54 protein-coding genes (1 of these 54 cut by a window edge) are annotated in these 56,236 nt (G+C 66.1%); 24 read left to right on the top strand and 30 right to left on the bottom strand.

Translation table 11 applies throughout. The annotated features are described in order from the left end of the window. The first annotated feature begins 2 nt into the window (after positions 1-2). Positions 3-1,592 (top strand): amino acid permease, encoded by a 1,590-nt coding sequence (locus tag ASG86_RS14260; protein WP_235565188.1) that lies wholly within the window; start codon positions 3-5, stop codon positions 1,590-1,592. A 120-nt stretch (positions 1,593-1,712) separates the two neighbouring features. Here the strand turns inward: ASG86_RS14260 and ggt are convergent, their stop codons facing one another. Next, positions 1,713-3,548 (bottom strand): gamma-glutamyltransferase, encoded by a 1,836-nt coding sequence (gene ggt, locus ASG86_RS14265; protein WP_056335580.1) that lies wholly within the window; start codon positions 3,546-3,548, stop codon positions 1,713-1,715. Between the two features lie 90 nt (positions 3,549-3,638). On the opposite strand from ggt, the gene ASG86_RS14270 reads away from it, so the two are divergent. From ASG86_RS14270 to ASG86_RS14280, 3 genes are all read left to right on the top strand, one after another. After that, entirely contained in the window at positions 3,639-4,586 is a 948-nt protein-coding gene (locus tag ASG86_RS14270) for an L-lactate dehydrogenase (RefSeq protein WP_056335583.1), read from the top strand. 139 nt (positions 4,587-4,725) lie between these two features. Continuing rightward, positions 4,726-6,042 carry an ATP-binding protein gene (locus ASG86_RS14275; RefSeq protein ID WP_056335586.1) on the top strand — a complete coding sequence of 439 codons (1,317 nt, stop codon included), beginning with the start codon at positions 4,726-4,728 and terminating at the stop codon, positions 6,040-6,042. Positions 6,043-6,119: 77 nt separating this feature from the next. Further along, positions 6,120-6,668, top strand: a complete 549-nt coding sequence (locus ASG86_RS14280) for a flavodoxin domain-containing protein (RefSeq protein ID WP_056336097.1) — start codon at positions 6,120-6,122, stop codon at positions 6,666-6,668. Here ASG86_RS14280 and ASG86_RS14285 read toward each other — a convergent pair. Together ASG86_RS14285 and gluQRS are read right to left on the bottom strand one after the other, a co-directional pair. After that, complete coding sequence (locus ASG86_RS14285; RefSeq protein ID WP_056335588.1) at positions 6,635-7,258, bottom strand: HD domain-containing protein; 624 nt, start codon at positions 7,256-7,258, stop codon at positions 6,635-6,637. The two genes, ASG86_RS14280 and ASG86_RS14285, sit on opposite strands and share 34 nt — an antisense overlap. Positions 7,259-7,267: 9 nt before the next feature. Further along, entirely contained in the window at positions 7,268-8,167 is a 900-nt protein-coding gene (gene gluQRS / locus ASG86_RS14290) for a tRNA glutamyl-Q(34) synthetase GluQRS (protein ID WP_056335590.1), read from the bottom strand. A 316-nt stretch (positions 8,168-8,483) separates the two neighbouring features. Here gluQRS and ASG86_RS14295 point away from each other — a divergent pair, with 316 nt between their 5' ends. From ASG86_RS14295 to ASG86_RS14305, 3 genes are all read left to right on the top strand, one after another. After that, the gene (locus ASG86_RS14295; RefSeq protein ID WP_056335594.1) at positions 8,484-8,960 is read left to right on the top strand and encodes an Lrp/AsnC family transcriptional regulator; all 477 of its coding nucleotides are present in this window, start codon (positions 8,484-8,486) and stop codon (positions 8,958-8,960) included. Between the two features lie 100 nt (positions 8,961-9,060). Beyond that, a complete protein-coding gene (locus ASG86_RS14300; RefSeq protein ID WP_056335597.1) occupies positions 9,061-10,551 on the top strand; it encodes a WXG100 family type VII secretion target in 1,491 nt (496 codons plus the stop codon). Beyond that, the gene (locus ASG86_RS14305) at positions 10,548-11,210 is read left to right on the top strand and encodes a hypothetical protein (protein ID WP_056335599.1); all 663 of its coding nucleotides are present in this window, start codon (positions 10,548-10,550) and stop codon (positions 11,208-11,210) included. Before ASG86_RS14300 ends, ASG86_RS14305 begins: the two co-directional genes overlap by 4 nt. Positions 11,211-11,227: 17 nt before the next feature. On the opposite strand, the gene ASG86_RS14310 is transcribed toward ASG86_RS14305, so the two are convergent. Then, the gene (locus ASG86_RS14310; protein ID WP_056335603.1) at positions 11,228-11,683 is read right to left on the bottom strand and encodes an Lrp/AsnC family transcriptional regulator; all 456 of its coding nucleotides are present in this window, start codon (positions 11,681-11,683) and stop codon (positions 11,228-11,230) included. A 108-nt stretch (positions 11,684-11,791) separates the two neighbouring features. Here ASG86_RS14310 and ASG86_RS14315 point away from each other — a divergent pair, with 108 nt between their 5' ends. After that, positions 11,792-12,433 carry a LysE family translocator gene (locus tag ASG86_RS14315; protein WP_056335606.1) on the top strand — a complete coding sequence of 214 codons (642 nt, stop codon included), beginning with the start codon at positions 11,792-11,794 and terminating at the stop codon, positions 12,431-12,433. Positions 12,434-12,445: 12 nt separating this feature from the next. Here ASG86_RS14315 and ASG86_RS14320 read toward each other — a convergent pair whose 3' ends face one another. Next, complete coding sequence (locus tag ASG86_RS14320; RefSeq protein ID WP_056335609.1) at positions 12,446-13,423, bottom strand: hypothetical protein; 978 nt, start codon at positions 13,421-13,423, stop codon at positions 12,446-12,448. Positions 13,424-13,564: 141 nt separating this feature from the next. Between ASG86_RS14320 and ASG86_RS14325 the strand changes: the two genes are divergently transcribed. Beyond that, entirely contained in the window at positions 13,565-13,795 is a 231-nt protein-coding gene (locus tag ASG86_RS14325) for a hypothetical protein (protein ID WP_056335612.1), read from the top strand. Between the two features lie 4 nt (positions 13,796-13,799). On the opposite strand, the gene ASG86_RS14330 is transcribed toward ASG86_RS14325, so the two are convergent. The 5 genes from ASG86_RS14330 to ASG86_RS14350 form a co-directional block, all read right to left on the bottom strand. Beyond that, positions 13,800-14,174 carry a nuclear transport factor 2 family protein gene (locus ASG86_RS14330; protein WP_056336100.1) on the bottom strand — a complete coding sequence of 125 codons (375 nt, stop codon included), beginning with the start codon at positions 14,172-14,174 and terminating at the stop codon, positions 13,800-13,802. Positions 14,175-14,217: 43 nt separating this feature from the next. Beyond that, positions 14,218-14,721, bottom strand: coding sequence for a DUF456 domain-containing protein (locus ASG86_RS14335; protein WP_056335615.1), 504 nt, complete (start codon positions 14,719-14,721; stop codon positions 14,218-14,220). Between the two features lie 92 nt (positions 14,722-14,813). Further along, positions 14,814-16,013 carry an NAD(P)-dependent malic enzyme gene (locus ASG86_RS14340; protein WP_056335618.1) on the bottom strand — a complete coding sequence of 400 codons (1,200 nt, stop codon included), beginning with the start codon at positions 16,011-16,013 and terminating at the stop codon, positions 14,814-14,816. A 286-nt stretch (positions 16,014-16,299) separates the two neighbouring features. Continuing rightward, the gene (locus ASG86_RS14345) at positions 16,300-16,908 is read right to left on the bottom strand and encodes a TetR/AcrR family transcriptional regulator (RefSeq protein ID WP_056335620.1); all 609 of its coding nucleotides are present in this window, start codon (positions 16,906-16,908) and stop codon (positions 16,300-16,302) included. 138 nt (positions 16,909-17,046) lie between these two features. Continuing rightward, positions 17,047-18,330: an MFS transporter gene (locus ASG86_RS14350; protein ID WP_056335624.1), complete on the bottom strand. Its 1,284-nt coding sequence runs from the start codon at positions 18,328-18,330 to the stop codon at positions 17,047-17,049. Between the two features lie 120 nt (positions 18,331-18,450). Between ASG86_RS14350 and rraA the strand changes: the two genes are divergently transcribed. From rraA to ASG86_RS14365, 3 genes are all read left to right on the top strand, one after another. Then, positions 18,451-18,948, top strand: a complete 498-nt coding sequence (rraA, locus tag ASG86_RS14355) for a ribonuclease E activity regulator RraA (protein ID WP_056335628.1) — start codon at positions 18,451-18,453, stop codon at positions 18,946-18,948. A gap of 97 nt (positions 18,949-19,045) precedes the next feature. Continuing rightward, the gene (locus ASG86_RS14360) at positions 19,046-20,710 is read left to right on the top strand and encodes an MDR family MFS transporter (protein ID WP_056335630.1); all 1,665 of its coding nucleotides are present in this window, start codon (positions 19,046-19,048) and stop codon (positions 20,708-20,710) included. A 199-nt stretch (positions 20,711-20,909) separates the two neighbouring features. Beyond that, the gene (locus ASG86_RS14365) at positions 20,910-22,346 is read left to right on the top strand and encodes a sugar porter family MFS transporter (RefSeq protein WP_056335634.1); all 1,437 of its coding nucleotides are present in this window, start codon (positions 20,910-20,912) and stop codon (positions 22,344-22,346) included. Positions 22,347-22,456: 110 nt separating this feature from the next. On the opposite strand, the gene ASG86_RS14370 is transcribed toward ASG86_RS14365, so the two are convergent. From ASG86_RS14370 to ASG86_RS14395, 6 genes are all read right to left on the bottom strand, one after another. Further along, positions 22,457-23,683, bottom strand: coding sequence for an MFS transporter (locus tag ASG86_RS14370; RefSeq protein ID WP_056335638.1), 1,227 nt, complete (start codon positions 23,681-23,683; stop codon positions 22,457-22,459). A gap of 28 nt (positions 23,684-23,711) precedes the next feature. After that, positions 23,712-24,152 (bottom strand): MarR family winged helix-turn-helix transcriptional regulator, encoded by a 441-nt coding sequence (locus ASG86_RS14375; RefSeq protein WP_056336103.1) that lies wholly within the window; start codon positions 24,150-24,152, stop codon positions 23,712-23,714. Between the two features lie 42 nt (positions 24,153-24,194). Next, positions 24,195-24,734 carry a GNAT family N-acetyltransferase gene (locus ASG86_RS14380; protein WP_056335641.1) on the bottom strand — a complete coding sequence of 180 codons (540 nt, stop codon included), beginning with the start codon at positions 24,732-24,734 and terminating at the stop codon, positions 24,195-24,197. Between the two features lie 182 nt (positions 24,735-24,916). Then, the gene (locus ASG86_RS14385) at positions 24,917-26,092 is read right to left on the bottom strand and encodes a mannitol-1-phosphate 5-dehydrogenase (protein ID WP_056335643.1); all 1,176 of its coding nucleotides are present in this window, start codon (positions 26,090-26,092) and stop codon (positions 24,917-24,919) included. After that, positions 26,092-28,137 (bottom strand): PTS mannitol transporter subunit IICBA, encoded by a 2,046-nt coding sequence (locus ASG86_RS14390; protein ID WP_056335646.1) that lies wholly within the window; start codon positions 28,135-28,137, stop codon positions 26,092-26,094. The genes ASG86_RS14385 and ASG86_RS14390 overlap by 1 nt, the downstream gene beginning before the upstream one ends. A gap of 87 nt (positions 28,138-28,224) precedes the next feature. Further along, positions 28,225-28,953 (bottom strand): TetR/AcrR family transcriptional regulator, encoded by a 729-nt coding sequence (locus ASG86_RS14395; protein WP_056335649.1) that lies wholly within the window; start codon positions 28,951-28,953, stop codon positions 28,225-28,227. A 160-nt stretch (positions 28,954-29,113) separates the two neighbouring features. Here ASG86_RS14395 and ptsP point away from each other — a divergent pair, with 160 nt between their 5' ends. The 3 genes from ptsP to ASG86_RS14410 are packed head-to-tail and all read left to right on the top strand — an operon-like array spanning position 29,114 to position 32,094. Continuing rightward, positions 29,114-30,799 (top strand): phosphoenolpyruvate--protein phosphotransferase, encoded by a 1,686-nt coding sequence (gene ptsP / locus ASG86_RS14400; RefSeq protein ID WP_056335652.1) that lies wholly within the window; start codon positions 29,114-29,116, stop codon positions 30,797-30,799. A 50-nt stretch (positions 30,800-30,849) separates the two neighbouring features. After that, on the top strand, positions 30,850-31,275 hold the full coding sequence (locus tag ASG86_RS14405; RefSeq protein ID WP_056335655.1) for a helix-turn-helix domain-containing protein: 426 nt from the start codon (positions 30,850-30,852) through the stop codon (positions 31,273-31,275). A gap of 12 nt (positions 31,276-31,287) precedes the next feature. Next, a complete protein-coding gene (locus ASG86_RS14410) occupies positions 31,288-32,094 on the top strand; it encodes an alpha/beta fold hydrolase (protein ID WP_056336106.1) in 807 nt (268 codons plus the stop codon). Positions 32,095-32,110: 16 nt separating this feature from the next. Here the strand turns inward: ASG86_RS14410 and ASG86_RS14415 are convergent, their stop codons facing one another. After that, on the bottom strand, positions 32,111-33,331 hold the full coding sequence (locus ASG86_RS14415; protein WP_056335659.1) for a PucR family transcriptional regulator: 1,221 nt from the start codon (positions 33,329-33,331) through the stop codon (positions 32,111-32,113). Positions 33,332-33,563: 232 nt separating this feature from the next. On the opposite strand from ASG86_RS14415, the gene ald reads away from it, so the two are divergent. After that, entirely contained in the window at positions 33,564-34,682 is a 1,119-nt protein-coding gene (ald, locus tag ASG86_RS14420; RefSeq protein WP_056335662.1) for an alanine dehydrogenase, read from the top strand. Positions 34,683-34,855: 173 nt separating this feature from the next. Here ald and ASG86_RS14425 read toward each other — a convergent pair whose 3' ends face one another. The 6 genes from ASG86_RS14425 to ASG86_RS14450 form a co-directional block, all read right to left on the bottom strand. Beyond that, complete coding sequence (locus ASG86_RS14425; RefSeq protein ID WP_056335665.1) at positions 34,856-35,929, bottom strand: Gfo/Idh/MocA family protein; 1,074 nt, start codon at positions 35,927-35,929, stop codon at positions 34,856-34,858. A 121-nt stretch (positions 35,930-36,050) separates the two neighbouring features. Next, entirely contained in the window at positions 36,051-37,769 is a 1,719-nt protein-coding gene (locus tag ASG86_RS14430) for an ABC transporter family substrate-binding protein (RefSeq protein WP_056335668.1), read from the bottom strand. A 49-nt stretch (positions 37,770-37,818) separates the two neighbouring features. Then, a complete protein-coding gene (locus ASG86_RS14435; RefSeq protein ID WP_056335673.1) occupies positions 37,819-40,017 on the bottom strand; it encodes a dipeptide ABC transporter ATP-binding protein in 2,199 nt (732 codons plus the stop codon). Next, complete coding sequence (locus tag ASG86_RS14440; RefSeq protein WP_056335676.1) at positions 40,014-41,003, bottom strand: ABC transporter permease; 990 nt, start codon at positions 41,001-41,003, stop codon at positions 40,014-40,016. Before ASG86_RS14440 ends, ASG86_RS14435 begins: the two co-directional genes overlap by 4 nt. 2 nt (positions 41,004-41,005) lie before the next feature. Next, complete coding sequence (locus tag ASG86_RS14445; protein WP_056335679.1) at positions 41,006-41,989, bottom strand: ABC transporter permease; 984 nt, start codon at positions 41,987-41,989, stop codon at positions 41,006-41,008. A gap of 355 nt (positions 41,990-42,344) precedes the next feature. Further along, positions 42,345-42,956, bottom strand: a complete 612-nt coding sequence (locus ASG86_RS14450) for a TetR/AcrR family transcriptional regulator (protein ID WP_442854306.1) — start codon at positions 42,954-42,956, stop codon at positions 42,345-42,347. Positions 42,957-43,074: 118 nt separating this feature from the next. Between ASG86_RS14450 and ASG86_RS14455 the strand changes: the two genes are divergently transcribed. The 5 genes from ASG86_RS14455 to ASG86_RS14475 all read left to right on the top strand — a co-directional run bounded on the left by ASG86_RS14455 (position 43,075) and on the right by ASG86_RS14475 (position 46,825). Next, the gene (locus ASG86_RS14455) at positions 43,075-43,632 is read left to right on the top strand and encodes an NAD(P)H-dependent oxidoreductase (protein WP_056335685.1); all 558 of its coding nucleotides are present in this window, start codon (positions 43,075-43,077) and stop codon (positions 43,630-43,632) included. 182 nt (positions 43,633-43,814) lie between these two features. Further along, positions 43,815-44,489: a GerMN domain-containing protein gene (locus tag ASG86_RS21045; RefSeq protein WP_235565189.1), complete on the top strand. Its 675-nt coding sequence runs from the start codon at positions 43,815-43,817 to the stop codon at positions 44,487-44,489. A 55-nt stretch (positions 44,490-44,544) separates the two neighbouring features. Continuing rightward, entirely contained in the window at positions 44,545-45,837 is a 1,293-nt protein-coding gene (locus ASG86_RS14465) for an aminotransferase-like domain-containing protein (protein ID WP_056335691.1), read from the top strand. Between the two features lie 44 nt (positions 45,838-45,881). Further along, entirely contained in the window at positions 45,882-46,310 is a 429-nt protein-coding gene (locus ASG86_RS14470; RefSeq protein WP_056335694.1) for a universal stress protein, read from the top strand. A gap of 179 nt (positions 46,311-46,489) precedes the next feature. Next, a complete protein-coding gene (locus ASG86_RS14475) occupies positions 46,490-46,825 on the top strand; it encodes a hypothetical protein (protein WP_082566808.1) in 336 nt (111 codons plus the stop codon). Positions 46,826-46,852: 27 nt separating this feature from the next. On the opposite strand, the gene ASG86_RS14480 is transcribed toward ASG86_RS14475, so the two are convergent. The 5 genes from ASG86_RS14480 to ASG86_RS14500 all read right to left on the bottom strand — a co-directional run bounded on the left by ASG86_RS14480 (position 46,853) and on the right by ASG86_RS14500 (position 52,478). After that, a complete protein-coding gene (locus tag ASG86_RS14480) occupies positions 46,853-47,470 on the bottom strand; it encodes a phosphatase PAP2 family protein (protein WP_056335697.1) in 618 nt (205 codons plus the stop codon). A 31-nt stretch (positions 47,471-47,501) separates the two neighbouring features. Then, the gene (locus ASG86_RS14485) at positions 47,502-48,989 is read right to left on the bottom strand and encodes a 2-oxo acid dehydrogenase subunit E2 (RefSeq protein WP_056335700.1); all 1,488 of its coding nucleotides are present in this window, start codon (positions 48,987-48,989) and stop codon (positions 47,502-47,504) included. Positions 48,990-48,996: 7 nt separating this feature from the next. Next, a complete protein-coding gene (locus ASG86_RS14490; protein ID WP_056335703.1) occupies positions 48,997-49,977 on the bottom strand; it encodes an alpha-ketoacid dehydrogenase subunit beta in 981 nt (326 codons plus the stop codon). Beyond that, positions 49,977-51,209 (bottom strand): pyruvate dehydrogenase (acetyl-transferring) E1 component subunit alpha, encoded by a 1,233-nt coding sequence (pdhA, locus tag ASG86_RS14495; protein WP_056335706.1) that lies wholly within the window; start codon positions 51,207-51,209, stop codon positions 49,977-49,979. Before pdhA ends, ASG86_RS14490 begins: the two co-directional genes overlap by 1 nt. 150 nt (positions 51,210-51,359) lie before the next feature. Beyond that, positions 51,360-52,478, bottom strand: a complete 1,119-nt coding sequence (locus ASG86_RS14500; RefSeq protein WP_056335708.1) for a histidinol-phosphate transaminase — start codon at positions 52,476-52,478, stop codon at positions 51,360-51,362. 106 nt (positions 52,479-52,584) lie between these two features. Here ASG86_RS14500 and ASG86_RS14505 point away from each other — a divergent pair, with 106 nt between their 5' ends. Then, complete coding sequence (locus tag ASG86_RS14505; RefSeq protein WP_056335712.1) at positions 52,585-53,010, top strand: phage holin family protein; 426 nt, start codon at positions 52,585-52,587, stop codon at positions 53,008-53,010. Positions 53,011-53,204: 194 nt separating this feature from the next. Continuing rightward, positions 53,205-54,122, top strand: coding sequence for a hypothetical protein (locus ASG86_RS14510; RefSeq protein WP_056335715.1), 918 nt, complete (start codon positions 53,205-53,207; stop codon positions 54,120-54,122). A gap of 60 nt (positions 54,123-54,182) precedes the next feature. Here ASG86_RS14510 and ASG86_RS14515 read toward each other — a convergent pair whose 3' ends face one another. Both ASG86_RS14515 and ASG86_RS14520 read right to left on the bottom strand, forming a co-directional pair. Beyond that, positions 54,183-55,529: a hypothetical protein gene (locus ASG86_RS14515; protein ID WP_056335718.1), complete on the bottom strand. Its 1,347-nt coding sequence runs from the start codon at positions 55,527-55,529 to the stop codon at positions 54,183-54,185. Then, positions 55,529-55,831, bottom strand: a complete 303-nt coding sequence (locus ASG86_RS14520; protein WP_056335720.1) for a hypothetical protein — start codon at positions 55,829-55,831, stop codon at positions 55,529-55,531. Before ASG86_RS14520 ends, ASG86_RS14515 begins: the two co-directional genes overlap by 1 nt. A 167-nt stretch (positions 55,832-55,998) precedes the next feature. Between ASG86_RS14520 and purB the strand changes: the two genes are divergently transcribed. Then, positions 55,999-56,236, top strand: the 5' end (the start) of a protein-coding gene (purB, locus tag ASG86_RS14525) for an adenylosuccinate lyase (protein WP_056335723.1). It continues 1,205 nt past the right edge of the window; only the first 238 of its 1,443 coding nucleotides appear in the window; it begins with the start codon at positions 55,999-56,001; its stop codon lies beyond the right edge, outside the window.

The following is a 56,236-nucleotide window of genomic DNA, read 5'->3' on the forward strand; positions in this document are numbered from 1 at the left end:
TTATTGATGGTGGTCACGCGCATGCGTCCGAGACCTCCCTGCACGCGGAGGACAAGGGTTACCACAAGAACCTCAAGCCCCGGCAGATCCAGATGATCGCGATCGGCGGCGCGATCGGYACCGGCCTGTTCCTSGGYGCCGGCGGCCGCCTCAACGCCGCCGGCCCGTCCCTGGTCATCGCGTACGCGGTCTGCGGGTTCTTCGCGTTCCTGATCCTGCGCGCCCTGGGCGAACTGGTCCTGCACCGGCCCTCCTCSGGCTCGTTCGTCTCCTACGCCCGCGAATTCTTCGGYGAAAAAGCCGCGTTCGTCTCCGGCTGGTTCTACTGGATCAACTGGGCCACCACCACCATCGTGGACATCACCGCCGCCGCCCTCTACATGCACTTCTTCGGCAACTACATCCCCTGGATGGCCGACGTCCCGCAGTGGGCCTGGGCACTGACCGCCCTCATCGTSGTCCTSGCCCTGAACCTCGTCTCCGTGAAAGTCTTCGGCGAAATGGAATTCTGGTTCGCCCTGATCAARGTCGCAGCCCTCGTCGCGTTCCTCATCATCGGCACCTACTTCGTCATCTTCGGCACCCCCGTGGACGGCCAACAGGTCGGCCTCAGCCTCCTGWMCGACAACGGCGGGATCTTCCCCAACGGCCTGCTGCCCATGATCATCCTCATGCAGGGCGTCCTGTTCGCCTACGCCTCCATCGAACTSGTCGGCACCGCCGCCGGCGAAACCGAAAACCCCGAAAAAATCATGCCCAARGCCATCAACTCCGTGGTCTTCCGCATCGCCGTGTTCTACGTCGGCTCCGTCATCCTCCTGGCCCTGCTGCTGCCCTTCACCTCCTACCAAAAAGGCGTCAGCCCCTTCGTGACCTTCTTCGGCTCCATCGGCGTCCAGGGCGTRGACGTCATCATGAACCTCGTRGTCCTCACCGCCGCCCTGTCCTCCCTGAACGCCGGGCTCTACTCCACCGGCCGGATCCTGCGCTCCATGTCCGTCAACGGCTCCGCCCCCAAATTCGCCTCCCGCATGAACAAAGCAGGCGTCCCCTACGGCGGCATCGCCATCACCGCCGTCGTCTCCCTCCTCGGGGTCCCCCTGAACTACCTCGTCCCCGCCGAAGCCTTCGAAATCGTSCTGAACATCGCCTCCGTCGGCATCATCATGACCTGGGCCACCATCGTCCTGTGCCAGATCCAGCTCAAACGCTGGGCCGACAAAGGCTGGGTSRMMCGCCCCTCCTTCCGCATGTTCGGCGCCCCCTACACCGGCTACCTCTCCCTGCTCTTCCTCATCAGCGTCCTCATCATGGTCTTCATCGACTCACCCCTGACCATGCTCGTCACCGCCATCGCCTCCATCCTCATGGTCATCGGCTGGTACGCCTGCCGCCTACCTCTCCCTGCTCTTCCTCATCAGCGTCCTCATCATGGTCTTCATCGACTCACCCCTGACCATGCTCGTCACCGCCATCGCCTCCATCCTCATGGTCATCGGCTGGTACGCCTGCCGGACCCGCATCCGCCAAATCGCCGAAACCCGCGACGGCTACACCGGAATGTCCCCGGTCATCGCCAACGCTCCGGCTGACACCTTCAAGAAGTAACTGCCCCCACCCGCAGTAACTGCTGAAACGCCCGACGGCGGCACCCAGGTTCCGAAAATCAGGAACCCAAGTGCCGCCGTCGGACTTTTAACGCAATTGGTGACTTACTTTGACGGCTTGACCACCATGGCCGAGCCGCCCCCGCGCCTGACCGGCTCGGCTGCCGCGAGGGTGCGGCCGTCATCGAGGAATTCGATGGCGGTGGCCGCCCCGATCTCGGAGGCGGACGAGAACGAGTCGCCGGACGGGTTGAACTTGTGGCCGAAGCGCGAGGTCAGTGTTGCCCCGTACGTGTCAATGAAGGCCGGCTCGGCAGTCACCTTCTCCGTGTTCCGCTGTGCTGCACGCGGAGCCGCAATGGCATCCGGGATGCTCATGCCCAGGTCGATCCGGTTCACCAGGGTCTGCAGGACAGTGGTGATAATGGTGGATCCGCCCGGGGAGCCCAGGGCCAGGAACGGCTTGTCGTCCTCCAGCACGATGGTGGGCGACATGGACGAACGCGGCCGCTTGCCCGGCTCAATCCGGTTGGGGTCCGCAGCGTCATAGACAGTGGAGAAGTCAGTGAGCTCGTTGTTGAGCAGGAAGCCGCGGCCTGGAACCACCATGCCGGAGCCGCCGGTCTGCTCGATGGTCAGCGTGTACTCCACCACATTGCCCCACTTGTCCGAGACCGTCATGTTGGTGGTGGAGATGTTTTCCGTGTCCTTCTCATCGCCGGCCGCGGCCGGTTTCACGGGGCAGGTGCCGTCGTAGTTGGTGACATCGCCCGCTGTCTCGAGCGGCTTCACAGCTGCGTGCATTGGATCGAGCTCGCAGGCCCGCTCCTTACCGAAGATGGGATCGGTCAGGGCTTTGGTAGGCACCTTCACGAATGCCGGGTCTCCCACGTACTTGGCGCGGTCCGCGAAGGCCAGGGCGCTGGCTTCCAGGTAGTGGTGCAGAACGGCCGGCTGGTCCTTCTTCAGCCCGGGCAGGTCAAAGACGTCCAGGATGTTAAGGGACTCACCCACTGTAGTGCCGCCGCTGCTGGACGGTGCCATGCCGTAAACGTCATAGCCCCGGTAGTTCACGTGGGTGGGGTCCTGGTCCAGGGCCTTGTAGTTCTCCAGGTCCTCCTCCGTCATGGAGCCCACAGGGACGGGAAGCTTGGTGTCCGGAGACTTGGGCGGGTTCTGCACGGTGTGGGCGATTTCCTTGGCCAGCGGCCCGTCGTAGAACGCGTCCATGCCCTTGTCTGCCAACAGCCGGTAGGTATCGGCCAGGTCATGGTTCTTGAACACCGAGCCCACCTCGGGGAGCTGTCCATCCTGGAGGTAAAGGTCCTTGGTGGAGGTGAACGCCTCAAACCGCAGCTGGTTGTCTTTGGTCTGGCTGCGGAACGTCTCGTCCACCACGAACCCGCGGTCAGCAACCTTGATGGCCGGCTTCAACGCATCACGCAGGCTGATGCTGCCCCAACGCTCCAGCGCGCGCTCCCAGGTCGCCGGTGTCCCGGGAACCCCCACTGAGACGCCACTAGTCACCAGATCGGGGGTGAATTTGTAGGGCTGCTTCGTCTTCGGATCAATAAAAGCATCCGGTTTGATCTTCGCCGGCGCGGTTTCCCGCCCGTCGATGGTTTTGACCTTGCGGGACTTGGCGTCGTAGTAGACGAAGTAGCCGCCGCCGCCGATCCCGGCGCTGTACGGCTCAGTAACTCCAAGAGTGGCCGCCGCGGCGACAGCTGCGTCCACCGCGTTTCCGCCCTTACGCAGAACCTCAATCGCAGCCGCTGATGCTTCAGGGTCCACCGTGCTGACCGCACCGCCATAGCCGGTGGCCGTGGGATTCTTATCGGTCTGCCGCGGATCGGCGGCGGCGGGGCTGATAGCCCCCGTGGTAACGCTCATGGCCAGCGCTGCCGTAACAGCTGCGAGCCGGCGTCCAAGATGTGGCATGGTGGCTCCTAAATGGGGGTTTGAGTGATGTGTGCCACGCTACTCTTCGGGTAGGACACACTCAACGGCTCCGGAAAGGGAGAGGGCACCATGGCAGGATCCAAGCTCGCAGTGGCTGGCGCCGGGAGCGTCGGGACGTCGCTGGCATACGCGGCGCTGATCCGCGGCTCGGCCAGCAACATCGCGCTGTACGACGTCAACACCCCCAAGGCGGAGGCCGAAGCCCTGGACCTCGCCCACGGCAGCCAGTTCGCCGCGGCATCGGCGACCGTCACCGGAGGCGGGGATATCGCCGTGACGGAAGGTGCCGACGTCGTGGTCATCACGGCAGGTGCCAAGCAAAACCCGGGCCAGAGCCGGCTGGACCTTGCCGGCACCAATGTGCGGATCCTGGAACAGCTGATGCCGCCGCTGCTTGAACGTGCGCCGGACGCCGTCTATGTCCTGGTGACCAACCCCTGCGACGTCCTGACGGTGGCTGCCCAGCGCATCTCCGGGCTGCCACCGGAACGGATCTTCTCCTCCGGCACGGTGCTGGACACCTCCCGGCTGCGCTGGCTCCTGGCCCGGGAGGCCGGGGTTTCCGTCACCAGCGTCCATGCCAGCATGGTGGGAGAGCACGGGGACACGGAGTTCCCGCTGTGGTCCGGCGCCACGATCGGCCCCGTCCCCATCCGGGAGTGGACGGCGGGCGGGCAGCAGGTCTTTACCCCCGAATATCTCGCCAACACTGCGCGGGAAGTGGTCCAGGCGGCCTACAAGGTCATCGCGGGCAAGGGGGCCACGAACTACGCCATCGGCCTCTCCGGCGCCCGCATTGTGGAGGCACTGCTCCGCGACGACAACGCCGTCCTTCCGGTTTCCACCGTGTTGTCAGGGCTGTACGGGATTTCCGGGGTGGCCCTGTCCCTCCCCAGCGTGGTGGGGCGGGGCGGAGTACACCGCGTCCTGGAAACGCCCATGGACGACGCCGAGCGGGCAGCCCTGCAGCATAGCGCTGACACCCTGCGGAACACGATGGACAGGCTGGGGGTCTGAAACGTTTGCAGATGCCCGCGGCCCACGTCATGCAACGCCACTGCAACCCCGGCCGGCAGCTGCTTCACATATGCTCACTTGGGACGGCCACGCTGGCTCAACCACGACTGGCTCAATGACGAACCAACAGGAGTAACGCATGACCAACTGGCGGATCAGGGATTTCCACTCGGCGGACCTGGACGGGATCCTGCACCTGTGGGAGACGCTGAAGGCACACAATGTGGAACCCGTTTACGCCCTGTCCGAGGTCCTCGCGTCCTGCGAAAAGGACCACGCCGTGGTGGCCGTGCAGGGCGAGCAGGTGGTGGGCGCCGCCGTCGGCCGGGCCGCGCACGACCAGGGGTGGATCGTCTTCCTGGCCACCCTCCCCGAGTACCGGGGCAGGGGCATCGGCACCTCACTGCTGGCCGCCGTCGAGAACCGGATGGCCCCGCACGGCCTGAACAAGCTCTCAGCCCTGATGCCTGAGTCCGAAACCCGCGTTGAGGCCTTCCTGGGCCGCGGCTTCGCGCTGAAGAAAAACCTGCGCTACTTCGAGCGGACCATCCCCGTCCAGCGCCAGGAACTCGGAGCGCTGGGCCAGCTGGGCGGCCGCGTCCTGGCCCGCGACCTCTGGGAGAACGTGGCCGGCATGCGCAGGGAAAAGGAACTGCTGGAACGGCGCCTGGTGCTGCCGCTCGCCGAGGCGGACCTGGCCGATGAATTCGGCGTGGTGCCGCCGCGCGCCGTCGTCCTTTTCGGCCCTCCCGGTACCGGCAAGACCACCTTCGCCAAGGCCATCGCCTCCCGGCTGGAGTGGCCTTTCGTGGAGGTGTTCCCCTCCCGCCTGGCCGGCGACCCGCAGGGCCTGGCCGGCGCGCTCCGCGAAACGTTCCTGGAAATCGCCGAACTGGAGCACGCCGTGGTGTTCATCGACGAGGTGGAGGAGATCGCCTCCCAGCGCTCCGGCGAACCGCCATCGCCGCTCCAGGGCGTCACCAACGAGCTGCTGAAGATCATCCCCGCGTTCCGTGAACAGCCCGGCCGGCTCCTGGTCTGCGCCACCAACTTCATCCGGGCCCTGGACTCGGCCTTCCTGCGCCACGGGCGGTTCGATTACGTCATCCCCATCGGGCTGCCGGACCGGCAGGCGCGCGAGGCGATGTGGCAGCGCTTCATCCCCGCGGCCGTGGTGGACGCCGTGGACGTGGAGCTCCTGGTGGAACGCACCGAAGGCTTTTCCCCAGCGGACATCGAGTACGCGGCGCGGAGCGCCTCCCAGCGGGCGTTGGAAAAAGCGGTGTACGACGACGGTGGGCTGGCCTCCGGGGGCGACGTTTCCGTCCGTACGGCGGTCAGGAAGGGGCCTTCCACACAGGACTACCTGGACGCCATCGGTGATACCCGCACCACCGTGAGCGCTGAGGTTCAGGCCGACTTCCTGGAAGACATCGAGGCGCTGGGAAGGGTTTAGCCGGCGGTTTTCCATCGGACCGTTGCAGGGACTTTTGCCCCTTTGCCCGGCCCCTGCGGGACGCCAGAGTGGTGGTCATGGCAAGAATCCTGATCCCATACGGAACCGCGGAGGGCCAGACGGCTCGCATCGCCGACTACATCTCCGACGTGCTGCAGGCCCACGGCCACCAGGCCGACACGTTGGACCTCAAGCACGCGGAGCACGACCTGCCGGACGGCTACGATGCCGTCATTGTGGGCGCCTCCGTCCATGCCGGGAAGCACGAAGGGTTCGTGGCGGATTTTGTCCGCCGGAACCGGTCCAGGCTGGAGAGCCTGCCGGCCGCCCTGTTCTCGGTCAGCCTGGCCGCCCACGGGGATCCGGAGGATGCGGAAAAGTACGTCGCGGAGTTCGAGGAGAGCACCGGCTGGCAGCCTGACAAAGTGGCGATGTTCGGCGGCGCCCTCCTGTACACCCAGTACGGATTCCTGAAGCGCATGATGATGAAGAAGATCGTCAGCGGCCACGGCAGCCAGGACACCGATACCGGGCGCGACTACATCTACACGGAATGGGACGGGGTGCGGCGGTTCGCGGAGGAGTTCCTGGTCTACGTGGACAGGAACCCGGGGCCGGCGTCGTAGCGGAGGTTCTCGTAGTCGGTGTCGTCGGCCTCGTCCAGCTGCTCGTCGAATTCCTCCAGCAGCCAGGGGTTGACCCGCGCCAGGATCTTCCGGACCTCGTCCACCTCCACGGCAGCGTAGAGCACGGGCCGGGCATCCCGGTACTTGGTCACCGGGGGCTTGTCCGGCCACTTCTCCGCCAGCGCCTGGACACGCTCGGGCAGCGAGTTGTGCGCATTGTCCGCGATCTTGACCAGGGCGGCGTCATGGTCCTCGGCGATCTCACGGATGCCGGACTGGTAGTCGTCCGGGTTGTTGTGCAGGCGGTTGGTGACCCGCTCGATGATGTCCACGGAGCGCTCCGGGACACCCATGTCCAGCAACGCCTGCCGGGTCATTGGCGTGTCCTCGGCGATGTCGTGAAGGTAGCCGGCGATCCGGATCTCGTCGTCGAAGTCCGCCAGGGCGTCCCCGACCGCGAGGACGTGCTCCCGGTAGGGCCGCTTCAGCTTGTCCTTCTGCCGGTTGTGGGCCACCTCGGCCAGGACCTTGGCGGTCTCCACCGTGAATGTGGGCGTGCGGACCTGGTCCGGCATGTGATCGTCTGGCATCCCACAAGTTTAGCCAGCGGACAGGCGGTCCATTCCGGTCCACACCCAGGGTTTGCGCGGCAGCCGTGCGGGGTCAAGTGCCGGCAGGGCCCGGTCCAGCGTTCCGGCGGGCAGTCCCAGGGACTCCAGCAGCAGGTCCCTCACTTCGTGGGCAGCCACCCCGGCCTGGGCGAGGTCCGCCAAAGTGACTGCGCCGTCACGCTTTGCCAGCCTTACGCCGTCGCGGTTTACCACCAATGGAACGTGCACATATTCCGGAACAGGAATATCGAGGAGCGAGGCGAGGTAGGCCTGGCGGGGCGTGGAGGGGAGCAGGTCGTCGCCGCGGACCACCTGGTCTATGCCCTGCGCGGCATCATCCACCACCACGGCCAGGTTGTAGGCGGTGACGCCATCGTTCCTGCGCAGCACGAAGTCATCCACCGCCCCCGTGTATGCACCATGGAGGACATCCTGCACCGTGTACTCCCGCACGTCCGCCCGCAGGCGTATGGCGGCCGGACGGGTGGACCGCTTGTACTCCAGTTCCGCGGGCTCCAGGTCGCGGCAGGTGCCTGGGTAGGCTCCCAGCGGCGCATGGGGGGCGGACGGCGCCTCCTGGATCTCCCGGCGTGTACAGAAACACTCGTACGTCAGGCCGGCCTGTTGGAGCCGGTCGATCGCCTCCGCATAGAGGGCCGCGCGGTCCGTTTGGCGGACCACGTCGCCGTCCCAGGTGACGCCTACTGCCGCGAGGTCGCGCAGCTGCCCCGCTTCGGCTCCGGCGCGGGCGCGGTCCAGGTCCTCCACGCGGAGCAGGAAGCGGCGTCCGGTTGAGCGGGCGAAAAGCCAGGCAAGGATTGCAGTCCGAAGGTTTCCTACATGCAGCTCACCGGAGGGGCTGGGGGCAAAACGGCCGGCGGAGGTCATGGATCAACCCTAGACGGAAGCACACAAGAGCCCCTCAGCTACCGATGACTCCGCCGGGGCGGGCGTCGGTAGCTCAGGGGCTCTTGCCGTGTTTACAGAATGAGCGTGGTGTGAACAAGCGTCAATCAGCGGCGGCCTCCTTGCGGGAAGCGATGTCCAGGTGCCGGGTGGTGTGCCGGGAAACTGTAGCCTGTGCGGACCGGCGGTAGCCTTGGTCCTTGTTGCCACTATTCCAGCAGAGAACATACAGTTGGGACAACCGGCCGAGCTTCGATTGGTCAGTCTGACTAATCACCGGCGTTCTGAGCGACAGGAAATGATCAGATTGCAGGAACTTGACGCCACGGACCGGCGGATCCTCAATGCCCTGGACCAGGACCCCCGCGTCCCCATTATGGTGCTCGCGCAGCGGTTGGGCCTGGCCCGCGGGACCGTCCAAAGCCGGCTGGAGCGGATGACGGCGTCGGGAGCCCTCCGGCCCAACAGCAGCCGGGTGATTCCGGCATCCCTTGGACGCGGGGTGGCTGCTGCGGTCAGCGCCGAGCTGGACCAGAGCCACCTGAACGAGGCCATCGCTGCCCTGCGTAAGATCCCCGAGGTCCTGGAATGCCATGCGCCGGCCGGCGATACCGATCTCCTCATCCGGGTAGTGGCCAAAAGCCCGGACGACCTCTACCGGGTGTCGGAGGAAATCCGGCTTTGCCCCGGCATTGTCCGCACGTCCACCAGCATGTTCCTCCGCGAGGTCATTCCGTACCGGACCACAGGGCTCCTGCAGGACCAGGCGGAGTAGCGGCGGCACCAGGGGCAGCTCTCCCCATCGCCGCAGGAAAGATGCCCGGCTAGGCTGGCACGCGGGAGATCCAAAAGCGGGGGACCAACAGGGGGACAACATGGCGGGGAACTTTTACGGCGGCGATGTGGCGCAGCTGCGGCAACTGGCCAAGGACCTTACCGCCGGCGCCAACCGCCTCAACGCTTTGGGGCAGCAGCTCAGCAGCAGCGTAGGTTCCGGTCTCTGGAAAGGGCGCGACGGCGACAGGTTCCGCAGCGAATGGACGTCGTCGCACGCAAAGCTGCTGAGGTCCGCAACGGCAGGGCTGGAGTCGGCCGCGAAGGCAGTCCTGGCCAACGCGGACGAACAGGAGAAGGCAAGCACCACCGGGTCAGGCGGCGGCGGTGGTGGTGGTTCCGGAGCAGGCGGGCCTGGCGGCAGCGGTACCGCCCAGGAAGTGACAGACACACTGAACGGCATGACCCCCGCCGAGCGGCGCGCCTACCTGCAGAGCGACGAATTCCGCCGGTGGGCCGAGGGGAACCCCGACGCTGCCAAATCTGCCGTGGATGCCGCCGCGGACTCAGGCCTGATCAGCAAGAACTCCAAGGGTTACCAGGACTTCCTCAATGACTACTGGAACCGGCAGGCGATGCTGGAGATGGGCATCGATCCTGCCGACTGGGACACGTCAAAGGGTACGGAATACAACTGGGAGACCATCGCCAAGGTCTACGACTTCTACGGCCAGGCCTACCTTGCCAATCCAGACCTGCAGTGGGCAGGGATGGCCAACATGATCGGCCCATCCTTCGCCGGCGGTTTCCGGGACATGGCCATGCTGCGGGACCTGGCCCAGCAGATCACCGACAACCCGGCCTCCGACATTCCCCTTCCCGTCCTGGACCAGCTGGAAGAGCTAGCAGGGATGACGGATGGTGAAATCCGGTTCTACGAGACCAGCATGCTGGACATGAACAAGGAAATTTTCCTGGACCAGGCCCGCCAGCACCAGGCGTACCTGAACGGCGGCCTCGACGAGATCAACCGCCTTCGCGACTCCGGCGCCATCGACCACGCCACGGCCAACGCCTGGGCGCAGATCGATTCGGGAGACCCCGGCCAGGTCCGGGAAGGCAACACAGCACTCCTGTACCGCGAGCAAAACGAAATCATCGCCGACGACTACGACACCATGCGCAGCCACCCCGGCGGCGAAGCGGTGACCTACATGGTGACGCTCGCCGGCGAACCCTCCATCCCCGGCGCCAGGAGCTACCCCGAGGTGTTCCCGTACAGCTTCAGCGTGGAAAGCCCCGGCCCGGAGAACATCCCCTTCACCAGCTGGGACAACCCGGCACAGTTCCGCACGGACTTCACCACCGGCTTCCCGGACGGCAACATCGCCGACGCCGACCAGCGCTGGAACCTCATCAGGCAGGACACGCTCCCCGCTTACCAGCACCTCCTGGCCACGGACCCGGACCGGGCCGCGCAGATCATCGGCTCCGACTTCGACGGCCGCGTGGACCAGTACCGCCCCACCAATAACATTCCGGGCATCATGGACCGGTTCCTTGACGGGTTTGACGCGGAGGTCCACCAGTGAGTGCGCCACGCCGGGCCGCCGCACCCCGCGGAAGTGCCGCCGTCGTCATTGCCCTCCTCTCAACCCTTGTCCTGACCGGCTGCCAAGCCGCCACTCCGGCCCCCGCCGATCCGACCGCCGCCACATCACCTTCTGCAGGGAGCACCATGAAGACCTCCTCCTTCTCCACCCTTGACGCCGCCGGCGTGGAAAACATCCGCACCACCAGGACTGCCCGGCTGGATATGAGCTCGGGGCGCCTGGAGAAGGACGCCGTCCGCGTCACCGAGGACAGTTACGGGCCCGAGATCAATACCCGGGACTCGGGCAGGATCAGCCTCAGTATCCTGGCACCCAACGGCGAAATCACCGCCGAAACAGACCGGATCCGTTTCAACACCACTGACACCCGCACGGACTTCAGCGAGGTCACCTACTTCCTCACCGCAGGCTCGGCGGAAGAGTTCTTTGAGCTGATCAGGGACGGCGTGCAGCGGTACGGGATATCCGCGGAATCGGCTGAAGAGTGGATCAGCAGCACGCAGGCGGACCCAGCCTCCAGGAGCGATTTCTCCATCACGCCCGGAACAGACACGGGACTGACGGTGAACTATGACCTTCGCTATGACGGCAGCAAGGACACGCAGGTGATCATCGTCCACATCCTGCCCGCAGCCTGACCCGCCGGACCCTGCTCCTAGACCGGCGGACCCGCGTTGGACTTCAGGTTCTTCATCACCAGCGTGGATGTCAGCCGCTCCACGCCGGGCAGGGACGTCAGTTCGGTGTCATAGAAGCGCTGGTAGGCGGGCAGGTCCGCGGCGATCACCTTCAGCAGGTAGTCCGGTGAACCAAACAGCCGCTGCGCCTCCACGATGTTCGGGTTGTCCGCCACCCGGTTCTCGAAAATCTCCATGGTGGGCCGGTCCACCTGGCGAAGCGTAACGAACACGATTGCCTCGAACCCCAGGCCCACTGCGGCAGGGTCGACGTCAGCCTTGTACCCGCGGATCACCCCGGACTGCTCCAGGTCCCGCAGCCGCCGGTGGCACGGCGCCACCGTCAGGCCCACCTTCGCAGCCAGCGCGGTGGCAGTCATGCGGCCATCCTCCTGAAGGTGCCGCAAAATATTCCTGTCAATTTGATCAAGCATGCAATAAACATACTGCCCACGCCGCGGGGCGGGCGAAAACCGGACAGCACTTTTGGCGGAATTCTCCCTATGGTTGCTCCTGAGAGCCCGTCGACAGGAGAAACCCGCATGAATCCGCAGCTGTTCCTGGCCTTCCTGGTGGTGGCCGCAGCCCTGGCCTGCACGCCGGGAGTGGACTGGGCCTACACCATCGCGGCGGGCCTGCGGCAGCGCAGCTTCGTCCCGGCCGTTGCCGGGCTCTGCGGCGGTTATGTCCTGCATACCGTCCTGCTGGTGGCCGGGTTGGCCGCCGTGCTGATAGGCATGCCGGGCGTCCTGGGCTGGATTACCCTGGCCGGCGCAGGTTACCTGCTGTGGCTCGGGGTGGGAACCCTCCGTTCCTGGCGCAACGCCAGCTTCAGCGCGGACGGCGGCGCCGCCGGAACCCAGCTGCGCACCTTCCTGCAGGGGATGGGCACCAGCGGGATCAACCCCAAAGGCCTGCTCTTCTACATTGCCCTCATCCCGCAGTTCGTCAGCTCCGAGGCCGCCCTGCCCGTGCCGGTGCAGTCCGGGCTGCTGGGCCTGACATTCGTGGCGCTGGCGGGCCTGGTCTACACGGCGGTGGCCCTGCTCTCGCGCACGCTGCTGCAGAGCAGGCCGGGGGCCGCGCGGGCAGTAACCCTTGCCAGCGGCATCATCATGGTGGCACTGGGGGCCGTGCTGCTGGGCGAGCAACTGCTGCCGTTCGCAGCCAGCCACATCCAGTAGCCGGCCGGGTTCCTAGTCCCCGCCCAGTTCCTTCCAGTCCTGCTCCCAGATCCGCCGCATTTCTTCGTCCTTGCGGATGGGCACCGGCGCCTCGAGCTCGCGCTGCGGTTCCGGGTCCCCGCGCCGTTTTCCCCAGTCGCGGGGGTTCAGCGTCCGCCGGCCCGATTCCAGCACGAGCAACGCCCGGTCCGTCAGGGCGTCATTGCGGAGCACCAGGTGTGTCTTCCGGCGCCGCAGGACTTCGGCGATCGCCTGGTGCGCAGCATCGAGGCGGCCCTCCCGCCGCAGGGCACGGGCGCGGACCAGCAGCAGGGCGGCGGAGAGGTCGTCCGCGTTCAGCAGCCCCTCCGTCCAGTCGATGACGGTGCGGCTTCGTCCCAAGGTGAGGGCCAGGGAGCAGCGGGCCAGGGCCATGGGGAGCGACGGCGGCAGCCCGGTCAGTGCGTCGAGCGCGGCTTCGGCGCGGCCGGTCTCACGCAGGGAATGGGACAGGGCAAGGAACACGGATTCTTCGCTGAACAGCACCGGGATCTCCACCCGTTCGGCCAGTTCAATCCGGGTGACGATCCGGGTGAGGTAGGTCGACGAGTAGCGGTTGGCTTCATCGTCATTCCTGGTGGTGAGCCCACGTTGCAGGAGCTCGGAAGCACGCAGGTAGCCGCCGTGCTTGTACGCCAGGAGCCCGCCCATGAGGTAGCAGAGGCCGGCCCATCCGGGATAGGCCCGTGCCAAGGTAATCAGGCGCTCCGGTTCGCGGCTGGTGAAGACGGCTTCGTGGACCACCTTGGCGGGCTTGGGCAGCAGCCGCTTGAGCCGCGGCACCTCGCCGTCAATGGACAGCAGGGCAGGGTTGCGGCCGCCCAGGACGCCGGTCAGCAGGCCCCCCACTCCCCCGGCCAGGTCGTGGACAGGGGTGCGCAGCTGTGCCTGCCCAAAAGGGGTGAGGTCGCGGCTGTCCCAGTAGATTGGTGCGGTGTCCCCGGCGCTCATCTTTCAATGCTAACTGCGAGTCCAGGGCCCCGGACCTCTGCGTACACCAACCCGCAATCGCGCCAGGGCCTTGTCCCCGACCCCTTTTTCGGGAAGGGTAGCAAGCACCCTTAGTAAGCAAATTACAGCAAGGAGAAACCCATGCAGATCGACAAGAATCAGATCCTCGAACTCCTTCGGTCGCAGGGAGACCAGGCCAAAGCCTCGCAGGCGGAATCGGAACTGCCTGACCAGGTGGACACGGAACAGCACGCAGGCCTGCTGTCCAAACTCGGCATCGATCCCGCCGAACTGCTGTCCAGGCTTCCCGGTGGACTCGGGGATAAACTCCCGGGCGGACTGGGCGATAAACTCGGCGGGCTGGGGCTCTGAGGCCTCAGCTCCCCGCCATGAACCATTCGGTAAAGGAGCTGGCGCGGCCGGATCCGTCGAACGTAATGACCCACAGGTTGTCATAGGTGGGGCGGCCACCCGAGTAGGTGGTGGCGCCCTGGACAAAGGCGGTGCGCCCATCGCAGCCCAGCAGTTCCCAGGTGAACGTCCAGTCCGCGGGCTCGTCACGTGCCGCAAGCCAGCCCTGGACGATCCCGTCCTGGCCCCGCCAGGGTTCGGGATCATGGGGACGCGTCTCGTAGAGCGCATCCGGGGTGAAGAGGGCGCGGATGTCCTCCGGGGCGTTGCTGGTCCAGGCAGCCTGGTATTTTTCCATCCAGGAGCTGATGAAGTCTCTGGCTGAGGCCGGTTGGGTCATGATCCGGTTGTACCCGCGGAACATGCCGCGCGCAACAACGGGTTCAGCCGTTGGCGGCGGCGATCCACACGCCGATCACCCAGGTGCTGGCGGCAAGGCAGGCCAGCCCGAATTCCGCAAGCATTCCCAGCCCGGTGGCCTTCAGGGCAGCCCAGCTTGACCTGGCCGCCGTCGAAAAATCCCGCGTCCGGGTGAACTCGCTGACCAGCAGACCGGCCGCGAAGCCGACGAAGAGGCCCACCACCGGGATGATGAACATCCCCACCACGCCCGCCACAAGGGCCACCACGATGCTGCGGCTGGGAATGGCGTGCTGCTTGAGCTTCCTGCCAGTGAGGACGGCGCCGGCTGTCATGCCCGCGGCGACAAAGACCATGGCCACCGCGAAGATGACCCACCCTGCCGTCCCGGCGCCGCCCCAGATGGCCCAGGCCAGCAGGCTTAGGCCGATGAGGACGCTGCCGGGCAGGACGGGAATGATGGTGCCGGCCACCCCTACCAGGATTGCCAGGCCGCACAGGATGGTCATTACTGTCTCGGAGCTCATGGACCCCAGTCTATGGGCCGGTCCTTAATGCCCGACGGCGGTGCCTCCTTTGGGGAAGGAGGCACCGCCGTCGTGGTTTCTGCCGGAAGGCGCTACTCCGCCTCGACTGCCGCGGCGACGGCGGCGGTGACCGCGGGTGCCACCCGCGGGTCCAGCGGGCTGGGGACGATGTAGTCGGCGGAGAGGTCTTCGGCGGCGAGCCCGGCGATGGCGCGCGCTGCCGCGAGCTTCATGGCCGGCGTGATCCGGCGGGCGCCGGCGTCGAGGGCACCGCGGAAGATGCCGGGGAACGCCAGGACGTTGTTGATCTGGTTGGGGAAGTCGCTGCGGCCGGTGGCCACCACGGCGGCGTACTTGACGGCCACCTCGGGCAGGACTTCGGGGTCCGGGTTGGACAGGGCGAACACGATGGCGTCCTGGTTCATCGAGGCCAGGTGTGCCTCATCGAGCTTGGAGGAGGAGACGCCGATAAAGACGTCAGCGCCTGCCAGGGCCTCGGCCGGCCCGCCGGTGACACCGCGGGGGTTGCTGCGGCCGGCAATGTCGGCCTTCTTGCTCGCCGGGTCCGCGGCAAGGTCCTTGCGGCTGCTGTTGATGACGCCGCGGGAATCGAGCAGGACGACGTCCGTGATCCCGGCTGCGAGCAGGATTTCGGCGACGGCGATCCCCGCCGCACCGGCGCCGGACACCACCACCTTCAGGCCCTCGAGGCCCCGGCCGGTCACCTTGGCGGCATTGGTCAGCGCGGCAAGGGCCACGACGGCGGTCCCGTGCTGGTCGTCGTGCATGACCGGGCAGTCAAGGGCCTCGATCAGCTTTTCCTCGAGCTCAAAGCAGCGCGGTGCCGAGATGTCCTCAAGGTTGACGGCGCCGAAGCTGGGGCGCAGGCGGACCAGGGTTTCCACGATTTCGTCCACGTCCGTGGTGTTGAGGACCAGCGGGATGGAATCAAGGTCGCCGAAGGTCTTGAAGAGGGCGGACTTGCCTTCCATCACGGGAAGCGAGGCGCTGGCACCGATGTTGCCCAGGCCCAGAACGGCAGTGCCGTCGCTGACCACCACTACCAGGCGTTCGGCCCAGGTCAGGGTGCGGGCCAGTTCGGGCTTCGCGTGGATGGCCCGGCTGACCTCGGCCACTCCGGGGGTGTACGCAATGGACAGGTCCCGCTTATTGGAGAGCGGAACAGTGCTGGTGACGGACAGCTTTCCGCCCTGGTGGGCACCGAAGATTTCGTCTTCGGTCAGGGCCGTGGCTGCGGAACTGTCGGTGGCTGTGAATGCGTCAATGGACACGTCGTTGTCTCCTGGTGCTCGCCGTGGGCGCACGGCACATGGGGCTGGAGCCCGGCCGGGCCCAAGCGGGGAAAATAGTGCGGCAGCAAACCCAGGGGTGGCGGGTCCGTAGGAACGCCGGGGATGTTTCGCCCTGCCGCTCCAGTGCCCCCATGGTAGGCAGCCCGGGCAGGGGGTATTCGCCCTCCTTGACACGGTTCACTCGCGACAAAACGTTTAATCAGCCGATCTAGTGATCCACATCACGGCATTATGGCGTATTTAATATCGTTTTGGTCTAGACCAGTTACGCAGACTTGGCCACTGTGAAGCCCGCCTCTGCCGCAGGGGACAGCCTTCCGCACGCCTTTTTCAGGTCCTCCTCGGCTTCGAAGAGGGACAACCGCCGGTTGCGCACTGACTGGACCAGACCAGTGACTGTCAGGAGGAGGACCCTCGCCCCCACGGCGTCACCGCAGGCGCCGGCGACGAGCTTCTCACTGAGTGCGTCAATCTCACGCAGGAGTTCCGTGGTGTCCTTTTCCGGGTGGTACACGCCCCTGCTGAGGCATTGCTCCACAGCGGGTTGCATGACGCGCATGTGGAAGATCTCCATCAGCAGCCCGGACAGTGCACGGCCGCGGAAGCGTGGGGATGAGCCCCTGGTTCCGGCCTGCAGCTCGTCCAACTGCTGGCGGTACAGCGCAAGCATCAGGTGGGTGGGGGACGGAAAGTAACGGTAGAGGGTGCCCAGCGGGACGTCTGCTTTTTCTGCCACCTGGGAGAGTTCCACGGCATCCAGTCCCGTACGGGCGAACCCGGCGGCGGTGTCCAGGATTCGGGTGTAGCGGAGGCGCTGGCGCGGAGCGGAAGGCCGGGCGGCCATGGGCGGATGGTCTGAAAAAGTCTCGGGCATCAGCATTCCGGGGTTGTGTTTTAGGGACTGCGGCCAGGAGCGCCCCCACTTCCGTACCGCCCTGCAGCCCTGTTCAACTATACGGCACAGCAGTGTGCCCTAATTAGTCAGCGACCTTAGTTTTGGGGTGCTGGCCGGTCAGTCGACGCCCTTGATTTTCACCACGAAAACCGCGCCCAGCAGCCCGACGGCGGCGGCCGTGAGGAACAGTGTCCGGTAGCCGCCACCGTAGGTCACTGCCAGCAGTGCCAGGGCCGGAGCAACCACCTGCGGCAGCGAGTTGGCCACATTGATAACCCCCATGTCCTTGCCCCGGCTCCCTGCGAACGGCAGGACCTGGGTCAGCAGCGCAAAGTCGACGGCCAGGTAGGCACCGAAGCCGATGCCCAGGACGGCGGCGCCGGCGAGCGCGCCGGGCCAGACCGGAAAGAATGCCATGATGGCGCCGGCCATGGCGATGGTGGCGGAGGAGCCGATGACGAAGGGCTTCCGCCTGCCCACCCTGTCGCTCCACGGTCCGGCCAGCACCGCAGTGATCATCACCATCACCGCGTAGATACCCGTCAGGACCAGCACCCCCGTGGCGGGATCCCCATACCCGATGACGTCCCGCAGGAAGAAGAGCAGGTAGACGATGGTGAGCTGGTTTCCCACGTTGACCAGGAAGCGGGTGAGCCAGGCCCAGGCGAAGTCCCGGTGGCGCCGGGGGTTGATCCAGAAGCCCCGCAGGAAGCGGCCCATCCGGAACCAGCCGGCCGTCTCCGCCGGCAGCGGGGGATCGTTCCGATGGAACAGGTACGGCAGCACGGACAGCAGCAGGGCGCCCGCGCACAGCCAGTAGCCCACCAGGAAGTTCCCTGACATCACCGCGCCGAAGACGGCCCCCGCAAGGATGCCAAGGGTCTGGCCCATGGCCGCAAGGCCGCCCACTCCCCCGCGCTGGATGACGGGCACCCGGTCCGGGACGGCCGCGGTGATGGCTGCGTAGGCGGCGTTGGCTCCCAGCTGCACCAGGCACCAGAAAAGGACCATCAGGGACACCCCAGCGGAGAAGGACATGGCCAGCAGTGCCGCAGTGGCGAGGACTGCCCCGGCCAGCACCCATGGGGCGCGCCGGCCGAACCGGGAGGTGGTCCGGTCCGAGAGGGCACCGAAGAGCGGGTTGGCCACCAGTGAAACCGCAGCGCCGCAGGCCGTGACCAGCGAGAGGATGGCTTCCTTGGACGGCGCATCAATACTAATGGCCTGCTGGCCGATGAACACATTGATGGGCCCGAAAAAGGCCGCGTTGATGCCCACGTTCACCAGCACCAGCCCGGTCACCCAGCGGGCGGTGACCTTCTGCGCCGGCTCGGCGAGCGCCGCCGTGGCTTTCCCTGGCGATGTGCCGTCCAACGGCGCAGGCGTGTTGAACGGACTCATTGGCTTGGCTCCCCCTGGTGCGGCCGGCTGACGGTGGAATCAGACTATCGTGGGCGGTAACGCGACGCCCTGCGGCGAGCGACGGATGTGCATAATCCACCACTACGCGAGGAGAGCCACGTGACCACAACAGCAGGAAACCAATCCGTTCCAGCAGTTAACACCGCGGACCTCTACGATGAGCGCGGCGACCAGTTGGCGTCCGTCTCCCTGCAGTTCCAGTCCCTTGGCGGCCGCTCGCATTTCAGCGGCCCGGTCCGGACCATCCGCTGCTTCCAGGACAACGCCCTGGTGAAGTCCACGCTCGGTTCACCCGGTAACGGGGCCGTACTGGTGGTGGACGGCGGCGGATCGCTGGGCACGGCCCTAATGGGGGACATGATCGCCGAAAGCGCCGTGGCGAACGGCTGGGCCGGCGTCGTCATTAACGGCGCCATCCGCGACCGGCTGGCCATCGCGGACCTGGACCTCGGCGTCAAGGCCCTGGGCAGCAACCCGAAGAAGAGCCAAAAGGCAGGCGCGGGTGAGGTTGACGTGGATGTGGTGATCGACGGCGTGACCTTCCGTCCCGGAGCCACCGTCTGGTGCGACCCGGACGGCATCCTCGTGGAGCCGTAGCAGGAATATTGGCAGGGCCGGGAATAGAAACAACGAGTAAGATAGTTACTGAAAGCAACTATCGCTGCTTATTTCCTTTCTTTCCCTTGGAGCACCCATGTCCAAAGCCACTGCCGCGCCCCGCGCCGGAGAAGTCCTGACGCAACGCCAGATCGTCACCGTCATGGTGGGCCTGATGCTGGGCATGTTCCTGGCATCCCTTGACCAGACCATCGTCTCCACCTCCATCTACACCATCGCCAACGACCTGGACGGGCTCTCCCTGCAGGCGTGGGCCACCACGGCGTACCTGATCACCTCCACCGTCAGCACGCCGCTGTACGGCAAGCTGAGCGACATCTTCGGACGCCGCCCGCTGTACCTGACCGCGATCGTCGTCTTCCTGGTGGGCTCGCTGTACGCCGGCTCCGTCCACTCGATGACCGAACTCGCTGTTGCCCGCGGCATCCAGGGCCTGGGTGCCGGCGGCCTGCTGGCCCTGGCGCTGACCATCATCGGCGACATCGTCTCGCTCAAGGACCGCGCCAAGTTCCAGGGCTACTTCATGTCCGTGTTCGGCATTTCCTCGGTCCTGGGCCCGGTGGTGGGCGGTGCGTTCGCCGGTTCCGCGAACATCCTGGGCTTCGATGGCTGGCGCTGGGTCTTCTTCATCAACATCCCCATTGGCCTGGCCGCCCTGGCGGTGGTGTTCCTGTTCCTGCACCTGCCGGCGAAGCACCTGAAGCAAAAGATCGACTACTGGGGCGCCGCCGCCATCACCGTGGCCATCGTTCCGCTCCTCCTGGTGGCTGAACAGGGCCGCACCTGGGGCTGGACCTCCGTGAACTCCTTCCTCTGCTACGGCCTGGGCGCGGTGGGCATTGCCTGGTTCCTGCTCGCGGAAAAGCGGGCCGGCGATTACGCCCTGATTCCCCTGCGGCTCTTCCATAACGTCACGTTCGGGCTGTCCTCGCTGCTGAACTTCATCATCGGCATCGGCATGTTCGGCGCCATCGCCATGCTCCCGATGTACCTCCAACTGGTCAAGGGACTCACCCCCACCGAGGCCGGGCTGATGATGATCACCTTCACCGTGGGCATCCTGTTCGGGTCCATCACGGCAGGCCGCACCATCTCGGCCTCGGGCACGTTCCGCATCTTCCCGATCATGGGCACCGGCATCCTCACCGCGGCCGCCCTGGTGATGGGCTTCTCGCTGGCAGTGGACACCGAACTATGGGTTCCCGGCCTGATCGCCGTGTTCTTCGGCGTGGGCCTGGGCTTCTGCATGCAGCCGCTCACCCTGGCTATGCAGACCTCGGTGCCGCCGCGGGACATGGGGGTTGGCACCTCCTCCGCAGCCTTCTTCCGCTCCATGGGCGGCGCCGTGGGCACCGCCGTCTTCATCTCCATGCTCTTCAGCCTGGCTGCCAGCCGGATCGCCGACGGCATGAAGACCGCCGCCACCGATCCCGCTTACTTGGCGGTCCTCAAGGACCCGGCCGTCGCGGCGGACCCCGCCAACGCCAAGCTGTATGAATTCTTCAGGAACGGCGCCTCCAACGACTCCCTGAACGACACCAGCTGGCTGCACACCGCCAACAGCACCCTGACCAGGCCCATCACCGAGGGCTTCGCCACGTCCATCGACACCGTGATGCTGACGGCGGCGGCGCTCACCGGCCTGGCGTTCCTCATCAGCTTCGCCCTTCCGCGCAAGAAGCTGACCGACCAGAAGGCATCCCCGCAGGACAGGGACAGCATGGAAATTCCGGCCCACTAGCCCTGAAGCGCAAGGCAGGACGACGACGGCGGCACGGCCCGCCGTCGTCGTCCTGCCTTAAGGGGGCAACAGGCGCCAAGTGGAACCTCGGGCGGTGACGTGCCACACTGTTTAGCGCGTGTGCGCCGGCCCCTCTGGCCGGTACCGCAGCCGACGACGTCCGCACCGCATCCATAAACCCCCAAACCCAGGGAGAACCATGCCCACTGCACAGGAGCAGACCACAACCGGGATACCGCGGCGGGTGATCTGGCTGGCGCTCGCGGGGGCGGTGGGCGGATTCCTCTTCGGTTTCGACTCATCAGTGGTCAATGGAGCCGTGGACGCCCTGAAGGAAGAGTTTGCGCTCTCCGAGGCCGTCACCGGCTTCGCCGTGGCCATCGCCCTGCTGGGCTGCGCGGCCGGCGCCTTCCTGGCCGGCAAGGTGGCGGACCGTTACGGCCGCATCCCGGCCATGAAGCTGGGCGCCCTGCTCTTCCTGGTCAGCGCCATAGGCACCGGCTTTTGCTTCGGCGTCTGGGACTTGATCTTCTGGCGCCTTGTGGGCGGCCTGGGCATCGGGCTGGCCTCTGTCATCGCCCCTGCCTACATCTCCGAAATTTCGCCCCGGAAGGTCCGCGGCCGCCTGGCGTCCCTGCAGCAGCTGGCCATCACCACGGGCATCTTCGCCGCGCTGCTCTCGGACGCGCTCCTGGCCACCAGTGCCGGCGGCGCGGACCAGGCCTTCTGGCTGGGCATTGAATCATGGCGCTGGATGTTCCTGGCCGCGGCCGTCCCGGCCGTCGTTTACGGCTGGGTTGCCTTCACCCTGCCCGAGTCCCCGCGGTTCCTGGTGTTCCAGGGCAAGGAGGACCAGGCCCGGAGGGTCTTCGAGTCCATCGCCCCCTCCGAGGATGCCGACCGCCACATCCGGGACATCCGCGAAGCCATCGAGGAAGACAAGCTGGCCGGCCAGAAGGGGTCCCTTCGCGGCAAGGTATTTGGCCTCCAGGCTGTGGTCTGGGTGGGCATCACGCTGTCGGTGCTGCAGCAGTTCGTGGGGATCAACGTGATCTTCTACTACTCCACCACCCTGTGGAAGGCTGTGGGCTTCCAGGAGAAGGACTCGCTGGCCATCTCGGTGGCAACCTCCATCACCAACATCCTGGTCACCCTGGTGGCCATCGCCCTGGTGGACCGCGTGGGCCGCCGGCCCATCCTGCTGGCCGGATCCGTGGGCATGGCCGTGTCCCTGGGCGCCATGGCCCTGGCCTTTTCCTCGGCAACGGGCAGCGGCGAGGACATCAGCCTGCCGGGTGCGTGGGGTTCCGTGGCCCTGGTGGCCGCGAACATCTTCGTCGTCAGCTTCGGTGCGTCCTGGGGGCCGCTGGTGTGGGTCCTCCTGGGCGAGATCTTCCCGTCCAGGATCCGCGCCCGGGCGCTTGGTCTGGCCGCCGCGGCGCAGTGGGTGGCCAACTTCGCGATCACGCTCAGCTTCCCGGCCATGGCTGCGGCCTCGCTGCCGTTGACCTACGCCATGTACGCCCTGTTCGCGGCGGCGTCCTTCTTCTTCGTCATGTTCAAGGTGCCGGAGACCAACGGCATGTCCCTGGAGCAGGCGGAGACGCTGTTCGTGCCCAAGGGCTCCGCCAAGTAACGCCCCATCACTTTTGGCGGCTTTTCCCGGGACGCCCCATCAGCTTTCGCAGGAAAACAACAAACCCTCCATCACATGGCGTGATAGAGGGTTTGTTATTTTGCGGCTGTTTACACGACGTGCGGCTCGTGCGAGGAGAGGTAGGACCGGCCGCCGAATGCCACCAGGATGGCGATGGCCATGGCCACGGCCCCGGCAAAGAACGGAACCTGCGGGCCGAAGTGCTCTCCGAGCTGCGCCGCCGCGAATGGGGCCAGGGCGCCGCCCATCCAGCGGACAAAGTTGTAGCCGGAGGAAGCCACCGGCCGCGGCGAATCAGAGACGCCCATGGCCAGTTCCGTGTAGATGGTGTTGTTGATGCCCAGCAGCGCACCGGCAACAATGACCAGGACGACGACGGCCGGCACCGAGTGCCCCGCCGCCAGTCCCAGCCCGGCCAGGTCCAGCATGAGGACGAACAGCGTGCCGGTCAGTACCTTGACGGCGCCAAACCGCTTCTGCAGGACCGGTGCAACGAAGACCGAGAAAACGGCCACGGCCACACCCCAGCCGAAGAACACGCCGCCGATGCCGTAGGCGTCCATGCCCAGGATGAACGGGGTGAAGGCCAGGATGGTGAAGAAGCCGTAGTTGTAGAACAAGCCGCTTGCCGCCGTCGTCCGCAGTCCCTTGTGGCCCAGCGCCAGGAGGGGGTCGCGCAGCCGCACCTTGCGCTCTGGCAGGGGAGTTTTAGGCAGCAGGGCGATCAGGGCGATGAAGGCGGCGGCCATCAGGACGGCGGTGCCGAAGAACGGTGCGCGCCACTGCCAGCCGCCCAGGAGGGCGCCCAGCAGCGGGCCGAGCGAGATGCCCAGGCCCAGCGCGGCCTCATAGAGGATGATGGCGGTCCCGGCGCCACCGCTGGCAACGCCGACGATCACGGCGAGCGCGGTGGCGACGAACAGGGCGTTGCCCAGCCCCCAGCCGGCGCGGAAGCCCACCAGCTCTCCGACGCTGCCGGACAGGCCGGAGAGCGAGGAGAAGACCACGATGACGGCCAGGCCGATCAACAGCGTCTTCTTGCCGCCGATCCGGGAGGAAACAAACCCTGTGATCAGCATGGCCAGCGCGGTGACCAGGAAGTAGCTGGTGAACAGCAGGGACACCTGGCTGGGGCTGGCGTCCAGGTTGGTGGCGATGGCGGGGAGGATGGGGTCCACCAGGCCGATGCCCATGAAGGCGAACACTGCGGCGAGGGCGGTGGCCCAGACCGCCTTGGGCTGTTTCAGGAATGAGGCTTTTTCAGCCTGAAAGGTTGATTCTGGTGCTTGCAGGGTTTCTGCGAGCTGGCCGTCCATGGAGGGTACTCCTAAGTTCGTGGCTGGTTCAGTTCTGGAGGGATGCATTGATTTTGTCGATGACCGGCAGGGCCGCCGCCAAGGCTTTGCGGTCCTGGTCGGAGAGGGTACTGAGGATTTCGGCCATCACCTGGTTGCGCCGCTTGTTGGCGGAGTCGACGGCGGCGCGGCCTTCGTCAGTCAGGACCACCCGGACAGCGCGGGAGTCCGCCGGGTCCGGCTCGCGGCGGGCCAGGCCCGCGCGCTCGAGTTTGATGATTTGTTCCGTGGCACTGGGCACGCGGACTCCGAGGTTCCGGGCGATCTCGCCGACTCGCTGGCCCTCGCCGAGCATCATCTTAAGGGTGCTGAGCTGGGCGGCGCTGAGTTCACCGTCGGCGTCGAGGCGCCTCACCAGGTAGATACTGTGGCGGAGGGCTTCGCGGAACCCGCTGGCAAGTTCCTGCAATGCGGCATCGTTGGTATTCATCATTAGGCAGCCTAACATTTAGGCTGCCTAACGTTCAAGGGATTAGAGCGCCAGTTTCATGCCGACATGGCTGGCCTCGAAGCCCAGCTGCTCGTAGAACCGGTGGGCCTCGGTGCGGCTGTTGTGGGTAGTCAGCTGCATCAGGTTGCAGCCGCGCTTTTGCGACTCCCGGACGGCCCATCCCACCATCAGCTTGCCGATGCCCTGCCCGCGAAGGGACGAGGCCACGCGAACCCCCTCAAGCTGTGAGCGCCAGGCTCCCTGCCGGGAGATTCCCGGGAGGAAGCTTAGTTGGAAGGTGGCAACCACCGGACCGGCCTCTTCGCCGGGCGGCACCAGTTCGCCCACCACCAGCAGGTGGGAGGGGTCGGCGTCGATCGCTTCGAAGGCCCGCTCGTAGGGCTCCATGTCCCTGGCTGCTTCGCGGCCGGCGCCCAACGCGTCGTCGGCGAGCAGGCGCACCATGGCGGGCAGGTCCGCCTGGTTGGCGTGGCGGAGGCGGAACGTCCCGCCGTTGACGTCGGCGGTGAGCAGGGCGGGCGCTACATCTTCGGGAAGGATCACCTGCCCAGCTTGGCACATGATCTGAGCTGGGCTTGAGGGAAAACCTGCCAAAGGTGAGCGGGCGTTGCCGGGGCACAGCAGCAAACCACGACGCCGGCACTCGGGCGAGTGCCGGCGTCGTCGTTGCAGATGCGTCGGTGGATTTCCTGCAGGATCTGATGGAGCGTTGCGTCAGGTGCCGCAGGAAGTGATGGCGCGTGTCAGGTGATGCTTTGGGCTGGGGTTTCGGCCATTTCCGCCTGCCGCTCCTCCACAAGGGTGGCAACGGCGGCGAACAGCGGGTGGCCAGGCGCCAGCCCGGTGATCCTTTCGGTGGCGTCGGTGGGGCTGGCCGAGCCGAGGATGCCGGCAAGCTCGGTGGCCTCGGCATCAGCGGGATCATTGAACCGGAGCGCTGCCGCGATGGCACCCAGCAGGGCCTCCGGTACCACGCCGCGTTCTGCCAGTTCCGCTGCCGGGCCGATGAACCGCTCGTTCCGGCTCAGCTTCCGCAGCGGAGCCCGGCCCACGCGGTTCACGGTGTCCGGCAGGTACGGGTTTGAGAACCTGACCAGGATCTTCTGGACGTAGGCTTCCTGCTCGTCGTTGCTGAACCCGTGCTTGGCCACCAGGAGCTGCTTGGTTTCCTCCAGCACCGCCCGGACATCTTCAGCCACATCCTGGTCCGCCATGGCGTCGGAGATCTTCTCCAGGCCCGCCTCGAACCCGAAGTATGCCGCTGACGCGTGGCCGGTGTTCACGGTGAACAGCTTCCGCTCGATATAGGGCGAGAGGTCGTCCACGAACGTTGCGCCGGGGATCGCGGGAGCGGAGTCACCGAAGGCAGTGCGGTCGATGACCCATTCGTAAAAGGTCTCCACGGTGACATCCAGGCCCTGGCCGGCTTCCTGGTTGGGCACGATCCGGTCCACCGCGGTGTTGGCGAACACGGCTTTGTCATCCAGGACTGCGGCGGTGGCTCCGGGCTGGGCCGCTACCTCCTTGGCCAGGATGTCCGTGGCGTTGATCGCGTTCTCGCAGGCCATCACCTGCAGGGGCGCCCGGCCGGGCTCCCTGGCGACGATGCCTTTGGCGATCACGGGCGCCACGAACTTCAGGATGTGCGGACCCACTGCGGTGGTGACGATGTCCGCCGTCGCGATCTCGGCGACCAGTTCCGCTTCCTGGGCGTTGGAGTTCAGGGCCCGGAAGTTGTCCACGGTCCGCACGGCGGGGTTCTCCCCCACCTCGTGCACGGCGTAGCTGTCCGCCTCCTTGAGCCTGTTGATCAGGTCCTCGGCCACGTCCGCGAACACCACTTCGTAGCCGGCATCATGCAGGAGCAGCCCCACGAAGCCGCGGCCGATGTTGCCGGCCCCAAAATGTACTGCCTTCACTATGCGTTGACCTTTCCGAAGAGTTCCAGGACTTCATCCTCGGACGTGGCCGCCTCCAGCCGGGCAACCTGTTCCTTGTTGGTGAAGACCTTGGCGATGGAGGACAGGATGTGCAGGTGCTCGTTGTTGATGCCGGCAACGCCCACCACGAACTTGACCTGCTTGCCGTTCCAGTCAATGCCTTCCGGGTAGCGGATCACGGACACTGCCGACTTGCGGATGTGGTCCTTGGCGGCGTTGGTGCCGTGCGGGATGGCCAGGAAGCTGCCCATGTAGGTGGACACGGATTCTTCCCGCTCGTGCATGGCGGCGATGTAGCCCTCATCCACGGCTCCGCGGGCCAGCAGGAGCCGGCCGGCCTCGTCAATGGCGGCGTCGCGGGTGGTGGCCGAACCGCGCATGACCACGCTCTCGCGGGCCAGGATGTCGGAGCTTCCGTTCGCGGAGGCTGCGGCGGCACCTGCTCCGGCAGGGGCTGCGTCAACCGGGGCATCGGCGGCGTGGGCGCCATGGGTGGTGCCGGCGTCGGACGTTCCACCCTCGGCGTTGCTCTCGCGGACCAGGTCCACGATCTCCTCATAGCGCGGGCTGCTCATGAAGTTGTCCACGGAGTAGTGGACGGCGCTGGAGGTGGCCGGCTTGGCCCGTTCGGTGAGGTCCTGGTGCGTGACCACAACGTCGTAGGTGTCGCTGAGGTTGGCGATGGAGGCGTTGGTGACCTTGACGTCCGGGAAGCCGGCCGCTTTGATCTTGTTCCGCAGCACGGAGGCGCCCATGGCGCTGGAGCCCATGCCGGCGTCGCACGCGAACACGATGTTCCGGACGGGGCCGGCCAGGACGCCCACTCCGCCACGGCCGGACGCGGCACCTGCGGAAGCGCCTGCACCGGTGAGGGTGGAGGACACCGAGCTCTTCTTGCCCTTCATTGCCTCCATGCGGGCAGTGGCGTCGCCCAGGTCGGCTTCATCGCTGTGCTTGGTGGTCTTCATGATTACGGAGGCCACCAGGAAGGACGCCGTGGTGGCGAGCAGCACCGACAGGATCACGCCGAGGTAGCTGTCACGGGACGTCTGGGCGAGCACCGCGATGATGGATCCCGGGGCGGCGGGGGCAACGAGTCCCGCGCCGGTGACGGCAAGGGTGGCGATGCCGGTCATGCCGCCGGCGATGGCTGCCAGGATCAGCAGCGGGCGCATCAGCACGTACGGGAAGTAGATCTCGTGGATACCGCCCAGGAAGTGGATGATCGCGGCACCGGGGGCCGACGCCTTGGCGGCACCGCGGCCGAAGAACATGTAGGCCAGCAGGATGCCCAGGCCGGGGCCCGGGTTGGCCTCGAGCAGGAACAGGATGGACTTGCCCTGGTCCAGCGACTGCTGGACGCCCAGCGGCGTGAGCACACCGTGGTTGATGGCGTTGTTCAGGAACAGCACCTTGGCAGGCTCGATGAAGATGCTGGTCAGTGGCAGCAGTCCGTTGTTGACCAGGAACTGCACCACGTTGCCGGCTGCGGTGCTGAAGGCCGTTACCAGCGGTGAAATTCCGTAGAAGCCCAGCATGGCGAGCAATGCGCCCCAGATGCCGGCGGAGAAGTTGTTGACCAGCATCTCGAAGCCGGGGCGGATCTTGCCGTCCCAGAGCATATCGATCTTCTTCATGGTCCAGCCGCCCAGCGGACCCATGATCATGGCACCGATGAACATGGGGATGCCGGCACCAACGATCACGCCCATGGTGCCGATGGCTCCCACCACGCCGCCGCGGACGTCATAGACGTTCTTGCCGCCGGTGTAGCCGATCAGGAGCGGCAGGAGGTACGTGATCATGGGGCCTACCAGGCCGATGTTTGGCTTGCCGCCGGTCTCGCCGAAACCACCCAGTTGCGGAACGGGCAGCCAGCCCTTCTCGATGAAGAGGGCGGTGATGATGCCCCAGGCGATGAACGCCCCGATGTTGGGCATGATCATGCCGGACAGGAATGTCCCGAACTTTTGGACGTGCACGCGCGCGCTGGTGCGGGGTTTTGCAACTGTCTCTGTTGCCATGTGATTTCCTAACCTCATTCCTGCTGCTCCGCAGGAGTGGTCCGATGATTACGACGACGTACTGCTGGGTACTACGGGGTTGCGGGGCTAACCGGTGGGGCTGGTGGAGATCCGGTGCAGCCATTCGAGGAAGAGCTTGAGTTCCGAGCTGGAAAGCTGGTCAGAGTGCGAAGCCTGAAGTGCGGCGTTCAGGGCGATCGCTGCCACCACCACCGAGGACTTTCCGGTGCCGCCCGGGGCCGGGCCGCTGGCGGGCTCGGCGGACACCGCGAAGATCATGGCGTCCCGGGTCATGGTGGACAATTCGAGGTTGCGCTCGGTTGCGGGCTCCGCAATCAGCATCAGCGTCACGCCCACATTGGCTGCCAGGATGGACCTGGCTGCCTCCCTGGGCTGGACGTTCAGCTGGCCCGCCGCCGCTGCCTTGTTCAGCATCTCCTCCATGAGCGCCTCGGCGTCTGCCACGATGGCAGGCCGGCTCTCCGGACGGATGTTGCCGAACATCACCAGGTACAGCTCAGGCTGGTTCAGTCCGAACTGGACATGGTTGTCCCACATTCTCCGGATGTCCTCAAGCGGCTGTCCGGAGGGGGCGAAATCCCTTTCGCCCGCGACATATTCTTCAAACCCTGCGGCGACGACGGCGTCGAACAGACCTTCCTTGTCACCGAAGTGGTGGTACAGGGTGGGCGCCGAAACTCCCGCCAGGTGGGTGATCTGGCGGGTTGATACCGGTGCTCCCGCGGATTTTGCCAGCAGTTCCGCGGCAGCACGGAGCAGCCGCATTTTGGGGGGAAGCTGGCCATCCAAACTCATAACCGCTACCCTAGCACCTATAGCGTTGCTATATGAACTGAATCACATACAATTTTTTCAGGCACGTTTCCCGCCCTGGACGTAGCAGTCTTCAGGCGGACCCGGCACGGTGCCGGAGAACTTGGCGGGCCTGTCCACCGGCAGAGAATGAGGACCTTCAGTGCAGAACTTCCCAGGAGTAGGCGTCAGCCCAGGCCGCGTCATCGGCACCGTCCGGCAGATGCCCAAACCGATCAGTGAGCCTCCCGCCGGCGAACAGCTGGCCCCGGGAACCACTGCCGAGGAAGCCACAGCAGCACTGAAGGCAGCCGCGCAGGCGGTGCACGACGAACTGAAGGACCGCGCCGCCCACGCCACCGGCGACGGCAAGGCCGTCCTGGAGGCCACCGCACTGATGGCCAAGGACACCATGCTGATCAAGGGGGCAGCCAAACTGGTGGCCCGGGGCACCTCCGCCGAACGAGCCATCTGGGAATCCGGTTCCTCCGTATCCGAGATGCTGCACAACCTGGGCGGTTACATGGCCGAACGCGCCACCGATGTCCTTGACGTGCGCGCCCGGATCGTGGCCGAGCTCCGGGGAGTTCCCGCACCCGGCATTCCCGCCTCCAACACCCCGTTCGTCCTGGTGGCAGAGGACCTGGCCCCGGCGGACACCGCGACACTCGACCCGAACAAGGTCCTGGCGCTGGTGACCGCAGGCGGCGGCCCCCAGTCGCACACCGCCATCATCGCCCGGTCCCTCGGCCTGCCCGCCGTGGTTGCCGCCGTGGGCGTGGACGAACTCCCGGACGGCACCGAGGTGTACGTGGACGGCGCAGCCGGCCTCATCACCTCCGCGCCCGACGAATCCCTGCGGGCAACAGCGGAAGCATGGGCCGCCACGGCATCGCTGCTGGCAGAGTTCACCGGCACGGGCACGACGGCGGACGGCCACGAGGTGCCGCTGCTTGCCAACGTGGGCGGCGGCAAGGACGCCGAAGCGGCCGCGAAGCTGGGAGCCCAGGGCGTGGGCCTCTTCCGCACCGAGTTCTGCTTCCTTGAGCGCGATACCGAGCCCAGCGTCGAAGAGCAGGCCGCTGCCTACAAGAGTGTCTTTGATGCCTTCCCGGGCAAGAAGGTGGTCCTGCGCACCCTGGATGCCGGCGCGGACAAGCCGCTGCCGTTCCTGACGGACTCCACCGAGCCCAACCCGGCCCTCGGCGTCCGCGGCTACCGCACCGACTTCACCACCCCCGGCGTCCTGGACCGCCAGCTGGAAGCCATCGCCCTGGCGCAGCAGCAGTCCCAGGCCGATGTCTGGGTCATGGCCCCGATGATCTCCACGGCGGAAGAAGCGGCCCGGTTCGCTTCCATGTGCGCCGATGCCGGCATCAAAACCCCCGGCGTCATGGTGGAGGTCCCGTCGGCAGCCCTTACCGCCGAGTCCATCCTCCGCGAGGTGGGCTTTGCCAGCCTTGGCACCAACGACCTCACCCAGTACGCCATGGCCGCAGACCGCCAGCTTGGTCCGCTGGCCAACCTGAACACCCCGTGGCAGCCTGCCGTCCTGCGCCTCGTCGGCCTCACCGTTGAAGGATCCCGCGCGGAGGGCCACAACAAGCCCGTGGGCGTCTGTGGCGAGGCTGCCGCCGACCCCGCCCTCGCCGTCGTCCTTACCGGCCTCGGCGTCAGCACCCTGTCCATGACGGCGCGCTCCCTCGCCGCGGTGGCGGCAGTCCTGAAGACGGTGACCCTGTCCGAAGCCCAGGATCTGGCCAAACTTGCCCTGTCCGCGCCGAGCGCCACCGAGGCGCGGGCGTGGGTCCGGGAAAAGCTGCCGGTATTGGAGGAGCTGGGACTCTGACGCGTCCGCGGCCGCGGCCCGGCCGGCCGCGGCCGGGATAGGCTACGTCCATGGCACTGATAGCCCCCCGCGTCACGGCCGGCCTGCCTGCCGGCGACGCCCGCAGCCTTGCGCGCGCCCTGGCGGACAGCAATGACATCACCGTCTTCGTCGACGGCACGGTCCACCGACTGCCCGGGCAGGCGCGGGACGCCGTCGTGGATCTTCTTGCCCGGCTCAGCCGGGGCGAAACGGTGACCGTGAGCAGCGTGGAGGACATGCTGACCACGTCGCAGGCGGCCGAGCTTGCGGGTATCTCGCACACCTACCTGCGCAACATGACGGACCGCGGTGAAATCCCGGTGGAGTACCGCGGCTCGCACCGGCGGATCCGGACAGCTGACATCATGGCGTGGCTCGAGGCCCAGAAACTTGCGGAACAAAAACGCCGGCATGACAAGGCCGCCGGGGCAGACGCCGCCGGCACGGGCGAGTAGTTGGGCACCCGCATGGCGTGGCCCCGCTCCCGGAAAGAGCCACTGAGGTCAGCCGACGTGGAGGCCGACGGGCTCCAGGGGTGCATCCTCTGGGCTGACGGCACACCTGCGCCGGGGCCGGAAACCGCCGGCAGCCAAACCGCACCCGCCTATATCCTTATCCACGGCATCGGGGTTTCCCACCGCTACCTTCGGCGCCTCCACGACGAGCTCGCCGCCGTTGGACCCACCTATTCGCTGGACCTGCCAGGTTTTGCCGGGACCCCCAGGCCCGGGCGGCAGCTGTCCGTGGAGGACTACGGGGCCTTCATCGCGCAGGCATTGAAGGCCTGTGGCATTGGCCAATATGTCCTGGTGGGACATTCGATGGGGGTCCAGTTCGCCATCGAAGCCGCGCTTGACGCACCGCAGCAGGTGCGCCGGTTGGTGCTGATGGGTCCCGTGGTGGACTCGCGGCACCGCAGCGTCCGGCGGCAGGGCCTGGCACTGTTCCTGGACTCGCTCCTGAGGGAAAGCGCCTCCTCCAACTGGCTGGTGTTCTCGGACTATTTCCGTTGCGGTCCGCGCTGGTACTTCACCATGCTGCCCGTAATGATGGCCTACCCCACCGAGCTGCGGCTTGCGGGCATCAATGCGCCAGTGCTGGTGCTGCGCGGAAAACACGATCCGGTGGCGGGCGCGGATTGGTCGCTCCGGCTCTCGCAGGTTGTGCCGCAGGGAAGCTTTGTTGAGATTGGCCGGGCAGGACACGTGGCCCAGCACCTGCGCCCGCGGCAGGTTGCGGACGCCATCAGGTCTTTCGCCGAGGCCTCCGTCTAGCGCCAGATTCCGGACCTCAAATTCTGGGCCTTCCCGCCCAGCGCCGCATCTTGAGGGCGGCGTGCAGTTCCAGGCGGAGCATGCCCTTCAGCGGGTCCACCCCCAGCAGCTGCCGGATCCGGCCCAGCCTGTTGTAGATGCTGCTGCGGTGCAGGTGGAGCTTGCCGGCGACGTCCTGCACGGAGCCGTCGTTGTCATAGAGGAGTTCAAGGACCGGGATGAGTTCGTCGTTGCGGTCGTGGTCCTCAAGCATGCGGAAGTAGACCGAGCCGGAGTCCGCCCAAGCCCCCACCCCTCCCCCGGCCGACGCGAGCAGCTGGTAGACGCCCGTTGCGCGGCAGTCCACCAGTTCGCCCAGCTGCGGGTCCACCGCCGCCGCCTGCGCCGCCACCCGCGACTGCCGGTATGCCTCCGACAGCTGGCGGGTTTTCGAGAAACCCTCGCTGATGCCCAGGATGATCCGGTGGACCGGGCGGCCGGAGCGCTTGGCAAGCTCCAGCTGGTAGTGGACCAGGACCTGCGCGTGGTTGGCCCGGCCGGTCGACTCGCGGAACAGCACCACGGAATGCGTCTCCGTCCCGGCGCTGAACAGGGCGGCATCCACCCCAACGGTTGCCTGGAGCGCGGTGGAGCGGTGGATCAGGGTGGACGCGATGGGGTCCGGACCGCTGGCCCAGCCGTCCGCATCGAGCACCGTAACCATCTGCCACGGGCCGCGCCCCTGGACTTCCTTCCAGCCGGCGACGGCGGCCAGGGCATTGGGTTCCCCTGCACAGGCGGCGAGGAACTCCCGCTCCCGGCCCCGCCGGAATTCGGATTCGGCCGTGTTCGAGTCGAGCAGGAGGCCGGACAGCAGCTCAAGCTCGTGGTTCACGCCCGGCAACTGGGTGAGGATCGCCGTCGGGCTTTCCTCCGCGGAGTCCTGCTGCACCCAGAGGTAGCCCACGCGGAATCCCCGCACCATAAGCGGAACGCAAACCCGGCCCAGCATGCCCAGGTCCGGGTTGGCGGGAACCACAACGGGCCGCACGGCGGTGGCGATGCCGTGGGAGAGCTGCCAGGCGCTCACGTCCGCCGGGACCTTCTTGCTGAGGAGGAAGTTCACGCGCACCCGGTCGGCGTGGGACTGGTTCGAGCTGTAGGCAAGCAGCAGGCCGTCCAGGTCCTCGAGGGAAAGCCCGCGTCCCAGCTTCTGTGCCACCTGTTCCACGAGCTGTTCCACACCCTGCTGCTGCATGGGCCAACACTACTGCTCCGGAACCCCTGTGGACGAACGGACATGAGGCGACACCTGACGCTTCAAGGCTCGACAGATGTCTAGCTGACGGCGGCAAAAACCGCGGAATCACGCGATTTCCCATGTGGCGCTTCGGGCTCCCGCATGTCAGCTGGCTCACAGCCGGATTTATCGTTGAAGCACGAAATCCTTCCGTTTTACGGCCCACCGGCCCCACACCCTGGAGCAGACGATGATCATCGGCGTCCCCAAAGAAATCAAGAACAACGAGTTCCGCGTGGCCATCACCGCGGCCGGCGTCCACGAGTTCCTTACTCACGGGCACACCGTCCTGGTGGAGCGCGGTGCTGGCCTGGGCTCAGGTATTACCGACGAGGAATACTCGATCGCCGGTGCCGAAATCGTCAACGAAGCCGATGACGTCTGGGCCCGCGCGGACATGGTCATGAAGGTCAAGGAGCCCATCAAGGCCGAGTACCACCGCTTCCGCAAGGGCCTGATCCTCTTCACCTACCTGCACCTGGCCGCCGAGCCGGAACTGACCCGGGAGCTCATCAACTCCGGCGTCACCGCCATCGCCTACGAAACCGTGCAGGAGGGCCGGTCGCTGCCGCTGCTCGCCCCGATGTCTGAGGTTGCAGGCCGCCTGTCCGTCCAGGTGGGTGCCACCTCCCTGATGGCTCCGGCCGGCGGCAAGGGCGTCCTGCTGGGCGGCGTGCCCGGCGTGCGCCCCGCCAAGGTGGTTGTCCTTGGCGCCGGTGTTGCCGGCACCAACGCCGCAGCCATGGCCCTTGGCCTGGGTGCCGACGTCACCATCCTGGACATCAACATCAACCGCCTGCGCGAACTGGACGCCCAGTACCAGGGGCGGCTGAAGACGGTCGCTTCCAACAAGTACGAGATCGAAAAGTCCGTGGTGGACGCAGACCTGGTCATCGGTTCCGTCCTGATCCCGGGTGCCAAGGCCCCCAAGCTGGTCACCAACGACCTCGTGGCCCGGATGAAGCCCGGCTCGGTCCTGGTGGACATCGCCGTGGACCAGGGCGGCTGCTTCGAGGACACGCACCCCACCACGCACCAGGAACCCACGTACAAGGTGCACAACACCATCTTCTACTGCGTGGCCAACATGCCCGGCGCCGTGCCCAACACCTCCACCTACGCGCTGACCAACGTCACCCTGCGCTACGCGGTGTCCCTGGCCAACCTGGGCGTCAAGGCCGCCTTCGACCATGACCCCGCCCTCGCCGCCGGCCTGAACATCGCCGCCGGCCATGTGGCCCACCACTCCGTGTCCGAGGCCCACGACCTGCCCCTCGTCGCCGACTGGCACGAACTGGTTTCCGCCTAAGCCCTTCTGACGCCCGCTGCTCGTCCCGCTGCGCCGGACGACAGACATCCTCTGCGTGCTGCTCCTTTGTCGCGTCTGGGGCCACGCCAGCAGGGTTCCCTGACCGAGCTTGCGAGGTTAGGGTGCTGGTGGGGAGCACGCTGCCGGATGCCTGTCGTTCGGCGTTCGGCATGTCAAACGGCCGCCGAGGCGACCTTGCGGGCTTTTTCTATGATTTTGAGGACCTCGACGGCGTCCTCCGGGTTTACGGGGAGGGGCAGGGCTGATGCCGTGCCGCCGTCGAGGATCTTCTCCGCCAGGATCCGGTAGAACTCCGGGTAGGCGCCGCGTTCGGTGGGGAGGCGGTCCAGGTGGCCGTTGCGGCCCAGGAGGCCTGCCCATTCCGGCGCCTCCTGGCCGTAGGCGGGGTCCAGGGGGCTTCCGCCGGCCGCGATGTAGGGCTCCTGTGGGTCCACGCCGTTCTTGGTGAAGCCGCCGATTGAGCCCAGCACCCGGAAGCGGGGGCCCTGCTGCGCGCACAGCATGTTCATGGTCAGGTGGCTGGTCACACCGGAATCGTGGCGGAGGACCAGGAAGACGTCGTCATCCGCCCGCTCGTCGGACCGCCGGGCCTTCAGTTCCGCGTGCAGGACGGTGGCCGGGCCAAACAACTGCAGCGCCTGGTCGATCAGGTGGCTGCCGAGATCGAACAGGGCCCCTCCCCCGTCGGCGGCCGTGGCCCGCGCCTTCCAGGCCTTCGCAATCGAGGGCTGCCAGCGCTCGAAGCGCGATTCGAACCGGGTCACGTTTCCAAGGGCCTGGGCCGCCAGGAGCTTCCGCAATGTGAGGAAGTCGCCGTCCCACCGCCGGTTGTGGAACACCGTGAGCACCCGCCCCCGCCGCCGCGCCAGTTCGATAAGTTCCTGCCCCTGTCCGCTGGTGACCGCGAAGGGCTTGTCCACCACCACGTCCAGCCCCGCCTCCAGGGCAGCCCTGGCCAGCGGATAATGCGTCGCGGGTGGCGTCGCCAGGACCACCAGGTCAAGGTTGGCTGCCCGCCCCAGGACTGCGTGGGCGTCGGGCACCACTGCCGCGCCCGGAAGGCGGGCTGAGGCAGCCGCGCTCCGGCCGGCGTCGGACGTGGCCACGACGTCCAGGGAGTAATCGCTGTTGGCCGCCAGCAACGGCACGTGGAACACACTGCCGGCAAGCCCGTAGCCGACGACGGCGGTACGGATGGTGCGGGGGTCGCCTTCAGTTCCGGTCATGGAAGCTACGCTACCCCCGGGCCCGGCACGGTTGGTCAGGAACCGTTAAACACCGGAAGCCGGCACCCCTGCTTGAGCAGGGATACCGGCTTCCGGTGTTACGCGGTTGCAGCCGCGGCAGTTACTTCTTTTCCCAGCCGATGGTGGTCCAGTCCGGAACCTGCGAGGTGCTCTGGAACAGGGACGGGCCATAGTTGGCCAGGCCGGTGCGGACGAAGGAGATCTGCGGGCCGTTCATGACCACGCCCATGGAGAAGTACTTCGCCATGTGCTCCTTCTCCACGTCCATTGCAGCCTTGTTGCGGGCTGCGTTGTCCTCGATGGAGGCAAGGTCCGCGATCTTCTTGTCCAGCTCCGCGTCGCCCAGCTTGTTCTCGTTGGTCTTTGAGTCGTAGTACTGCTTGACGGCGTCGGTGGCGTCCGCGCCCACGGTGTAGCCGGAGACACTCATGTCGAACTCGCGGGAACCGAGAACCTTGCCGAAGTCGGCGGAGGCGCGCTGGTCGATGCCTACGTCCATGCCGCCTGCCTGGAGCTGCTTCTGCAGGGTCTGGGTGAAGGCGAGGGTGGTGGGATCGTCACCGAAGTTGCTGATCTTGAAGGCCGCGGGCTTGCCGTCCTTCTCCATGATGCCGTTGGCGTTGGCCTTGTAGCCGGCGTCGGTGAGGACCTTCTTGGCGGCGTCCGGGCCGGTTTCCTTGACGGGGTAGTTGTCCTGGTAGTACTCGGAGAACGGCAGCAGCATCATGGAACCGGAGCTGGGCTCTTCCCAGTTCAGGCCGTTGAACCGCACCTTGCGCAGGGCTTCACGGTCCACGGCGGCGAAGATGGCCTTGCGGACGTTGACGTCGGTGATGCGCTGGGCGTTCAGGTTCATGCCGCCTGCGAAGAGACGCTGGCCGCGGCGGACTTCTGAATTCTTGGTGCCGTCAAGCTGCTTGTAGAGGGAGATGGTGTTGGCGGACATAGCATCGATCTCGCCGTTCTTGAAGGCCGCGATCTGCGCGCTGGTTTCCAGCTGGCGGAAGGTCACGTTGGCCAGCACCGGCTTGGTGCCCCACCACTTGTCGTTGGGTACCAGGGTGACAGTCTTGGCTGCAGTGTCGTACTGGTCGAGCTTGAAGGGGCCTGCCATCCACTCGGGGTGCATGTTGCCGTTGAAGCCTTCATTGAAGACCTCCGGGGTGTTGACGGCGGGGTGGATGAGACCGAAGAAGAGCGAATCCACCGGGAAGACCGGGCGGGTCGTCTTGACGATGACTTCCTTGTCGCTGCTGCCTGCCTCGACGGAATCAACAAATTCGTAGGCGCCGGAGCTGACAATGTCGTAGCCGGCGTCAGGGCTCTTGAGGATGTTCCAGGTGTTCTTGAAGGCCTTGACGTCAATCGGGGTGCCGTCGTTGTAGGTGGCCTTGGGGTTCACCTTGATGGTGATGGTCTGCTTGCCGTCCTTGACCACACTGTCCACCGACTCGCAGAAGTCCTTGTTGGGAGTGACCTTGCCCTGGAAGTCCACCTTCCAGCAGCCGCCGACGCCGCCGCTGTTCATGGCAACCGGGTTCATGGGGACCTGCAGGGCGGAGTTGTCCGCGCTGTTGCCGTTGTTGGAGAACCCGTTGAAGTCCGGCCCGATGTTGCCCAGCGGAAGGGTGACTTTGCCGCCCTGCTGCAGGTCGGCTGCCGGCTTCTCGTTGATGCTGATCAGCTTGGACAGGTCGCTGCCTGCCTCCTGCCCCTTGGCTGTTTCGGGGCCGCTGGCACCGCCGCCACCGCCGCAGGCCGTCAGCGTCAGGGCCGCAGCAACGGCTGCAGCTCCGCCGATCCTGTTCAGTTTCCTCATGGTTTTCCCTTCATTGGTGCGAGTGGTGGTGCGTGTGGGTCGATAAGTCTCAGGGCGCATGGTGGTCCGCCGTTTCGTGGACCACCAGCATGTCCTCATCCAGTTCGCCGTCCGGGAAGAAGCAGGCGAATTGCTGGTCCGTGGCGGACGCTGCTGCTTCCAGGGGCGGTTCCAGGGTCAGGCACTTCTCCTGCTTGGCCGGCGGCAGCGCCGCGAAGACAGGACAACGGGTGGCGAAGTTGCAGCCCTTGGGCGCCTGCAGAGGCGAGGGCAGGTCGCCCTGCAGGATGATGCGTTCGCGGGTGCGTTCCAGCTGGGGGTCCGGCACGGGGATGGCGGACAGGAGGGCCCGGGTGTAAGGGTGGCGGGGGTTGTCGAAGACGCGGTCCACGGCCCCGATCTCCACGATCTTACCCAGGTACATCACGGCCACGCGGTTGGAGATGTGGCGCACCACCGAGAGGTCGTGCGCCACCAGCAGGTAGCTCAGGCCCAGTTCGGCGCGCAGGTGGTCCAGCAGGTTGATGACGCCGGCCTGGACCGACACGTCGAGGGCCGAGACGGGCTCGTCCAGGACCACCAGCTTGGGGTTCACCGCCAGTGCGCGGGCAATGCCGATCCGCTGGCGCTGGCCGCCGGAGAACTGGTTGGGGAAGCGGTTGACGTGGTCCGGCTGCAGGCCCACGAGCTTCATGAGCTCCATGATCCGCTTCCTGATGGCGCCGCGGTCCATGCCGGCGTTCTGCAGGGGTTCGGCAAGGACTTCATAGACTGTGAACCGCGGGTCCAGGGCGCCGGTGGGGTCCTGGAACACCATCTGGAGTTCGCGCCGCATTTTGGCTTTGGTCTTCGCATCGGCGGCCTGCTTGTTGCTCAGGCCGCCGATCACCACCTCGCCGTCCTGGTCCGCGTGGAACTCCATGATTTCCAGGAGCGTGGTGGTCTTGCCCGATCCCGATTCGCCCACGATGGAGAAGCATTCACCTTCCCGGATGTCGAAGCTGAGGCCGTCCACCGCCTTGACGGTGCCGATCCGGCGCTTGATCAGGGCACCCCTGGTGAGCGGGAAGTGTTTCCGCACGTCCTTGAGCTGCAGGACGGTGGAGCGCTCAGCCCGGGGGACGGCGTCGAAGCGGGACACCGGCACCGGCGGGGCGGCGAACACGTCGTGGACGTCCACGTCCCCACCCAGGGCCTCGGACTTGATGCAGGCGGCACGGTGCAGTCCCTGTCCGTCGACGGGCGCCAGGGCGGGCTCGCCGTCGTGGCAGGCCTCGGAGGCAAGGGGGCAGCGGGGAGCGAACGAGCATCCGGTGGGGGCGTGCAGCAGGTTGGGCGGCATCCCCTCGATGGGAACGAGCGAGGACTTCTCCGCCACATCCACCCGGGGCACAGCGCCGAGCAGGCCCATGGTGTACGGCATCCGGGGGTTGTAGTAGATGTCATCCACCGCGCCGGTTTCCACCGGCTTGCCCGCGTACATGACCATGATGTCGTCTGCCATGCCGGCCACCACACCGAGGTCGTGCGTGATCATCACCACCGCGGCACCGGTCTCCTCCTGCGCTGTGTGGAGCACCTCAAGGACCTGGGCCTGGATGGTGACGTCCAGGGCCGTCGTCGGCTCATCCGCGATCAGGACGCGCGGATTGTTGGCGATGGCGATGGCGATCATGACGCGCTGCCGCATGCCCCCGGAGAACTCGTGCGGGAAGGCCTTCAGCCTGTCCTTTGGGCTGGGGATTCCCACCATGGCCAGCAGCTCGACGGCGCGGGCTTCCTTGGCTGTCCTGCTCATGGTGGGGTGGTGGATGGTCAGCGCCTCGACGATCTGGGTGCCCACCGTGAACACGGGAGTGAGGGAAGACAGGGGATCCTGGAAGACCATGGCGAGATCGTTGCCGCGGTACTTGCACATGTCCTTGTCGCTGAGCCCCAGCAGCTCCCGGCCCTTGAGCCGGACGGAGCCGGAGACCTGGGCCGTGGGCGGGAGGAGCCCCATGATAGCCAGCGAGGTGACCGATTTGCCGGAACCCGATTCCCCCACGATTCCCAGCGTCTTGCCCGGCATCAGGTCGAAGTCGACGCCCCTGACGGCATGGACCACGCCGTTCTCCGAGTTGAAGCGGACGTTCAGGTCACGGACGGACAGCACTGCGTCGGTGGGGGCGTGCAGTCCCGCCACGTGCAGGCGCTCCACATCTGACCGTGCGGGTTCCATGGCTCCGGTGGTGGTTTCGCTGCTCATGCCGTCTTCTTTTCCGCCGTGGTTTTCCGGGCTTTGGCCTTCTTGGCCTTGCCGGTGGAACTGGAGCTGGGGTCGAAGGCGTCGCGCAGGCCGTCGTTCATCATGGCCAAGGACCCGGTCAGCAGGAACATGACGGTAAGCGGAACCCAGAACATCCAGGGAAAGGTCTGCACCTGGGACGTGGCGCCGCCGATCAGTACGCCGAGGCTGACGTCCGGGACCTTGATGCCGATGCCGATGAAGGAAAAGGCCACCTCGGCGAGGATGGCCGCGGTGACGCCGCGGGTGATGTCCAGGATCAACAGGGAACCGATGTTCGGCACCAGGTGCCGCCAGACAATGCGCCGCGGGGGGACTCCCATGTACTGGGCCGCCTTGACGAAGTCCCGCTGCATCAGGGACATGGACATGGAGCGGATCAACCGGGCGGTGCCCATCCAGCTGAACACCAGCAGGACGATGATGAGCAGCAGCCAGGAGGGAAGGTTCCGCTTCAGGCCTTCACCTCCGCCGCTGGTGGCCACAGCAACCACCAGGAGCGCCGGCATCATGATCAGCGCTTCCAGGATGAACAGCATGACCTTGTCCACCTTGCCGCCGAAGTAGGCCATGGTGCAGCCGTAGACGGCGGCGACCAGGACCGATACCAGGCCTACCACCAGGCCGATCAGGATGGAGATCCTGGTGCCCTCCACGGTCATGGCGTACAGGTCGATGCCCGCCTGTGACGTTCCGAGGTAGTGGTCAGCCGACGGCGGCATCCCGATGTTGAAGGGGTCGATGGTTTCCTTGTCCCACGGGGTGAAGAACCCCCCGATGAACGAGAAAGCCGTCAGGGCCAGGAAGATGGCCAGGCCCGCCACAGCGGTCTTGTTCCGCAGGAAGCGGCGGAAAATGATGGTGTTCTTGCCAATGACGACGTCGGCGCTTTCCAGGTGCGCGTCCTGCGCCACGGCTGCCGGGTCAACGGCGTTGAGGTTGGTCATGGCTACTGCACCCGCACTCTCGGGTCGACAAGCGTGGTGGCGAAGTCCGCAAGGATGGCGCCCAGCGCAAAGATCACGGAGCCGTAGGCCAGGGTGGCCGTGGCGGCATTGACGTCCTGCAACGAGATGGCATCGATGCTCCAGGACCCCACGCCTGGCCAGGCGAAGATCTTTTCAGCGAAGAAGCCGCCGGCGAAGATGGCCGGGATGGTAAAGGCGATGCTCTGGGCCACCGGAATGAAGGACACGCGAAGCGCGTGCCGGGCAATGGCCTGGTTCCGGGTGAGCCCCTTGGCCCGGGCGGTGCGGACAAAGTCGGCGTTGACGTTGTCCAGCAGGTATTGCCGCTGGGCAATCTGGTACGCGCCCCACCCGACGAGGGTGATAGCCACCGTGGGCACTACATAGTGCGCCACCATGTCAACGAACTGGGCCCAGCCGGGCGCGATGCCGGGGGTGGAAATGCCGGTGACGAAAAAGATCCGGTCACCCACGGATTCGTTGATGTTGATGGCTCCCAGCTGCACCAGGAAGTAGGCGATGGGTGCGGGCACGATGTAAGCCAGGTAGCTGTAGGACGTAATGACACGGTCCTGGAACTTGTACTGCCGTGCCGCTGAATAGACGCCGAGTGCGACGCCGATGACCAGGGTCAGGATGATGGAAGCCAGGAAAAGCCGGGTGGAGATCCACACGCGGTCCCCGAACTCTGCGTTGATGTAGGCGCCGTTGGGGCTCCGGCCCCAGTCCCAGCGGGTGACGATCCCGGTGAGCCAGTCAACGTAGCGCTCCCACGGGCTAAGGTCCGGGTCCAGGCCCTTGAGTCGCATTGAGTTGGCAACCTGCTCCGGGGTGGGCCGCGGGATCCGCTCCTGCTCGAGCAGTGCCGGCTTGAGCGAGCTGACGGCCAGGAAGTAACCGGCGGAGGTGGTGAGGAAGATCATCACCACATATGTGATGCCGCGCTTGGCAAGGTACTTGAGCATGGGTGCTAATTCTTCAGCGGTGCCGCCGGATGCTGGACGGAGGAACACTCCGGTGTCCGCTGGCGTGCCGTGCCTTTGGCCAATTCAACCATCACTGCTGGATCCTTCCGTCGTCCCCGGCCAAGCACGGATTGTGCCGCCTCACCGGGTTCTGCACCAGCGGGTAGCTGGCCTCCCGCAGCCCTAGGGCAGGTCCTGGTGGACTATGTCGCGGGTCACATTCCAGAGGAAACTATCACAAGCCGTCACCTGAAAAGTGCCGCCATCGCCGGAAATCAGGCGCGCCGTATCAGATCGTTATGAATAGTTCTGTGAAGTTGGTTTGACTGGACGCAGGAGCAATCAACCGCGTAATCTACGCGCCGCCTGCCACCCGTGTGACAAGATCGCGCCAGGAAGTTGCCAGCCGCTCGATGGTCACTCCATGGTCGCGGACAAGGTGCAGGAGCCGTTCAGCGTCCAGGGTGGCATTGAGGGATCCCGCCATCAGCCACGGTTCAGGGGAATCGACGCCGGCTTCGCGCAGGAGCATCTGCACGTGGTGGTTCCAGAGCGCGGCGGCCGGGACGTCAAACCTGCCGCGGGAGGCATGGCCGGCCGCGAGGACCAGGTCCCCGTATTCCAGCACGTAGGCGATCCGTCCGGCACCAAAGGCGATCAGCCGGTCCAGCGGCGCGGCGCCCGGCCCCAGGGGCGGGGGGCCGAACAGAACGCGGGCTTGGAAGGCGGCCTCCGAATCGTCCAGCAGCGTCAGCATTAATCCGGCGCGGCTGCCGAAGCGGCGGAAGATGGTTCCCTTGCCAACGCCAGCGTGTTCCGCCAGGCGGTCCATCGTAAGTGCCGCCACCCCGCCCTGCCCGATCAATTCCCGGGCAGCCAGTAGGAGCCGTTCCCGGTTCCGGGCAGCATCGCTGCGTTCCGCGGCCGTCACCGGTGTCATTCCCGGCCGCACTGGGATGGAACTCACAAAGACAGTGTAGTCACGGGGAATAGAACCGGACTACGGTCCGTTTAGTCCAGTGATGGCTCCCCGAGCCTCTCACTATCGAACGCGGTCCCCGCCGCGACCCTAGCCAGGAGATTCCATGACCAAGAGCACCGTCCTTACCCTTGTGGGCAGCCTCCGCGCCGAGTCCACCAACCAGAAGCTGGCCGAAGCCATCCAGCTCAACGCCCCCGAACAGGTGGACGTGGTGATCCACGAAAGCCTGGGCAACATCCCGTTCTATAACGAGGACATCGACGTGGAGGGCCAGGTGCCGGCTGCCGCCGCAGCACTGCGTGCCGCCGCGGAAGAGGCCGACACCCTCCTGCTGGTCACGCCCGAACACAACGGCACCGTTCCCGCCGCCCTGAAGAACGCCATCGACTGGCTGTCCCGCCCCTTCGGCGCCGGCGCCCTGGCTGGCAAACCGACCGCCGTCGTCGGTACCGCGTTCGGCCAGTACGGCGGCGTGTGGGCCCAGGACGAGGCCCGCAAGGCCGCCGGCATTGCCGGCGCCCAGATCCTGGACGACGTCAAACTCGCCGTCCCCGGCTCCATGGTGCGTTTCGCAGAAGTGCACCCCAAGGACGACGCCGAGGTAGTGGAGCAGATCAAGGGCATCTTCGACGCCCTGGCCGCCGCAGCACCGGCAGCCTAGGCTCCCGCGCAACCTGGCCGCGCCCGGCACGCAACTCCGCGTGCCGGGCGCGGTGCGTTAAAGGGCACTTCCAAGGCCGTGACCAACTCTTATCCCAACCGGTATCTTCCGGACATCCGGGCGGGCAGGGGTGGCCGTAGCGTTAATCCACTGGAAACTACCGGATCGGATTGCGGTGCCCCATGGCAAAAAGAAGGAGTCGGGGCGGCGGTGGCCCCGACAGCCTGACGGCGGCAGCGGGCTGCCTTGCGCTGCTGCTCTCCGCTTGCAGTGCCCCGCTCTCCCAGCCCCAGGAATCGTCCCCGCCTGCAACTGGCGGAACTGCCGCAGCCAGCTCTGCCCCGCTGGCCCTCCTGCCGGCCACGATGGGCGGCAGTACCCCTGGTGCGCAGTATGGGCGGGCGGCAGGAATACCGGAACCCACCCCGCAGGCCACAGCAGCCGCCATGGTTCCGCCGGTAACGTCCTACTTCGTGATGGTGGACGACGGCGGGAGGCACGGCGTGCGCTTCGGCTGCAACGACAGCCTGGTTGGCTCCGCCCCGGCAGGGGGCGCCGGGGATACCCGGCTCAAGGCCGCGATGGGAGGCCTGCTGGGCGGCGAACAGCAGCACGGCGGGCTGTTCAACGCGGTGGGCGGTTCCCGGCTGAAGTTCCTGTCCGGAAGTTTTGACGGCACCACGGTCACGGTCTACCTGGCGGGCACCCTCAAGCCGGGCGGGACCTGCGACCTTCCCCGCATCGAGGCCCAGCTCACCCAGACGGCCCTGCAGGCAGTGGGGGCCATCAGGGCCGACATCTACATCAATGGCCAGGCCCTCGCCGATTTCCTGAAATCGGCGAGGGCCAGTCGGTAAATCGTTGATAAACAACTGTTGCTGTTGAAGCAACAAGTAGCTGTATCCTGACTCTGTGACCCACGAAACACTTGACGCTTCCGCAGGCACGCTGCCCGCGGAAGCCATCGACGCGATCGAGCGTGCCGCCACCTCCGCGCACCGGCATGAGGAGCTGTTTTCTGCCCGGGCGGCGAACATCCGGCAGTCGGCAGTCAGGGATGTCTTCGACATCTCCCTGCGGCCCGGCCTGGTGTCCCTGGCGGGTGGAAGCCCCTACCTGCAGTCGCTTCCGCTGGAGCGGCTGGCGGAAACGGCAGCCAAAATCATTGCCGGAGATGGCCTGACCGCCCTCCAGTACGGGGCCGGGCAGGGAACGGCCGAGCTCCGCGCGCAGATCTGCGAGGTCATGGCCGCCGAAGGGATCCTGGATGCCCGGCCGGAGAACGTGGTGATCACGGCAGGTTCCCAGTCGGCCCAGGACGTGGCCACCAAGCTCTTCTGCAATCCGGGGGACGTGGTGCTGGTGGAAGACCCCACTTACGTGGGCGCGCTCAACACGTTTGAGTCCTACCAGGTCCAGGTGGAGACCGTGGAAATGGACCAGTACGGCCTGGTTCCGGAACTGCTGGAGGCGCGGATCGCCGCCCTGCAGCTGGCCGGCAAAAGCGTCAAGTTCCTCTACACCATCCCCAACTTCAACAATCCGTCCGGCATCACCCTGGCCAGGGAGCGCAGGCAGCAGGTGGTGGATATATGCCGAAGAGCGAATATTCTGGTCCTGGAGGACAACCCGTACGGCCTGCTCCGCTTCGAGGGGGAGCCCCTTGCTCCCTTGCGTGCCGCAAACCCTGACGACGTCATCTACCTGGGGTCCTTCTCCAAGATTTTCGCACCCGGCCTGCGCATTGGCTGGGCGCTTGTGCCGGAGCACCTGCAGCGCCGCTACTACCTGGCGGCGGAATCGGTGACACTCTGCCCGCCCGCCCTGAACCAGATGCTGGTCTCGGCCTACCTGCGCGATTACGACTGGAAAGGCCAGATCGGAACCTACCGCGGGCTGTACGCGGAGCGCTGCCGCGCCATGCTGGCCGCCCTGACGGAGTACATGCCCGCTGGGACCACCTGGACCAGCCCGCAGGGCGGCTTCTTCGTCTGGGTGACACTGCCTGAGGGCGTTGACACCTACCCGCTGCTGCACAAGGCGATCGATGCGGGCGTCGTGTTTATCCCCGGCGCCGCCTTCACGCCGTCGGACGATCCGTCCAACAAGCTGCGGCTCGCCTTCAGCGCCGTACCTCCCGAAGCCATCGCCGAGGGAGTGCGCCGGTTGGCGCCGGTGCTGCAGGAAGCCATCGCCGCGCTGTAGCGTAAGCCACACGAGTGCCGAAAACCGAGCAAAGGAGCATGCATATGGCTGGAATCATTGTTGTAGGGGTTGACGGCAGCGAGACCGCGAAGAAGGCGGCGGAGTCCGCCAAGGACCTGGCTGCCGCACTGGGCGCATCCCTGCACGTCGTGTCCGCCTTCGACAGCGACAAGACCGAAGTGTTCGGCAGCGGCAGCGACCGCTGGATCGTGTCCGACGCCGACGCAGCGGAACAGGTAGCCAGGACGGTGGCGGAATCGCTGGGCCGGGACATCACGGTGACATATTCTGCCGCCCGCGGACGGCCGGCCGACGCCCTCATCAAGGAGGCCCTGCGGATGGATGCACGGATCATCGTGGTGGGAAACCGGCGCATGCAGGGAATCGGACGCGTCCTTGGCAGCGTGGCCAACAGCGTGGCCCACAACGCGCCCTGCGACGTGTACATCGCCAACACCTACGACGCCGACTGACCGCCCAGGACCGGCTGCCGACGTAACGCCGGACACGCCCCGTGGTGGCGGATATCGCTGCGGGGGGTGTCCGTTCTCACCGCTATATCACCGTTTCGGTTGCCGGTGCAAAGATAAAATTGAGGGAGGCCCCCAAAGGCGTGGACACTGACGAATCCACCCCCAGCGAAGGGCTCCCCTTGATTACCTTGCAGCGCCGCCAGCTCGTTGGCCACGACATCCTCCTGGCCCGCCACGGCAACCACATCTCCTCCATGCGGGTGGACCGCAGCAACGGCAGGGTTGTTGCGCTCCTTGATGACGGCACCCTGGACAGCGCCCCCAACCTGATCGCGCCGGGACTTGAGCTTCCGCAGACAGTGCGGAGCGTCCTGCGCGAGGACTGGAAGCTCCTGGGCGCCTGGGCCGGAATGGCGGCCCTCATGGGCGGCCTGATGACCGCAGCCGCGGTGGTTTTGGGAACCACGGCTGATCCTGCCCTGCTTGAGGCACTCACCGCCTACTCCGCATACTAGGACGGGCGCATCCCGGCAAAGGTGCGTTCAGGCCACCAGCAAGCCCTGCAGCAGCCACCAGATTCCGGCCATCACCATCCCGCCAAAGAGGGAACCGGCCACCACCTGCGCCGGCGTATGAGCCCGCAGGACCACGCGTGACCAGCTGACCGCGGGAACCAGGAGCAGCAGCGGCGTCCAGGCGGGGCCGAGCATCAGCACCAATACGACGGCGGCGCAGGACATGGCAGCGGCATGGCCGCTCATTTTCCAGAACGGACTGACGGCTGCCAGGACGGCTACTCCGCCCACCACCGCCAGGACCATCGCGGTCACGCTCCGGGGCGCGTCCACAGCGTTCAACACGAGCAAACCCGCAGCAATGCAGCCCAGCGCCATCAGGAGTACAGGCGCGCGCTGCTTCCGGTCGCTCACGTGGTGGTCAGTGACCTTTCCCATCCGGACCAGCACCAGCAACACCAGGAGCGGAACCACACACACAAAGAGGGCCGCCAGGGCCCCGTAACCGATGGTCCCGGGGAACCCGGCCTCCGGCAGGGGGCTGACCAGCAGTTGGATGCTGACCACCACCGGGGGCTGGAAGACCTCCGTCAGCCACTTGGCGGTGTGGTTCCTGACCCGGATGGAGCCGCTGCTTACCGTCACGTGCTTGTCCAGGATCCCGGGCCCAACGGCCCTAGTCCAGGAGGAGCGCGGGCTCTTCCAGGATGGCTGCGACGTCGGCCATGAATCGGGCGGACAGATCACCATCCACCACGCGGTGGTCGAAGGATCCGCCCAGCGTGGTGATCCAGCGGGGAATCACCTCACCGTCCAGGACCCAGGGCTTTTGCTTAATGGTGCCGAAGGCGACGATGGCTACTTCGCCCGGGTTGATGATGGGCGTGCCGGTGTCGATGCCCAGGGCGCCGATGTTGGTGATGGTGAGCGTGCCGCCCTGCATCTCGGCCGGCTGGGTCTTCCCCGCCCTGGCGGTGGTGGCGAGGTTGTTCAGCGCCAGCGCCAGTTCCTTCAGGGACAGGTCCTGGGCGTTCTTGATGTTGGGGACCATCAGTCCGCGCGGGGTTGCAGCGGCAATGCCCAGGTTCATGAAGTGCTTGACATGGATTTCAGCGGTGTCGGAGCCTTCGTTGTCCACCCATGAGGCATTCACGCTGGGGTTCCGGGCGGCCGCCCAGATGACGGCCTTGGCCAGGATGAGCAGCGGCGAGACCTTGATCCCCTCGAAGTCACGGGAGGCCTTGAGCCGCTTGACGAATTCCATGGTTCGGCTGGCATCGACGTCCACGAAGATGCTGACATGCGGCGCGGCGAAGGCGGATTCCACCATCGCCTTTGCCGTGGCCTTGCGGACGCCCTTGACCGGGATGCGCTCCAGGCGCTGGTCCTGCGGCTTTCCGGCCTTGCCCCAGAAACCGTCTGCCTTGTCCAGTTCGGCGTCGCGCTGCGCCTGGTAGCTGACCAGGTCCTCGCGCGTCACCTCGCCCCGTGAACCGGTGGCAACTACATCCGCGAGGTCGATGCCCAGGTCCCGCGCGATCTTGCGCACCGGCGGCTTGGCCAGCACCCGGTTGACCAGGCCCGTAATGGTGCCGCCAAGGGTGGGGCGGTTGTCGACGGCGGCCGGTTCGGTGGCGGTCACGGCGGCGGGCGTGTGCGGCTGGACTGGCTCGACCTGCGGGGCGTTGAGGGTCACGGCGGCGGCGGGCGTGGTCTTCCGCGGGCGCCGCTTGACGGCATCGGCTTTGGGGCCGGAACCCACCAGCGGACCGGCGGCCGGGGCACTTCCGCCAGTGCCGCCGTCGGCCGCTGTGTCCTCTGCCGCTTCCTGCGGGAGCTTGCCGTAAAGCGGCTGCACCGGCGTCTCATGTTCAGCGGGCGTCTCCGGCGCGCGGACGTCTGCCGGCGTCGGATCGCCGGAGACATCGTCGCTGACGCTGATGATGGCGGTGCCGACGTCCACGGTCACCCCTTCGTCCACCAGCAGCTCGCTGACCGTCCCGGCAAACGGGGACGGCAGTTCCACAATGGACTTGGCGGTTTCAATCTCGCAAAGGACGTCATTGATGGCGACGGCGTCGCCCGGCTTGACCTTCCAGGAGACGATTTCCGCCTCGGTGAGGCCCTCGCCGACATCAGGCAGGTTGAACTTGTTCAGGGTCATGGTGTCCTCAGTAGGAGAGGGCGCGGTCCAGCGCCTCCGTGATGCGGTCGATGTCCGGAAGGTAGTCTTCCTCCACCTTGGCAACGGGATAGGGCATGTGGAATCCGCCGACGCGGATCACCGGGGCCTCGAGCGAGTGGAACGCACGTTCACTGATGCGCGCGGCGATTTCACCGCCGATTCCACCGAACGTCGGTGCCTCGTGCGCCACGATCAACCGGCCGGTCTTTTGGACGGACGCGGTGACGGTATCGAAGTCAATGGGGGAAATGGAGCGAAGGTCGATGACTTCCACGCTCCTGCCGTCCTCGGCCGCGGCGTTGGCGGCGGCAAGCGCCACGGGAACCAGGGGGCCGTAGGCAACCACGGTGGCATCGGTGCCTTCACGCAGCACGTGGGCCTTGAAGGGGTCTTCCGACGGGCCCGGCGCCTGGACGTCAACCTCGCCCTTGAGCCAGTAGCGGCGCTTGGGCTCGAAGATGATCACCGGGTCCTGGCACTCCACGGCCTGCTGGATCATCCAGTAGGCGTCGTGCGGGTTGGAGGGGGTGATGATGCGCAGGCCTGCCGTATGGGCGAACAATGCTTCGGGGGATTCGGAGTGGTGCTCCACGGAGCCGATGCCGCCGCCGTATGGGATGCGGATGACCACGGGAACCGTGAGGTTGCCGTGGCTGCGGGCGTGCATCTTGGCCAGCTGCGTGGTGATCTGGTTAAAGCCGGGGAAGACGAACCCGTCGAACTGGATCTCGCAGACCGGGCTGTACCCGCGCAGGGCAAGGCCAATGGCGGTGCCGATGATGCCGGATTCGGCCAGCGGCGTGTCCACCACCCGGTCCGGACCGAACTCGCCGATCAGGCCGTCCGTCACCCGGTAGACGCCGCCCAGGGGGCCAATGTCCTCCCCCATCAGCAGGGATTTGGGGTTGGCGGCCAGGGTGGCCCGGAGGCCTTCGTTAATGGCCTTGGCGATGGTCATGGTGGTCATCAGTGGCCTGCCTTTGCTGCCTGCCCGGCGGACTCTTCCTCGCCGGCGAATCCTGCACTGTACTCCTCGAACCACGCCAGCTCCTCGGCCACCAGCGGGTGCGCCTGGGCATAGACGTTGGCGAAGGCCTGCCGGATGTCCGGGTCTTCAAGGTCATGGGCGGTGCGCCGGACATACGCGGCCAGCTCATCGCCGTCGGCTTTGACCTTGGCGAAGAAGGCATCGTCCGCAAGATCCTGGGCACGCAGGTACTTCTCGAGCCGTGTTAGCGGGTCCTTGGCCCGCCAGGCGTCTTCCTCGGTTGACGGGCGGTACTTGGTGGGGTCGTCGGCGGTGGTGTGGGCGCCCACGCGGTAGGTGAACGCCTCGATGAGGACGGGACCGTTGCCCTGGCGCGCGTGCTCCAGCGCCCACTCGGTAACTGCGTGGACGGCGATGACGTCATTGCCGTCCACCCGGATCCCGGGGAAACCGTAGCCCTTGGCGCGGTTCGAGAGCGGCACCCGGGTCTGGACGTTGGTGGGTACCGAAATGGCCCAGTGGTTGTTCTGGCAGAAGAACACCACCGGCGCCTTGTAGGAGGAGGCAAACACCATGGACTCGTGCACATCGCCCTCGGAGCTGGCGCCGTCGCCGAAGTAGGCGATGACTGCAGCATCGGGCTGCTCTTTGGCCCCATCCGTTGCTGCGGCGAGCTTCTGGTCGCGCTGGATCCCCATGGCGTAACCCACCGCGTGCAGGGTCTGGGCAGCCAGGACCAGGGTGTAGAGGTGGAAGTTGGTGTCCTTGGGGTTCCAGCCGCCGTTGGAGACTCCCCGGAACTGGCGCAGGAGTTCGGCCAAGTCCACGTTGCGGGTCAACGCGACACCGTGCTCGCGGTAGGTGGGGAAGATGTAGTCCTGCGGCTGGCTGGCCCTGCCCGAGCCGATCTGCGCTGCTTCCTGGCCGGTCAACGGTACCCACAGTGCCAGCTGGCCCTGGCGCTGAAGGGCGGTGGCTTCAACGTCGAACCGGCGGATCGCGGCCATGTCCGCGTACAGCCTGCGCAGGTCCTCCTGGGTCAGCTTGTCCGCGTAGGCGCTGAAGACCGGATCGGTGCCCAGCTTCCCGTCCGGGCCGAGCAGTTGCACCATCTGGGCCGCGGGCTCGCCCATGACGGCCTCAGCATCGGCTTCCCGCTGGTCGTCTACCGCTGTTCCGTCGAACTCGGTGGAAGGCAGATGAGTGCCCATACCGTCTCCTTGCTTGCCGCATCCGGATGCAATGCAAATGTCGCTGGGATATATGCCTCATAAGGAATACATTCCCTTTACGGCATATACATTGGCTTACTGATCCTAACTTTATCTTCGGTAGGTAGCGGGAGGGCTACTTGTTAAGTGCTAGGAAGTTGCCGGTGCCTTTGTATAGTCGGCACACAACTGGAGGAACCGGGTGTTGGCCTCCGGTTCCCCGATGCTTACCCGCACACCCTCCCCGGGGAATGCCCGCACGGAGAGCGCGCGGGTACCTGCCAGCTCTGCGAAAGCGGCACTTTCGGCACCAAGGGCAAGCCATACGAAGTTGCCCTGGGCATCCGGAATATTCCATCCAAGCTCACGAAGACCCGCTGTTACCCGCGCCCGTTCATCCACCAGTTTTTGTACCCTTTCCACAACCTGGGGGTAATTCGCAAGGGAAACAATTGCGGCTTTTTCGGCTATTTGGGAGACGGCAAACGGGGTTGCGGCCACCCTGAGGTACTGGGTCAATTCCGGATGGGAGACGCTGTAGCCCACGCGCAGGCCGGCCAGGCCGTGTGCTTTGGAAAAGGTACGGAGCACTACTACGTTCGGGTATTTGCGGTAGAGGTCGATCCCGTCGACGGCGTCGGCGGCCCTGACAAACTCCTGGTAGGCCTCATCGATAACCACCACGACGTCGGCCGGCACGGACCGGATGAAAGCTTCGGTTTCAGCCGCGGCAAGGGCCGGCCCGGTGGGGTTGTTGGGCGTGCAGAGCAATATGACCTTGGTGCGGGCGGTCACGGCGGCCGCCATCGCCTCCAGGTCATGCCGCCCGTCCGCGGTCACAGGAATGCGAACGCTTTCGGCACCCGCAAGGCCCACGCTGATGGGGTACGCCTCAAAGGAGCGCCAGGCATAGATGACTTCGTCTGCCTTGCCGTCCTCGTTCTGGCCGGCAAAGGTGGCCAGGATCTGGTTCAAGGCGCCCAGGCTTCCGGCGCCGGCGACGATGTCTTCGGCGGGCACGCCAAGGAATTCTGCGAGGGCGGCCCGCAGTTTGCTGCTCAGCGGGTCCGGGTACCTGTTGAAGTCCGACTGGTTGGCGATCGCCTCGAGAACGGCCGGAATCGGCGGCAGCGGGTTTTCGTTCGATGACAGCTTGTAGCTGGCCAGTCCGCTGACGGCGGCCGGCGGCTTTCCTGCGGCATAGCGGGGCAGCCGGTCCAATACCGGGCGGGGTGCGATGCCGCCGGCCCTGGTCTTAGATGAAGTCATGGCTTCTAGCCTACTTCCAGGGTCCCAGGGAGATCAGGGAGCAAACCCCGTGAAATTGGGGCATGCTGCCAGCCGCACACCAGTACCCATGTGGAAGCATGGTGCCATGGGTTCACTTCTGCTCCGTGTCATCGTCAATGCCGCAGCTCTTTGGGTGGCCAGCTGGATCCTGCCGGGAATGGACATCTCAAGCACGGCGGCTTCGGATGCTGTGGCCAGGACCGGGATTTCGCAGGACACCGACACCATTGGGATCGTCCTGGCCTACCTCTTCATCGGCCTCATCTTTGGTGTGGTGAACGCCCTCGTGCGGCCACTGGTCAGGCTCCTGGCACTTCCCATCACCATCCTGACCCTCGGCCTGTTCGCCATCGTGATCAACGCCGCCATGCTGTACCTGACTGCCTGGATCAGCAGTTACACGCCCGTGCACCTCACCATCGATTCCTTCTTCTGGACCGCTGTCCTTGCGGCGATCGTCATCTCCCTGGTCTCACTGGTAGCGGGCTTGCTGCCGGGCGGCCGGCGCTGACTCCCCAGCCCGCTTGGTATCCGTAAGTAGGCAGGCGGCCGGAAACAGGTACCCAAAGGTGGCATCCCTGTAGGCAACTCGCAAAACTTCAGTACCCGCCACCCATGACCCCCTCGGTGCGGACCTCTTAGGCTGCCAATCGGGCCCCTCCGGAGGCCTGCTTGCTGCCAGTTCCGAAACACGGGGGCCCACGAATGAAGCCCATAAGAATCCTGCTTGCCGCCTGCCTGCTTTTGGTTTGGCAGCCCGGTCCGGCACAGGCGGACGCCGAAACAGGGCCGGCACTGCAGGGCGCCGCCGCGCTTGGCAATGACATTTCGTGGCCCCAGTGCGGCGTCGACCTCCCGGCACCCCCGGCGTTCGCGGTGGTGGGTGTCAACGGCGGCAGGCCGGACACGGTCAACCCCTGCCTGGCGGCCCAACTGGGATGGGCGGACCAAACGTCAGAGGCGGCCGGAGGAACGCCTGCGGCTGTATACGTGAACACCGCGGCAACAGGACCTGTGGATTCACTGTGGTGGCCGGCAGCCAACACGTACCGCGGTATGGACATCAATAATCCCTACGGGATGTGTGATGGCAGTGAAACCCCTGCGTGCGCCTACGTTCACGGATACGCCATGGCCTCTAACGACGTGGAGATCCTGAAGGAATCGGGCGACGCCGTGATGCGGCGCATGTGGTGGCTGGACGTGGAAACCGGCAACAGCTGGCTGTGGGACAAGGCCGTCAATGCTGCCGAACTGGAGGGCATGACCTCGTACCTGGAGAGCACCGGCGTAGAGGTGGGGATCTACTCTACCGGCTATCAATTCGGCGAAATCGTGGGCGAGGTGGGTCCAGGCAGCAACCTCTACCGGCTGCGGAACTGGCTGGCCGGCGCCGAATCCACATCATCTGCCCGGGAATACTGCGCAGCTTCCCCCCTCACGTCCGGCGGCAGCGTCACGCTGACCCAGTTCACTGACGGCGACCTCGACTACAACTACCGGTGCCCCGCCGCCGCCCCGGCACCGGCTCCCCACCCGGAGCCGCAGCCGCAGCCGGCTCCGCAACCCGAGAAGACGCGCAGCAGAGCGTACGCGGAATTGCACGCCGCCCAGATCTCTTAAACCCTGCTGACCTTAATTTCGGCAGGTTCCGCCTGGCACCCGCTCCTGGCTGGCACATTCCTATCTGGCGCCCGGCTGCGGCTGGCCCGAAAAGGGGTCCCTGCGTTCCCGGGGAAGGGCAGGCGGTGGCGGCTTGGTCAGGGAAAACCGGGTGGCTGTGGCAACGACGCCCGCGCCCAGGACCCCGCCCAGCACCGCGGTGGACTGCATCAGGGAAGGGTCCTTGCTGCCCGCCACCAAGCGGGCTGCCTCCTGGTACCCGCCGAGATTGTGGCCCGGTCCCAGTCCGGCGTCTTCTCCACCGCGCACATAGAGGTCGTTGGTCACTGTCACCGTGACCTGGTTCCGGGCGTCCCGGTTGGCCACACCGTCGCTGCCTGGGACCCAGTCCGTGCGGTGTTCCAGGTGGAGGGTGCTGACCTCGGGGGGAGGCGTGATGCGTGAAATGGGCGATCCGGCAGTCAGGACGTACTTCATGTCGTACTCCTTCAGGAACTCCCGGTCTGCCGCCAAGTTCATGGCGTGGATGCCGCCCTGGCTGTAACCCACTGCCACCACGTCCGCTCCCGGCTGGGCACCGGCCGCCCGGAGCGCCTGGAGGACACCGGCATTCACCTGCCGGGAGCTGCTGCCCAGGGCATCGGCAATCCCGGCAAGATCGAAAGGATTGGTGCCTTTGTCTTCGTTATGCACCTGGGTTCCCGGTACCACCACCACATATGCCTTCGCACCCTTGTTGTCCACCTCGATGACTTCGATGTAGCCGCTGCCGCGCTCCTCGACCAGCCTGACCCGTTCAAGCAGGCCGGCAGGCGTGGCGTCCAGGTCGATGGGCACCCGTTCTTCCCGCTTTGCCGTAACCGCGCCCGGACGCAACGCGGGGTTGATTCCCTCAACCAAAGACTTCAGCAGCGGCAGGTTGGTGACTGCATTCGCCACCAGCATCTCCATGGCATCTCCATTGAGGAATCCTGTCCGCCAGAAGTCCACATGCTTCTGGAATTCAACATCAGGATCCGACAGGCCCAGCATCCACTGCGTGTGGGCGGCCGATTCGGCGATGTCGTAGTCCCGCCTGCAGCTCCGCACCTGGCTGCTGATCCGCTGCAGCTCCAGCCGGACCCGGAGGACCGCGTCCCGCGCCTCCCCCACGGCAATGAGCGCGGCAGTCCCCGTGGTTCGCGGCTGGTTTTGGTACGAACCAAGCTCCTGCCACGTCCCGGAGAGTTCCGCCTCGATCGAGGCGAGGCGGCCGACGAGGCCATCAAGCTTTCCGGCCCCCACATCCAGTTCCTCCAATTGGACGGTGATGCCGCCCACGCCACCGGAAATTGTCAGGATGCCGTCCGGGGGCGGGGGTGAGACGTGGATGGGTCCTCCTGAGCCGGCGGGTGTTGAATCGGCCATCAGAAGCGGTTGCCAGGCGAACAATCGGCGGTCAACGCTGCCCGCGCGTGGGCGGCCACTGCGGCAGCGGCTTCCTGCAGCCGGTCCAGCGCCCTCCGGACCGCCACCGCCTGCAGGCTTACCGAATCGCGGTACGCCTGCCCGGCGGGCGATTCCCAGTTCACCAATTGAATCTCGTGAAATCCTGCAAGTACCTCTTCCGTCCTGTCAGAGCATTGGGCCACCCTTCGGCCGAGCTCCTGGACTTCAAGGCTGACGCCCAGCCCGTGGCCCCATATTCCGTCCGTCAGATCGTTCCCCATGCCAGCTTCCTGTCGCCGCCTCCCGGGCACATGATTCGCCCTAACCTTGCTGATTCCAACGCTAGGGAGGCCCCCCTTCCCGGGGTAAGCACCTCCGCCCGCTATGTGGATAAGTAACGTGGATAACCGGCTAAAGCCGCCGCGGCAGTTCATGAAAGAATCAGCACATGCCTGAAACCGCCGCCACAGCTGATACCCGTACGCCCTCAGGACGCCTGGCCCTCGCCGCGTCCCCGGAAAAAATCGCGCTCGGCCCGCTGGACGGCCGCTACCAGTCCGCCGTCGCGCCCCTCGTTGACTACCTGTCCGAGGCAGCCCTCAACCGCGACCGCGTGGCCGTAGAAGTCGAATGGCTTATCCACCTGACCAGCAACAACGTCCTTCCGGGCGCCGGTCCCCTGAGCC

It is taken from the genome of Arthrobacter sp. Soil764 (assembly GCF_001428075.1).
In the GTDB taxonomy this organism is placed as follows: domain Bacteria; phylum Actinomycetota; class Actinomycetes; order Actinomycetales; family Micrococcaceae; genus Arthrobacter.

Excerpts from the sequence above, each read along its gene's own strand:
- ggt (WP_056335580.1), bottom strand. The coding sequence starts at position 3,548 with ATGCCACATCTTGGACGCCGGCTCGCAGCTGTTACGGCAGCGCTGGCC.
- ASG86_RS14270 (WP_056335583.1), top strand. The coding sequence starts at position 3,639 with ATGGCAGGATCCAAGCTCGCAGTGGCTGGCGCCGGGAGCGTCGGGACG.
- ASG86_RS14275 (WP_056335586.1), top strand. The coding sequence starts at position 4,726 with ATGACCAACTGGCGGATCAGGGATTTCCACTCGGCGGACCTGGACGGG.
- ASG86_RS14280 (WP_056336097.1), top strand. The coding sequence starts at position 6,120 with ATGGCAAGAATCCTGATCCCATACGGAACCGCGGAGGGCCAGACGGCT.
- ASG86_RS14285 (WP_056335588.1), bottom strand. The coding sequence starts at position 7,258 with ATGCCAGACGATCACATGCCGGACCAGGTCCGCACGCCCACATTCACG.
- gluQRS (WP_056335590.1), bottom strand. The coding sequence starts at position 8,167 with ATGACCTCCGCCGGCCGTTTTGCCCCCAGCCCCTCCGGTGAGCTGCAT.
- ASG86_RS14295 (WP_056335594.1), top strand. The coding sequence starts at position 8,484 with ATGATCAGATTGCAGGAACTTGACGCCACGGACCGGCGGATCCTCAAT.
- ASG86_RS14300 (WP_056335597.1), top strand. The coding sequence starts at position 9,061 with ATGGCGGGGAACTTTTACGGCGGCGATGTGGCGCAGCTGCGGCAACTG.
- ASG86_RS14310 (WP_056335603.1), bottom strand. The coding sequence starts at position 11,683 with ATGCTTGATCAAATTGACAGGAATATTTTGCGGCACCTTCAGGAGGAT.
- ASG86_RS14315 (WP_056335606.1), top strand. The coding sequence starts at position 11,792 with ATGAATCCGCAGCTGTTCCTGGCCTTCCTGGTGGTGGCCGCAGCCCTG.
- ASG86_RS14320 (WP_056335609.1), bottom strand. The coding sequence starts at position 13,423 with ATGAGCGCCGGGGACACCGCACCAATCTACTGGGACAGCCGCGACCTC.
- ASG86_RS14325 (WP_056335612.1), top strand. The coding sequence starts at position 13,565 with ATGCAGATCGACAAGAATCAGATCCTCGAACTCCTTCGGTCGCAGGGA.
- ASG86_RS14330 (WP_056336100.1), bottom strand. The coding sequence starts at position 14,174 with ATGACCCAACCGGCCTCAGCCAGAGACTTCATCAGCTCCTGGATGGAA.
- ASG86_RS14335 (WP_056335615.1), bottom strand. The coding sequence starts at position 14,721 with ATGAGCTCCGAGACAGTAATGACCATCCTGTGCGGCCTGGCAATCCTG.
- ASG86_RS14345 (WP_056335620.1), bottom strand. The coding sequence starts at position 16,908 with ATGCCCGAGACTTTTTCAGACCATCCGCCCATGGCCGCCCGGCCTTCC.
- ASG86_RS14350 (WP_056335624.1), bottom strand. The coding sequence starts at position 18,330 with ATGAGTCCGTTCAACACGCCTGCGCCGTTGGACGGCACATCGCCAGGG.
- ASG86_RS14360 (WP_056335630.1), top strand. The coding sequence starts at position 19,046 with ATGTCCAAAGCCACTGCCGCGCCCCGCGCCGGAGAAGTCCTGACGCAA.
- ASG86_RS14365 (WP_056335634.1), top strand. The coding sequence starts at position 20,910 with ATGCCCACTGCACAGGAGCAGACCACAACCGGGATACCGCGGCGGGTG.
- ASG86_RS14370 (WP_056335638.1), bottom strand. The coding sequence starts at position 23,683 with ATGGACGGCCAGCTCGCAGAAACCCTGCAAGCACCAGAATCAACCTTT.
- ASG86_RS14375 (WP_056336103.1), bottom strand. The coding sequence starts at position 24,152 with ATGAATACCAACGATGCCGCATTGCAGGAACTTGCCAGCGGGTTCCGC.
- ASG86_RS14380 (WP_056335641.1), bottom strand. The coding sequence starts at position 24,734 with ATGTGCCAAGCTGGGCAGGTGATCCTTCCCGAAGATGTAGCGCCCGCC.
- ASG86_RS14390 (WP_056335646.1), bottom strand. The coding sequence starts at position 28,137 with ATGGCAACAGAGACAGTTGCAAAACCCCGCACCAGCGCGCGCGTGCAC.
- ASG86_RS14395 (WP_056335649.1), bottom strand. The coding sequence starts at position 28,953 with ATGAGTTTGGATGGCCAGCTTCCCCCCAAAATGCGGCTGCTCCGTGCT.
- ASG86_RS14405 (WP_056335655.1), top strand. The coding sequence starts at position 30,850 with ATGGCACTGATAGCCCCCCGCGTCACGGCCGGCCTGCCTGCCGGCGAC.
- ASG86_RS14410 (WP_056336106.1), top strand. The coding sequence starts at position 31,288 with ATGGCGTGGCCCCGCTCCCGGAAAGAGCCACTGAGGTCAGCCGACGTG.
- ASG86_RS14415 (WP_056335659.1), bottom strand. The coding sequence starts at position 33,331 with ATGCAGCAGCAGGGTGTGGAACAGCTCGTGGAACAGGTGGCACAGAAG.
- ald (WP_056335662.1), top strand. The coding sequence starts at position 33,564 with ATGATCATCGGCGTCCCCAAAGAAATCAAGAACAACGAGTTCCGCGTG.
- ASG86_RS14425 (WP_056335665.1), bottom strand. The coding sequence starts at position 35,929 with ATGACCGGAACTGAAGGCGACCCCCGCACCATCCGTACCGCCGTCGTC.
- ASG86_RS14430 (WP_056335668.1), bottom strand. The coding sequence starts at position 37,769 with ATGAGGAAACTGAACAGGATCGGCGGAGCTGCAGCCGTTGCTGCGGCC.
- ASG86_RS14435 (WP_056335673.1), bottom strand. The coding sequence starts at position 40,017 with ATGAGCAGCGAAACCACCACCGGAGCCATGGAACCCGCACGGTCAGAT.
- ASG86_RS14440 (WP_056335676.1), bottom strand. The coding sequence starts at position 41,003 with ATGACCAACCTCAACGCCGTTGACCCGGCAGCCGTGGCGCAGGACGCG.
- ASG86_RS14445 (WP_056335679.1), bottom strand. The coding sequence starts at position 41,989 with ATGCTCAAGTACCTTGCCAAGCGCGGCATCACATATGTGGTGATGATC.
- ASG86_RS14455 (WP_056335685.1), top strand. The coding sequence starts at position 43,075 with ATGACCAAGAGCACCGTCCTTACCCTTGTGGGCAGCCTCCGCGCCGAG.
- ASG86_RS21045 (WP_235565189.1), top strand. The coding sequence starts at position 43,815 with ATGGCAAAAAGAAGGAGTCGGGGCGGCGGTGGCCCCGACAGCCTGACG.
- ASG86_RS14470 (WP_056335694.1), top strand. The coding sequence starts at position 45,882 with ATGGCTGGAATCATTGTTGTAGGGGTTGACGGCAGCGAGACCGCGAAG.
- ASG86_RS14485 (WP_056335700.1), bottom strand. The coding sequence starts at position 48,989 with ATGACCCTGAACAAGTTCAACCTGCCTGATGTCGGCGAGGGCCTCACC.
- ASG86_RS14490 (WP_056335703.1), bottom strand. The coding sequence starts at position 49,977 with ATGACCACCATGACCATCGCCAAGGCCATTAACGAAGGCCTCCGGGCC.
- pdhA (WP_056335706.1), bottom strand. The coding sequence starts at position 51,209 with ATGGGCACTCATCTGCCTTCCACCGAGTTCGACGGAACAGCGGTAGAC.
- ASG86_RS14500 (WP_056335708.1), bottom strand. The coding sequence starts at position 52,478 with ATGACTTCATCTAAGACCAGGGCCGGCGGCATCGCACCCCGCCCGGTA.
- ASG86_RS14505 (WP_056335712.1), top strand. The coding sequence starts at position 52,585 with ATGGGTTCACTTCTGCTCCGTGTCATCGTCAATGCCGCAGCTCTTTGG.
- ASG86_RS14510 (WP_056335715.1), top strand. The coding sequence starts at position 53,205 with ATGAAGCCCATAAGAATCCTGCTTGCCGCCTGCCTGCTTTTGGTTTGG.
- ASG86_RS14515 (WP_056335718.1), bottom strand. The coding sequence starts at position 55,529 with ATGGCCGATTCAACACCCGCCGGCTCAGGAGGACCCATCCACGTCTCA.
- ASG86_RS14520 (WP_056335720.1), bottom strand. The coding sequence starts at position 55,831 with ATGGGGAACGATCTGACGGACGGAATATGGGGCCACGGGCTGGGCGTC.